Origin of the sequence: Embleya sp. NPDC008237, from assembly GCF_042956465.1 — a bacterium.
Taxonomy (GTDB): domain Bacteria; phylum Actinomycetota; class Actinomycetes; order Streptomycetales; family Streptomycetaceae; genus Embleya.
In genome coordinates this window covers 299,859-357,529 of the sequence record NZ_JBIBGL010000006.1, presented here as the reverse complement: position 1 = coordinate 357,529, position 57,671 = coordinate 299,859, and the positions used below count along the sequence as shown (strand labels likewise).

42 protein-coding genes (2 of these 42 cut by a window edge) are annotated in these 57,671 nt (G+C 71.3%); 23 read left to right on the top strand and 19 right to left on the bottom strand.

Translation table 11 applies throughout. From position 1 onward, the window contains the following. The 3 genes from ACFZBU_RS18365 to ACFZBU_RS18355 form a co-directional block, all read left to right on the top strand. Positions 1-1,076: the end of an MMPL family transporter gene (locus tag ACFZBU_RS18365; RefSeq protein ID WP_391584629.1), read on the top strand. Its footprint begins 1,324 nt before the window's first position; 1,076 of the gene's 2,400 nt are visible here — the last part of the coding sequence; the start codon falls outside the window, past its left edge; it ends in the stop codon at positions 1,074-1,076. A 296-nt stretch (positions 1,077-1,372) separates the two neighbouring features. Beyond that, entirely contained in the window at positions 1,373-2,080 is a 708-nt protein-coding gene (locus ACFZBU_RS18360; protein WP_391584628.1) for a thioesterase II family protein, read from the top strand. 79 nt (positions 2,081-2,159) lie between these two features. Then, positions 2,160-2,999 (top strand): SDR family NAD(P)-dependent oxidoreductase, encoded by an 840-nt coding sequence (locus ACFZBU_RS18355; protein ID WP_391584627.1) that lies wholly within the window; start codon positions 2,160-2,162, stop codon positions 2,997-2,999. A 70-nt stretch (positions 3,000-3,069) separates the two neighbouring features. On the opposite strand, the gene ACFZBU_RS18350 is transcribed toward ACFZBU_RS18355, so the two are convergent. From ACFZBU_RS18350 to ACFZBU_RS18340, 3 genes are all read right to left on the bottom strand, one after another. After that, positions 3,070-3,348: a hypothetical protein gene (locus ACFZBU_RS18350; RefSeq protein WP_391584626.1), complete on the bottom strand. Its 279-nt coding sequence runs from the start codon at positions 3,346-3,348 to the stop codon at positions 3,070-3,072. A 238-nt stretch (positions 3,349-3,586) separates the two neighbouring features. Then, on the bottom strand, positions 3,587-9,124 hold the full coding sequence (locus ACFZBU_RS18345) for a carboxyl transferase domain-containing protein (RefSeq protein ID WP_391584625.1): 5,538 nt from the start codon (positions 9,122-9,124) through the stop codon (positions 3,587-3,589). Positions 9,125-9,517: 393 nt separating this feature from the next. Then, on the bottom strand, positions 9,518-10,450 hold the full coding sequence (locus ACFZBU_RS18340; RefSeq protein ID WP_391584624.1) for an SDR family NAD(P)-dependent oxidoreductase: 933 nt from the start codon (positions 10,448-10,450) through the stop codon (positions 9,518-9,520). Between the two features lie 701 nt (positions 10,451-11,151). Between ACFZBU_RS18340 and ACFZBU_RS18335 the strand changes: the two genes are divergently transcribed. The 3 genes from ACFZBU_RS18335 to ACFZBU_RS18325 are packed head-to-tail and all read left to right on the top strand — an operon-like array spanning position 11,152 to position 14,136. Further along, complete coding sequence (locus ACFZBU_RS18335) at positions 11,152-11,457, top strand: acyl carrier protein (protein ID WP_391584751.1); 306 nt, start codon at positions 11,152-11,154, stop codon at positions 11,455-11,457. Beyond that, entirely contained in the window at positions 11,450-12,703 is a 1,254-nt protein-coding gene (locus ACFZBU_RS18330; protein WP_391584623.1) for a beta-ketoacyl-[acyl-carrier-protein] synthase family protein, read from the top strand. Before ACFZBU_RS18335 ends, ACFZBU_RS18330 begins: the two co-directional genes overlap by 8 nt. Then, positions 12,700-14,136: a hypothetical protein gene (locus ACFZBU_RS18325; protein ID WP_391584622.1), complete on the top strand. Its 1,437-nt coding sequence runs from the start codon at positions 12,700-12,702 to the stop codon at positions 14,134-14,136. The genes ACFZBU_RS18330 and ACFZBU_RS18325 overlap by 4 nt, the downstream gene beginning before the upstream one ends. Positions 14,137-14,839: 703 nt before the next feature. Here the strand turns inward: ACFZBU_RS18325 and ACFZBU_RS18320 are convergent. Further along, positions 14,840-15,208: a chaplin gene (locus ACFZBU_RS18320; protein ID WP_391584621.1), complete on the bottom strand. Its 369-nt coding sequence runs from the start codon at positions 15,206-15,208 to the stop codon at positions 14,840-14,842. 183 nt (positions 15,209-15,391) lie between these two features. Then, on the bottom strand, positions 15,392-16,891 hold the full coding sequence (locus ACFZBU_RS18315; protein WP_391584620.1) for an MFS transporter: 1,500 nt from the start codon (positions 16,889-16,891) through the stop codon (positions 15,392-15,394). 332 nt (positions 16,892-17,223) lie between these two features. On the opposite strand from ACFZBU_RS18315, the gene ACFZBU_RS18310 reads away from it, so the two are divergent. Both ACFZBU_RS18310 and ACFZBU_RS18305 read left to right on the top strand, forming a co-directional pair. Continuing rightward, a complete protein-coding gene (locus ACFZBU_RS18310) occupies positions 17,224-17,595 on the top strand; it encodes a YciI family protein (RefSeq protein WP_391584619.1) in 372 nt (123 codons plus the stop codon). Next, positions 17,592-18,803 (top strand): RNA polymerase sigma factor, encoded by a 1,212-nt coding sequence (locus ACFZBU_RS18305; RefSeq protein ID WP_391584618.1) that lies wholly within the window; start codon positions 17,592-17,594, stop codon positions 18,801-18,803. Before ACFZBU_RS18310 ends, ACFZBU_RS18305 begins: the two co-directional genes overlap by 4 nt. Positions 18,804-18,828: 25 nt before the next feature. Here the strand turns inward: ACFZBU_RS18305 and ACFZBU_RS18300 are convergent, their stop codons facing one another. Next, positions 18,829-19,191, bottom strand: a complete 363-nt coding sequence (locus ACFZBU_RS18300) for a hypothetical protein (RefSeq protein WP_391584617.1) — start codon at positions 19,189-19,191, stop codon at positions 18,829-18,831. Positions 19,192-19,464: 273 nt separating this feature from the next. Between ACFZBU_RS18300 and ACFZBU_RS18295 the strand changes: the two genes are divergently transcribed. The 3 genes from ACFZBU_RS18295 (at position 19,465) to ACFZBU_RS18285 (ending at position 22,100) form a co-directional block, all read left to right on the top strand. Then, positions 19,465-20,139, top strand: coding sequence for a TetR/AcrR family transcriptional regulator (locus ACFZBU_RS18295; RefSeq protein WP_391584616.1), 675 nt, complete (start codon positions 19,465-19,467; stop codon positions 20,137-20,139). Positions 20,140-20,218: 79 nt separating this feature from the next. Beyond that, positions 20,219-20,800 (top strand): TIGR03086 family metal-binding protein, encoded by a 582-nt coding sequence (locus ACFZBU_RS18290; protein WP_391584615.1) that lies wholly within the window; start codon positions 20,219-20,221, stop codon positions 20,798-20,800. A gap of 115 nt (positions 20,801-20,915) precedes the next feature. Beyond that, on the top strand, positions 20,916-22,100 hold the full coding sequence (locus ACFZBU_RS18285; protein ID WP_391584614.1) for a GDSL-type esterase/lipase family protein: 1,185 nt from the start codon (positions 20,916-20,918) through the stop codon (positions 22,098-22,100). A 117-nt stretch (positions 22,101-22,217) separates the two neighbouring features. Here the strand turns inward: ACFZBU_RS18285 and ACFZBU_RS18280 are convergent, their stop codons facing one another. After that, positions 22,218-22,754, bottom strand: a complete 537-nt coding sequence (locus ACFZBU_RS18280) for a TetR/AcrR family transcriptional regulator (RefSeq protein ID WP_391584613.1) — start codon at positions 22,752-22,754, stop codon at positions 22,218-22,220. A gap of 206 nt (positions 22,755-22,960) precedes the next feature. Between ACFZBU_RS18280 and ACFZBU_RS18275 the strand changes: the two genes are divergently transcribed. The 6 genes from ACFZBU_RS18275 to ACFZBU_RS18250 all read left to right on the top strand — a co-directional run bounded on the left by ACFZBU_RS18275 (position 22,961) and on the right by ACFZBU_RS18250 (position 35,375). After that, positions 22,961-24,160: a trypsin-like serine peptidase gene (locus ACFZBU_RS18275; RefSeq protein WP_391584612.1), complete on the top strand. Its 1,200-nt coding sequence runs from the start codon at positions 22,961-22,963 to the stop codon at positions 24,158-24,160. A gap of 201 nt (positions 24,161-24,361) precedes the next feature. Further along, positions 24,362-25,963, top strand: coding sequence for an amidase family protein (locus tag ACFZBU_RS18270; protein WP_391584611.1), 1,602 nt, complete (start codon positions 24,362-24,364; stop codon positions 25,961-25,963). Between the two features lie 1,126 nt (positions 25,964-27,089). Further along, positions 27,090-31,181 carry a Pls/PosA family non-ribosomal peptide synthetase gene (locus tag ACFZBU_RS18265; protein ID WP_391584610.1) on the top strand — a complete coding sequence of 1,364 codons (4,092 nt, stop codon included), beginning with the start codon at positions 27,090-27,092 and terminating at the stop codon, positions 31,179-31,181. A 185-nt stretch (positions 31,182-31,366) separates the two neighbouring features. Then, positions 31,367-32,728 (top strand): aspartate aminotransferase family protein, encoded by a 1,362-nt coding sequence (locus tag ACFZBU_RS18260; protein ID WP_391584609.1) that lies wholly within the window; start codon positions 31,367-31,369, stop codon positions 32,726-32,728. A 91-nt stretch (positions 32,729-32,819) separates the two neighbouring features. Next, a complete protein-coding gene (locus ACFZBU_RS18255) occupies positions 32,820-34,094 on the top strand; it encodes an aspartate kinase (RefSeq protein WP_391584608.1) in 1,275 nt (424 codons plus the stop codon). 192 nt (positions 34,095-34,286) lie between these two features. Next, positions 34,287-35,375, top strand: coding sequence for a MaoC family dehydratase N-terminal domain-containing protein (locus tag ACFZBU_RS18250; RefSeq protein ID WP_391584607.1), 1,089 nt, complete (start codon positions 34,287-34,289; stop codon positions 35,373-35,375). A gap of 52 nt (positions 35,376-35,427) precedes the next feature. On the opposite strand, the gene ACFZBU_RS18245 is transcribed toward ACFZBU_RS18250, so the two are convergent. Further along, complete coding sequence (locus ACFZBU_RS18245; protein ID WP_391584606.1) at positions 35,428-36,756, bottom strand: aspartate aminotransferase family protein; 1,329 nt, start codon at positions 36,754-36,756, stop codon at positions 35,428-35,430. An 87-nt stretch (positions 36,757-36,843) separates the two neighbouring features. Between ACFZBU_RS18245 and ACFZBU_RS18240 the strand changes: the two genes are divergently transcribed. Beyond that, positions 36,844-37,752 (top strand): LysR substrate-binding domain-containing protein, encoded by a 909-nt coding sequence (locus ACFZBU_RS18240; RefSeq protein ID WP_391584605.1) that lies wholly within the window; start codon positions 36,844-36,846, stop codon positions 37,750-37,752. A 151-nt stretch (positions 37,753-37,903) separates the two neighbouring features. On the opposite strand, the gene ACFZBU_RS18235 is transcribed toward ACFZBU_RS18240, so the two are convergent. The 7 genes from ACFZBU_RS18235 to ACFZBU_RS18205 form a co-directional block, all read right to left on the bottom strand. Next, positions 37,904-38,386 carry a hypothetical protein gene (locus ACFZBU_RS18235; protein WP_391584604.1) on the bottom strand — a complete coding sequence of 161 codons (483 nt, stop codon included), beginning with the start codon at positions 38,384-38,386 and terminating at the stop codon, positions 37,904-37,906. A 141-nt stretch (positions 38,387-38,527) separates the two neighbouring features. Continuing rightward, positions 38,528-39,535 (bottom strand): DUF4034 domain-containing protein, encoded by a 1,008-nt coding sequence (locus tag ACFZBU_RS18230; protein ID WP_391584603.1) that lies wholly within the window; start codon positions 39,533-39,535, stop codon positions 38,528-38,530. 195 nt (positions 39,536-39,730) lie between these two features. Beyond that, positions 39,731-41,062, bottom strand: coding sequence for a cupin (locus ACFZBU_RS18225; RefSeq protein WP_391584602.1), 1,332 nt, complete (start codon positions 41,060-41,062; stop codon positions 39,731-39,733). Next, complete coding sequence (locus tag ACFZBU_RS18220; protein WP_391584601.1) at positions 41,059-42,336, bottom strand: hypothetical protein; 1,278 nt, start codon at positions 42,334-42,336, stop codon at positions 41,059-41,061. Before ACFZBU_RS18220 ends, ACFZBU_RS18225 begins: the two co-directional genes overlap by 4 nt. Beyond that, complete coding sequence (locus tag ACFZBU_RS18215; protein WP_391584600.1) at positions 42,333-44,492, bottom strand: DUF4135 domain-containing protein; 2,160 nt, start codon at positions 44,490-44,492, stop codon at positions 42,333-42,335. The genes ACFZBU_RS18220 and ACFZBU_RS18215 overlap by 4 nt, the downstream gene beginning before the upstream one ends. A gap of 101 nt (positions 44,493-44,593) precedes the next feature. After that, positions 44,594-44,743 (bottom strand): hypothetical protein, encoded by a 150-nt coding sequence (locus ACFZBU_RS18210; protein WP_391584599.1) that lies wholly within the window; start codon positions 44,741-44,743, stop codon positions 44,594-44,596. A 395-nt stretch (positions 44,744-45,138) separates the two neighbouring features. After that, positions 45,139-45,975: an alpha/beta fold hydrolase gene (locus tag ACFZBU_RS18205; RefSeq protein ID WP_391584598.1), complete on the bottom strand. Its 837-nt coding sequence runs from the start codon at positions 45,973-45,975 to the stop codon at positions 45,139-45,141. Positions 45,976-46,185: 210 nt separating this feature from the next. Here ACFZBU_RS18205 and proS point away from each other — a divergent pair, with 210 nt between their 5' ends. Next, on the top strand, positions 46,186-47,598 hold the full coding sequence (gene proS / locus ACFZBU_RS18200) for a proline--tRNA ligase (RefSeq protein ID WP_391584597.1): 1,413 nt from the start codon (positions 46,186-46,188) through the stop codon (positions 47,596-47,598). A 61-nt stretch (positions 47,599-47,659) separates the two neighbouring features. Here proS and ACFZBU_RS18195 read toward each other — a convergent pair whose 3' ends face one another. Next, entirely contained in the window at positions 47,660-49,345 is a 1,686-nt protein-coding gene (locus ACFZBU_RS18195) for a PucR family transcriptional regulator (protein ID WP_391584596.1), read from the bottom strand. 279 nt (positions 49,346-49,624) lie between these two features. On the opposite strand from ACFZBU_RS18195, the gene ACFZBU_RS18190 reads away from it, so the two are divergent. Next, on the top strand, positions 49,625-50,611 hold the full coding sequence (locus ACFZBU_RS18190; RefSeq protein ID WP_391584595.1) for a hypothetical protein: 987 nt from the start codon (positions 49,625-49,627) through the stop codon (positions 50,609-50,611). A gap of 76 nt (positions 50,612-50,687) precedes the next feature. Here the strand turns inward: ACFZBU_RS18190 and ACFZBU_RS18185 are convergent, their stop codons facing one another. Then, entirely contained in the window at positions 50,688-51,536 is an 849-nt protein-coding gene (locus tag ACFZBU_RS18185) for an SAM-dependent methyltransferase (RefSeq protein WP_391584594.1), read from the bottom strand. Between the two features lie 239 nt (positions 51,537-51,775). Between ACFZBU_RS18185 and ACFZBU_RS18180 the strand changes: the two genes are divergently transcribed. Together ACFZBU_RS18180 and ACFZBU_RS18175 are read left to right on the top strand one after the other, a co-directional pair. Next, entirely contained in the window at positions 51,776-52,780 is a 1,005-nt protein-coding gene (locus tag ACFZBU_RS18180; RefSeq protein WP_391584593.1) for a GlxA family transcriptional regulator, read from the top strand. Positions 52,781-52,900: 120 nt separating this feature from the next. Then, positions 52,901-53,524, top strand: a complete 624-nt coding sequence (locus ACFZBU_RS18175; protein WP_391584592.1) for an isochorismatase family protein — start codon at positions 52,901-52,903, stop codon at positions 53,522-53,524. Between the two features lie 120 nt (positions 53,525-53,644). Here the strand turns inward: ACFZBU_RS18175 and ACFZBU_RS18170 are convergent, their stop codons facing one another. Then, on the bottom strand, positions 53,645-54,307 hold the full coding sequence (locus ACFZBU_RS18170; RefSeq protein WP_391584591.1) for an O-methyltransferase: 663 nt from the start codon (positions 54,305-54,307) through the stop codon (positions 53,645-53,647). 97 nt (positions 54,308-54,404) lie between these two features. Here ACFZBU_RS18170 and ACFZBU_RS18165 point away from each other — a divergent pair, with 97 nt between their 5' ends. Next, entirely contained in the window at positions 54,405-55,070 is a 666-nt protein-coding gene (locus ACFZBU_RS18165; RefSeq protein ID WP_391584590.1) for a TetR/AcrR family transcriptional regulator, read from the top strand. Positions 55,071-55,182: 112 nt separating this feature from the next. On the opposite strand, the gene ACFZBU_RS18160 is transcribed toward ACFZBU_RS18165, so the two are convergent. After that, positions 55,183-57,671 carry the 3' portion of an immune inhibitor A domain-containing protein gene (locus ACFZBU_RS18160; protein ID WP_391584589.1) on the bottom strand. 223 nt of this gene lie beyond the right edge of the window, so only the last 2,489 of its 2,712 coding nucleotides appear in the window; the start codon falls outside the window, past its right edge; it ends in the stop codon at positions 55,183-55,185.

Genomic DNA, 57,671 nt, shown 5'->3' with positions numbered 1-57,671 from the left:
TCATCCCGGTGATCCTGCCCCGGGCGAACGCGGCGACCGACGCACCGGCCATCGACACGTACGCTCGACGGTTGTCCGCGTTGCCCCATGTCGCGCACGTGATCGCCGACACCGGCGACTACCGCGCGGGACTACCGCTGCCGGCACCGCAGTTGCCCGCACCCGAGGCTGCGGAGCCCACCCCCGAGGGCACCACGCGGGTCGTCGTCCGCCCGGTCGCACCGCCCGCGGCACCCCTTCCCGCCGTCCCGGGCAGCGTGCTGCGTGTGGTCGGCACGGCCGACAGCCAGTCACCGGACACGGTCGCGCTCGTACACCGGTTGCGGACCCTGCCGGCCCCCCAACCGCACCTGGTCGCGGGCAAGGCGGCGGAGTTGACCGACACCAAACACACCCTGCGCGAGGCACTCCCCTACGGCGCGGCCGTCATGTTGGTCGGCACCCTGGTCATGCTCTTCCTGTTCACCCGCAGCGTCCTGGTGCCGATCAAGGCGGTCGTGATGGGCCTGCTGAGCATGACCGCGAGTCTGGGGGCCATCGTCTACGTCTTCCAGGACGGTCATCTGCGCTGGCTGGTGGGCGACTTCACCACCGGCGGATCGTTGGAGACCACGATGCCGCTGCTGACCCTGGCCGTCGCCTTCGGCATCTCGGTGGACTACGAGGTCTTCCTCCTCGCCCGGATCAAGGAGGAGTTCGTGCGCACCGGGGACAACACCCGCTCGATCGTCTTCGGGATCGAGCACACGGGCCGACTGTTCACCGCCGCGGCCCTGACCGTCGCCGCCACCATGGTCGCGCTGACCATGTCCCACGTCACGCTGCTCAAGACGGTCGGTGTCGGTCTCGCGGTCGCGGTCGTCGTGGACGCCACAATCGTGCGCGGCATCCTGGTTCCCGCCCTGATGCAGCTCACCGGCCGGGCGAACTGGTGGGCGCCGTCGTTGTCGTTGCCCCGGCGTCGCCCGCGCGAGACCGGCCCCAAGCTGCCCGACGCGCGCAGCGAGGCACTCCCCGAACTGGTCGGCCAGACCGCGGACTCCACCCCGGACGCAACGGACCGACCGCAATCCTGAAACCTGAAGCGGCGCCGGTGCGAACCGCAAATGGTCCGATTCACAAGGCTGTTCGGACGCCCGGACGTCGAACTCCCGTCATTGCCCCGTTCGGGCGATCGTGTTTCCGACTCGGCTCCCCCGAGGGCATAGAGTCTGCGCGATCGGCCGGCTTTCGCCGAGCGCACCCGACCCCCGCCCTTTCCCGTAGGACGAATCGAGAATCGCCTGTGGAATCCATCTGCCGCCCACTCAGCACTCGCTCCCCACGTCCGGACCTGCTCACTTTCACACCTCGGCCGCGCGCTCCCATGAGAATGTTCACCATTCCCTACGCGGGTGCGGATGCGATGATGTTCGCACCGTGGCTGGAATACCTGCCGGATTCGGTCGAACTGACGGCCGTACGACTTCCCGGTCGCGGCGCACGGACGGGCGAGGTCTCGCTCACCGATCCCGCCCAATTGAGCGCGATGGTCGCCGAACTCGTCCTGGAATCCGACGACGGCCGGCCGTACGTCTTCTTCGGTCACAGCATCGGCGCGATGATCGCCTTCGACACCGTGCGGGAGCTGCGCCGTTGCGGCCACGCGATGCCCGCGTTGCTTGCCGTGTCGGCCGTTCCCCCGCCGCAGGGCGGCGCGTTCGCGCGCGCATGCCGACCGATCCTGGTCTCGGATCAGCCCTGGCGGCAGTTGGGGCTGACCGATCTGCTTCCGCCCGAGGTATTCCGGGACCAGGGCGCCATGACCGCCTTCGGCCCGCCCATGATGGCCGATCTCCTGTTGGCCCTTCAGCACCGGTACGTCCACGAGCCGCCGTTGGATTGTGCGTTGAGTGTCTTCGGCGCTCGGGACGACACCCTGGTCGCGGTGGAAACCCTGTCGAATTGGCAGGAACAAACCACGCGACCCATGCGGCTGCGCACCTATCCCGGTGGGCACCTGTACGTCCACGAGGCATTGCCGAGTCTGTTGACCGACCTCTCCGCAGATCTGCGCACCACCGTCGGCGCCTTTTCCTGAATTCCGGGGCCGAGTGCCTCGTCGTCCGAATATGTCGAGTGTTTGGAGTGAGCCCGTGATTCGAGATTACGCAGGACGCGTGTGCACGGTGACGGGAGCCGCCTCCGGAATCGGCCGGGCACTGGCGTTCGCCCTCGCCGAACACGGCGCGCAGTTGGCCCTCTCCGACGTCGACGCGGAGGGACTGGGCGCGACCGCGGAGCAGGCCCGGCAGTTGGGTGCGGAAACGGTGCACGCCGACGTGGTCGACGTCGCGCAGCGCGCGGAGGTGCAGGACTGGGCGGACGCCACCGCCGAGCGCTTCGGCCGAGTCAACCTGGTGATCAACAACGCCGGCGTGGCGTTGACCGCGAGTGTCGACGAGATGGAGTGGGCCGACTTCGAGTGGATCATGGGCGTCAACTTCTGGGGCGTGGCGCACGGCACGAAATCCTTCCTGCCGCACCTGCGTCGCGCCGACCCGGCCCACGGCGCGCACGTGGTCAACGTCTCCTCCTCGTTCGGGCTGTTCGGCATGCCCTTGCGCAGCGCCTACTCCGCGACGAAGTACGCGGTCCGGGGCTTCTCCGAATCCCTGCGCAACGAACTGCGCCGTGAGGGCAGCGGGATCGGGGTGACCACCGCCTACCCCGGCGGGATCAAGACCGCCATCGTGCGCAACTCGCGGGCAGCGCGGGGAACCGACCGGACCGAGGTCGCGGCGGTGCACGACACGTTGGCCAAGACCTCACCGGAGATCGCGGCGCGGGCGATCCTCACCGGCGTCCGCAGGGGCCGCACCCGCGTGTGCGTGGGCCTCGACGCGAAGGTCATGGACCTGGGCACCAGGTTGCTGGGCTCCGCGTTCGAACCGGTCGTGCACGCCTCGATCGAACGCGCGCGGTCCAAGGTCGTGCGAAGCAGCGCGCGCGCCCTGTGACGACGACTGCGGCCTGCTCGATCCGATCGGATCGGGCAGGCCGCAGTCGTGTCCGGTTGCGGTGGAACGGCTACCGGTGGCCGCCCCAACCGCCGCCGCCGCCTTCGCCGCCGCCACCGCCGCCGCCCCACGGGCCCCAGCCGCCGCCACCGCCGCCGCCGTGCGCGTCCCCGCCGCCGTGGCCCCAGCCGCCGAGGCCGCCACCGGCCCCCCAACCGCCCGAATGCGGAGCCGAGGCACCCGCGTTCGGGTCGGCGTCGGCCGCCGCGCAGAACGCCGGTGTCGCGGACGCCGCGCCCGCCATGAGCACGGCCGCGACGGTGACGGAAGCGCGAGTGAACCTACGCATGAAATCCCCTTACCTTCGAAAAGCACCACCTCGCCCGAGGTGGTCGGATTCATCCTGAACGCAGATCCGAGCGTGCGGCACGCGACGATCCCGCAAAACCCGCCACGATTATCGGGTTTCGGCGCATCGTCGCTGCTCACCGACCATGTCGGCGATTTTCGAAACCACCCCTACGGACGCAGGCCGCATTGCTGCATTCGGGCGACCGGCGGCACGACGGAGTCGGCGGTACGCCCTTTCACAAGAGCGAGCGCTCCGGTACCGGTGCCCGATGTGCGAGCAGATCGGGCCCGGTTGCCTCGGGATCGCCCCCGAGAGTCGGGCGCAGGCGGGACTCGATGGCCTCGATGATCCGTGGGCGCAGTTCCTCGGCGCGGATGACGACGTCGACGGAGCCGACCTCGACCGCCCGCCGAATGTCGTGCACCCGGTCGAACTCCGCGGCCACCTCGCCCAGTTTCTCCGCGCGCACCGACGTGCGGAGCTCGTCGAGCTCCGCCTTGCACGCGGCGCGCTCCGCACCGAAGGTGGTCGCCACCCGTGCCTCCTGGTCGCGCACACGCGGGTCGGCGGCGGTACGGGCGTGCACGTCGCCGGCGAACACCACCGCGGCGGCCGGGGCGCCGCCCAGCACCGAGGCGAAGGAGCCCTCCAGCGCGAGCACGGTCATGTTCGGGTTGAGCGCCTTGGAGAAGACCACGAACGCCCCGCCGTGGTAGCGCGAGATCACGCAGAACACGATGGGGCCGCGGAAGTTCACGATCGCCCGGCCGATCTCCGCGCCGTACTCCAGTTGCAACTTGCGCATCGACTCCGGTGAACCGTCGAACCCGGACAGGTTCGCCAGCACCACCAACGGCCGGTTGCCGGATGCCGCGTTGATCGCCCGCGCCACCTTCTTCGACGACTGCGGGAACAGCGTGCCCGCCGTGTACGTGTCCGGGCCGTCCGTGGGCGGGAAGCCGAGCCGCGGCACCGATCGCGACTCGATCCCGATCAGACACACCGGAATGCCGCCGAGCCGCACGTCCTGCACCGCCGCGGTGTCCGCGTCGGCCATGCCCGCCCAGCGCTCCGACACGGGGTGGTCCTGATCGGACAACGCGCGCATCACCGTGCGGATGTCGAACGGCTTCTTGCGGTCCGGGTTGTGCTCCGCGGAGAAGATCTCGCCGACGGTGGTGAAGTCGCTGCCCGCCAAGGTGTGCGGGAAGTCGCAGACGTCGCGGTCGATCGGGTCGCTCGTCCGTGCCCGCCGCGGCATCTGCTCGCCGGTGGCGACGTAGGTGTGGTCGTAGTGCTCCATCAGCACGTCCCGCGCCGCGCACAGGTTCGGAGCCCAGTACTGCGCCTGGCCGTTGGGGCCCATCACCCGGTCGTACCCGCCGATGCCGAAGTTGTCCTCGGCGGAGACGCCGCCGGAGAAGTCCAACGACTGCTTGCCGGTCAGCACCATCGCCGAGTCCGGCGTCATCACCAGGATGCCCTTGGTGTGCATCAACATCGTCGCCTCGGCGTTCCAGTACGGCTGTGCGCCGACGGTGATGCCCGCGACCACGATGTTGATCTCGCCGCCGTCCTGGGTGAACGTGACGATGCGCTTGAGCGCGGCGGCGACCCAGTCCATGTTCTCGGTACCCGAGGTCATCGAGATCCGCGCACCCGCGGACAGCGCGAACCACTCCACGGGAACCCGCATGCGCTCGGCCAGATCGAGCGCGGCGATCACCCGGCGGCACTCCGGCTCGGACAGCGCACCCAGCGACTTCGTCGGGTCGCCGAGCAGCACCACGCGGGTCACGCCCTGGGGGTGCAGCGCGGTCGCGGTGGTGACCACGCCCACGACGATCGCCGCGGTGTTGTTCCCCCTCGGCCGCTCGACCGGCCCCAGAACGTGCTCGTCGTCCAGGTCGTACTCGACGAAGTCGCCCAGCAGGCGCGTGAGTTCGTACGGATACACGGTGTTGCGACCGGCCGCGCGGAGCACCTTGCGCCGGTAGTCGTCGAGCGGCTCGACCGGTTCGAGCGAGCGCTCGCCGATGGTGAGTTCGGTACCGCCGGAGACGTCGAAGGAGACTCGCGCCGCGATCTTGCCCAGTTCGCCGGTCTCCCGGTCGCGGCGGCGTGCGATGAACACGATCTCCTCCAGCCCGGCGCCTTCGGCCGTCGGCAACACGCGCCCGATGATCGTCTCCAACTCGGCGCGGGTGATGTCGCTCGGCGGCCAGACGTAGATCACGATCCGGTTGGTGTCGGCGTACTTGCCGGTCGGTCGCCGCGACTGGGCGCGGCGGATCGAATCCAGGCAGGTCGCGACGACGTTCTCGGCCGTGGGCAGCGCGATCAGCCTGCCGTCGTGCTCGCGCAGTTCGGTCAGGTCACGGACCTGGGCGAAGGCGACCAGGCGGTCGTCCGAGGGGTTCTCCCGCGCCACGCACCGGAAGAGGTAGACCTCCTCGTCCGAGGACGGCAGGCGGGTCAGGTCGAACTTGCTCAGCCGCTCCAGTTGCATCCGCCGGGCGATGTACGGGTGCAGACCGCGGATCAGCCGCTCCTCGGCCATCCCGGTGCCGGTCGCCCGGAAGGTGAAGTGGTGGTGCATCACCGCACCACCGCGGCCGGCGACGGTGGCGGTGAGTCTGCGCACCCGATTCGACAGCGGGTGCGCGGCCACGACCTCGTACAGCGCGGCCGCCATCGCATCGGAGTCCGCCGGCTGCTTCTCCCACGCGAGGTAGATGTCGGCTTCGACGGCGTCCCCGCCCCCCGCCAGTTCCGCGAGCCCGCGCAGTACTCCGCCGAGTTCGTCGAACCTGACCGCCGAGGAGACCAGCCGCGAGCCCGCCCGTTCGGCGACCACGAACGTGCACCCCGCGACCCGGCTCGAACGAACGTCGGTGAGGCCCTTGTTGCCGTAGTACCGCCGGGTCAGCACCTCCAGCATGATCGTGTTGTCCAGGTCGTCGCGGACGAGCCGACGGCCGAGCAGGCGCACCAGCGGCTCGGTGCTGCGCACCATCGCGGCGATCCGCTCGGCGCGGTCCGGCGCGTCCGGGTGCGCGTCCAGGTGGCGCAGGTGCCTGCGCACGTCGGTGTAGACGCGGGCGCGGTTGCGCCGCAGCAGCGGCTGGGCCAACCAGGCGAACACCAGGCCGCGCGCGAGGTCGGCGACCACGGGGAAACGCACCTGGGTCGCGGCCACCAGCCGCTCCAGGGCCAGGCCGACCGACTCGCGCAGCGTCGCGTCCGGCGGCGCCTCCCGCAACCACACCCGCAGCAGCGTCGTGACGACCGTGGCGTCGGCGGACGCGCGCTGCTGGGCGAGGAAGATCCTGAACACCGCGGCTTCGAGTTCGGCCGTGGGCTCCGACTCGGTGACGCCGTAGTGGGCGAGTGCCTTGGCGAGCTTGGCCCGGAACGCCTCGGGCAACCCGGCCCGTTCGACGTCGAGGCTCTGCAGGTAGCTGTGGAAGTGTTCACGGGCGCTGTGCACGTGCCCGTCGCCGCCGCCATCCTCGCCCGCCGGACGGTTGCGGCTCAGTTCGGCGAGGTCGGCGAACGTGTCGACGAGTTCGAGTTCCTCGGCCAGCAGTTCGTGGCCGTCCTCGACGGCCGCCCGGCGTGCGGCGAGGTAGTCGTCGAGTACCCGGCGTTCGTCGTGCGGATCGACGTCGAAGCCCAGCAGCAGAGCGCGCAGGTCCTCCAGGCCGCGCGCGGCGCGCTCCCGGGTCGGGATCGCCTCGGGGGCGGCCGGCAGGTCCAGCTCGACGGAAGAGGTGTCCTCGGCTTCGGCATCGTCGTCGACGAGCGGCTCCAGCCGCATCAGCGCCGCACCGGTGTCCACCTGACTGCCCACGGACACGGTGCAGTCCTTCAACCGCGCCCGGAACGGCGCCCGCAGCACCGTCTCCATCTTCATGCTCTCCAGCACCAGCACCGGAGCGCCCGCCTCGACCTCGGCGCCCACCTCCAGTGGGGTGGCGACGACCAGTGCCGGGGCGGGCGAGCGTACGACGCCGCCCTCGTCGCGGCCGACCCGGTGCGTCACGCCGTCCACCTCGACCAGGTGGATCGGCCCGTGCGTGGCGGTGAGCAGGTGGTACGCGGTGCCGTTGACCAGGATCTGTCCGACGTGCCGGTCGAAGCGGTCGAGTTCGACGTCGGCGGTGCGCGCGAGGTCTCCCGCCTGGATGCCGACCCGGAAGCGATGCGGGCCCACGCGTGCCACGCGCACGCGGTAGCCGACGCCGCGCAGTTTCAGGTCCAGCGGTCGACCGCTCTCGTGTCGCACCTGCGGGCGGCCGCCGGAGGCGGTGGACAACAGCCGCTGCCGTTCGGCGTGTTCCTCTTCCTCGTACGCGTCGATCGCCGCCGCCGCCAGCGCCACGGCGGAGTGCCGATGCGCGACGAGCCTGCCCTCGCCGCGAACGCGGTCGATCCAGCCGGTGTCCGCGCTGCCGTCGATCACCTCGGGCTGGTCGAGCAGGTCGAGCACGAAGCTCTTGTTGGTCGCACCGCCCTCGATGACCACCCTGGTCTGCAACATCGCCCGCCGCAGCCGGCCGAACGCCTCCTCGCGGTCCCGGCCGTGGGCGATGATCTTCGCGATCATCGAGTCGAAGTCGGCCGGGATGGTGTCGCCTTCGCCGACTCCGGTGTCCACCCGAATGCCCGGGCCGGCGGGCAGGTCCAGGCGCACGATCCGGCCCGGGGCGGGCGCGAAGTCGCGGTCGGGGTCCTCCGCGTTCAGCCGGGCCTCGATGGCGTGCCCGCGCTCCACCGGCGGTTCGCCTTCGAGCCGACGGCCCGACGCCACCCGCAACTGGGCCTTGACCAGGTCGAACCCGGTGGTGCACTCGGTGATCGGGTGTTCGACCTGGAGGCGGGTGTTGACCTCCAGGAACGCGAACTGCCGGTCGCCGGGGTGGTACAGGAACTCGACGGTCGCCGCTCCGCGATAGCCGACCGCGAGGGCCAACCGCTCTGCCGACGCCTTGAGTTCGGCGGCCTGTTCGGGGTCGAGCACCGGCGACGCCGACTCCTCGATGATCTTCTGGTTGCGTCGCTGGATCGAGCAGTCACGCACGCCCAGCGCCCAGGCCGTGCCCTCGCCGTCGGCGATCACCTGTACCTCGACGTGCCGGGCGCCGGTGACCAGACGCTCCAGGAACACGATGCCGCTACCGAACGCCCGTGCGGCCTCCAGGCTGGTGCGCTCGTAGGCGTCCGTCAGTTCGGCCTCGCCGGTGACCACGCGGATACCGCGCCCGCCACCGCCCGCGGTCGCCTTCAGCATCAACGGGTAGCCGATCTCGGCCGCCGCGGCCAGCGCGGCCGGCAGGGTCTCGACCGCACCGCGGCTCCACGGCGCGACCGGCACACCGACCTCTTCGGCGATGAGCTTCGCGTAGATCTTGTCCCCCAGGCGGCGCATCGCCTCCGGACTCGGCCCGACGAAGGTGACGCCGACCCGGTCGCACAGTTCCGCGAACGCCGGGTCCTCCGCGACGAATCCCCAGCCGACCCACGCGGCGTCCGCCCCGGTCGCCAGCAACGCCCGCTCCAGGACGGCGTGGTCGAGGTAGGGGCGGGCAGCGGCGGGACCGAGGTCGTAGGACAGGTCGGCCTCGCGCACGAACGTGGCCGCGTGGTCGACATCGGTGTGCAGGGCGACCGTCTCGATCCGGGTCCCCGTTTCCGCGGCCAGCTCCCGCACGGCGTGGATGAGCCGCATCGCGGCCTCACCACGGTTGACGATGGCGACACGACTGAACACTCGACCGACCCTCCTGTTTACCAACGATGTGCGTTCCACAACAGGGCGGTTCCGGCGGTGACGACCTTCCGTCCACCGACCGTGGCCGTGTCGCAGACGGGGCAGGCTACAGGGCTCGGGGCGCACGAAATGACCACGAGCCGTTGCCCGTCCGCGCCTGACCAGGGCTTATCCGGGAGAGCCGGGGTCCTGCTCCCGATGATCGCCTGATTGGCCGTCGCCCGTTCGGCGCAGCGCCGGACTCGGCGTTCATCCGAATCGGTCAACTGTGGGCACCGTCCGCCGCGTTGGGTCGCGCCGAACCTGAGGACCCCGCCGCGCGATGTCGGTCGCGCGGCGGGGTCGGGTGCTGCAACTTCCACGGCGGGCCGGGAGCCGGGACCGGGACACGGCTCAGGATCGGGACCGGCCGTCCCGCTGGGCTCCGACGGGCAGTACGTCGTCGGCACCCCCGCTTCGGCTCGACTCCGCCGTGTCGATGTCGATGTCGATGTCGGTGTCGGTGTCGGTGTCCCTGTCCCGGTCGAGGTCCATGGCGGGACCCTGCACCCCGGCTGCGCCGCCGCCGAAGTCCTTGGCCGGACCGGGTACGGACAGGAGCCGGTAGGGGACATGGCGCAGCAGCCCCGCCAGCACCTTGTAGCGCATGCTCGGCACGCACACGACCGGTGGACGGCGCCGATGAATGGCCCGCACCGCCTGTTTCGCGACGTACGACGAGGCGAGCGTGAGCAGCGGCGGCGGTGCGCCGATGTCCGCTCGCACGTGGAACTGCGACGCGATGTACCCGGGCACGAGCGCGGTCAGCGCGACGGGCGAGGTGCGGATGCGCCGGGAGTAGGCGAACGACTGGGTCATGGCCAACTCGTAGGCCTTGGTCGCGCCGTACGCCGTGCCCAGCCAGGCGGGCCCGACGGCGGCCACCGAGGAAACGACCAGGATGCGGCCGGAGCCGCGCCGGAGCATCTCGGGCAGCGCGGCGTGGATGAGCCGGGACGGTGCGACGACGTTGAGGGCGAGCATGCGTCGTTCGTCCGCCCACGCGGTGCGGTCGAAGGACGTGCCCAGCGCCGCACCGGCGTTGTTGATCAGGATGTCCGCGTCGCACGCCGCCGCGGCGACCCCTTCGAGGTCGGCCTCGACGGTCAGGTCGGCGGGCAACACACGTGCCTTGATGTCGTGTTCGGCCACCAGGTCGGCCGCGAGCCGGTCCAGGGGTTCGGCGCTGCGGGCGACCAGGATCAGATCGTGGCCGCGGGCGGCGAGGGCGCGGGCGAGGTCGGCGCCGAGACCACAACTGGCGCCGGTGACCAGGGCCGTGGACATTACTGCCTCCTTCACGAAGCGGGCGGATGCGAACTGCCCGGCTCCCCGGGGACGTCGACGGCTCGAACCGGCGGATCCACGGTCGGGGGCGCGGGCTTGGGTGGACGGGTGGCGGGTTCGGATCGGCGCGATCACCGGCTGCCGGGGCGCGGAACGCGGCACGTGGGGCGACGCCTTCGCGAGGACGAGCGGACCGAGGGACGGTCGACGTGCACACTCCGCGGGCCCGCGGCCCGAACTGCGGCGGGGACCGGATCGAGGCGTGCCTCCCGCCGTCGGGAGGACGGTTCCCGGGACGGGTCGTTCGGCGTCCGTCGTCCCGCCGCCGGAAGGGACGGATCCCGGGACGGGTCGCCCGGTGTCCGCGTACGGTAGGTCGACCGATCGGACCCCGTACGGGCTGGTTAACCGCCCGGACTCGGTATAGGTCACGCCCCCGCCGCCGTCGGGTGATCGCGGTGCCTGCGGTTGCGTACTTGCGGGTGAACATCGGGGCACGCTCGCGGTGCCGTTCCCGGTCCATCGCCCCAGGTGAAGGGCGGGTTCGGGGTCGTGAGGGCGGCCGGGCGGGAGTTTTGCGCCCGACCCCGCCACCGATACACAGGATGCTCGATCGCATACCCGATCGGGGTTGTTGTACGGCGACGCGCCGCCGGGTGTGCGCGGTCCGACCGAGCAGGAAGGCATTCCCCGTGTACGCGATGCTGTGTGAGTTGCTGGTCCAGGAGTTCGGCATCGACGCCGCGGATCTCGTTCCCGAGGCGACGTTCGACTCGCTGGAGTTGGACTCGCTGTCGCTGGCGGAACTGGCGGTCATCGTCGCGGACCAGACGGACAAGGACTTCACCGGGCTCGGCAACCTGGACAAGGACACCACGCTCATCGAGGCCGCGGCGGCCTTCGAGGCCGCCCCACGGAGCGAACCACGGGACCCGGCCGTCGCCAACCCGGCGGCCGCCTCCGCCCCCGTCTCCGCTTCGGGCCATGCCGCGTCCTCGGATGGCTGAGATGCCCTCCCCCGAGGTTGCGGTCACCGGTCTGGGCCTGGTCACCGCCGGCGGAATCGGCGTCGAAGCCACCTGGCGGACCCTGTGCGCGGGCGTCTCCACGGCGCGCCGCGACCCGATACTCGCCGGCCTGCCCGTGGACGTCTGCTGCGCCGTCCCCGGCTTCGACGGGGACGCCCACCTGGGCCGACGGTTGTCCCGTCGGATGGACCGTCCCGCGCAGATGACCGTCGTCGCCGCCCGAGAGGCCCTGGCCGACGCCGCCCTGGACCGCCGGACCTGGGACCCCACTCGTGTCGGCGTGATCATCGGCTCGGGCGGTCCGAGCATGGAATCCCTGACGGAAGCCATGGCGAAACTGGCGGCGGATCGCGCCACTTCCATCTCCCCGGCCGCCCTGCCCCGCTCACTGCCGAACACCCCCGGCACCGAGGTCGCCCTCGATCTGGGCGCCCAGGGAACCAACTTCGCCCCTGCCGCCGGTTGCGCGTCCGGAGCCACCGCGCTGGGCATCGCCCGTGACCTGGTGCGCGCGGGCACCCTGGACATCGCGTTCGCCGGCGGCACGGACACGATGTGCAACCGGATCACCGCGGCGGCCTTCGCCCAGTTGGGTGCCCTGTCCACGCGTTCCGGCGACCCGGATCAGGCCTGTCGACCGTTCGACGCCGACCGGGACGGATTCGTGCTGGGCGAGGGCATCGGCATCCTGGTCCTGGAACGGTTGGAGCACGCACGTGCCCGCCGGGCCCGAATCCGGGCTCTGCTGTCCGGGTACGGCTCCGCGAACGACGCCTACCACGTGACCGCACCGCACCCCGACGGCCGCGGCGCCCGACTCGCCACCCTCGCGGCCCTGGCCGACGCCGGCTGGAGCCCGGGCGATGTCGACCACATCAACGCGCACGGCACCGGCACGGTCCTCAACGACGCCGCCGAGGCCCGCTTCCTCGCGGCCACGTTCGACCGCTGCCCACCGGTCACCGCGGTCAAGAGCATCCTGGGCCACGCCGGCGGCGCGGGCGGCGCGATCGAGGCGGCCGTGACCGTCCTGACCCTCGAACAAGGGAGCATTCCACCCACCGCCAATCACCACCGCACCGACCCGGACATGGATCTGGACGTGGTTGCCAAGGCCCCGCGCCGCCCCACCCGCCTGCACACCGCGATCTCCACCTCGGTCGCGTTCGGTGGCCAGAACGCCGTCCTCGCCTTCCGCGCAGCAACCTCAGGAGCCCCCGCATGACCGTGACCCAAGCGGAAACAATGTCGGCGCGATCCGCCGCCCCGGCCTTCGGCCGGCGGCTGGAGGAGTTGGACTGGTGGCGTTCGTGCAGTGTCCGGGTCGTCGACCCGGCCCCGGAACTCTCCGGCGTGGTGCGCACGTTCCTGGACGATCTGACTGCGGCATTCGTACGCGGCGGGCACCGGGTGGTCCCGCGGGGAGAGAACGAGACCCGGCTCGACGTGGTCCTGGTGGGCGTGTCCGTGCCCGACGGCCCCGGCCCGCTGGCCGACCGCATCGTGGAGGAGCCGACTCCGCTGATGCTCAAACTCCGCAAGGAGCAGGGCCGGCAGGGCGTGGTCGGCCGGCTGGTCGCGGTCGCGGAAGTGCCCGAGCGGTTGAGCGGGATGTCGCACCCCGAGGTGGTGCGCGCCGCGCGGATCCTGATGGCCAGGGTGGGCGTGTTCACGGTCGTGTTCATCTCCCCCGGCGCGCTGCCCGGGGAGGTCGCCGAGGCGACGCTGTGCACGATGGAGGGCGGCCACCCCACCGAGACCGAGCACGTCGCCCAGGGCATCTGCGATCGGCTGGTCGCCGCGGCCTGTGCGCACGAAGTGGCCGGTCGCCACGACGTGGTGCCCGACGCCATCGGCGCCGATGCGTGGGCCGCGGCCCGCACGCCGCGGAGCCTGGCGGTGGCCGGGACGCGGATGGGGGACCTGGGGCTGCTGCCGGCGCCGCATGCGATGCGCGACTTCGTATCGCCCAGGCTCAGCCGCACCTATGCGATGTACCTCAACCTCCAAGGCTTCAGCGAGGGCATGCTGTTCGCCTTCGATCCCGACCTCGACGCGCTCGTGGTCACCGCCTCCGGACGCTGGGGGGTCGACAAGCGCGACCTCTCCGACGGCGACCTCGTGGCCGTCGACCATCGGCTGAACCAGGGCCGGTTGCGCGTCCTGGCCCCCGAGGGCATGCAGCCCATGGCGCCGTCGGTGGAGGCGTGGGAGGTCTGCGCGCTCTTCGAGGCGGCACCGACCGTACGGGTCGGCCGGAACGCGGCGGGGCATTGGGAGTGGGACCCGAACGGCACCCACGAGGTGCCGGCCATCCGGGCGGGCCTGCACGCGCACGTCGGCGTCTCGCACGCCGACTCGACCCTGATCGAAAGCATCCCGCCGGACCGGGACCGCTATCCGTACGGGTTCGGCTGTGGCACGGATTTGATGATCGACGTCGCCCGCTCCACGCTGGCCGCCTCGCGCGCGCTGCACGACCCCGCGGACACCCGCCACTACGTGCGCTGGCCGATGCTCTACCACGGCGAGATGGCCCTGGAACTGTGGGGACCCGGCCTGCCCGAAGAACCGCTGCGCGGCCTCCTGGACCTCTTCGACCCGCAGGTGCTGGGAGCCGTGCGCTTCCACCCGGACCACATCGACCAGCCGTGCTGAGCAGCGCACCCCGCCCGCTCCCGCTCTCGGGCCCCGCCCCGGCCGTCCGGACGCACACGACCGCGCCCCTTCCGGAGCCGGCCGGGACCTGACCGGGCGAACGTCGGCCCCGACCGTATCGATGGTCGGGGCCGACGGCGTCGAACACCCCACGCCGGTGTTCCGGGCCGACGGCCCCGTCGCGAACAGAACCGACCGCTACGCCATGGTCCACGAGTCACGCAACCACACCGGCCCGCGCGTCAACCCGAACCCCGGTGACGCGCGCCCGTCCGTGAACGGCAAGAGCGTGAAGTTCGTGCGTCGGGCGGGCTCGACGCGGACACGGCGCCCGCCCCCGACCTGGACACGGCGAACGTATCGGCGCCGCCGCCGAGGCGAGGCGCTGCGACGGCCGCTCCGGAACACCGAACGCCGCTGACATCTGCTCGTGCCGAGACGCACCCTCGCTTCTCGGCCGGTCCAGTCCTCGGGCATGCCGACGACGCGGCGGCCCGCCGGGACCCGGTCTTCCGGGTGTTGCGGCGGTTCGTCGCGTGCGGGGCGGCACCGGTGGTGCCCGGGGGCCCAGCCGGCCCCCTCACTCCGGTGTCGTCGCAAGGCGGCGACACCGGAGTGGACTTCGGGTTCCCGAGGGTTGTTTCCCTGTCCGTTCGAAGAGGTTCGGCGCAGCGGGGGCCGAACCGCTGTCCCGAACGGGGTGTCAGACCCCCACACGCTCGAGGAGCGAGCGGTGGCCGTCGTCGTGCTGGTAGCCGCCACCGTGGGGGTGACCCTGAGGACGGTGGCCCTCGTGCTCGTAGTCCTCGTCGTCGATCTCGTTGTTCTCGATCTCGGCGATGACGCATTCGTTCCCGAACGCCGGGTTGAGCGCGGCACCCGTGTCGGCGGTGTTGCCGCAGCCCATGGCCGGGGTGTGGAACGGAGACTGGCCGATGTTGCCGGAAAATACGCCCGAGGACTTCACCGCGGCAGCGTCGGCCTCGGAGCTCGCGCTCGCGGCGCCCGCGCCCGCCATGACGAGGGCGGCGGTACCGGCGGCCAGGACACTGGCCTTCTTGAACGAGTTCACGACAATCTCCCGTATAGCGCAGCATCCGCGCCGCCCGATTGCGACGCGCACTCCTCTCAACGAGACGGTTCGGCTCCGGCAACCCCACCCCCACACCGGTTCACCCGAATGGCCCCGCACCCGCAGACCCTCCGACGAGTGGTTCCACCGCGATCCGCCGCGTCCTGTCGACGTCGACGAGCGCTATGCGCGAGTGGTCTCGTACTCGGGGAGCATCTCCGGGGCGGCCGTTGCCCCGGTCGCCGGGCGCATGGTCAGGATCAATACGGCCGACCCGGCGAAGACGATGGCGGCGACGATGCCGGTGACGTGCAGACCGGTGGTGAACGCCCCGCGCGCGGTGTGCAGCAGTTCCGCGCCCCGATCGGCGGGAAGGTGCCGACTCGCCTCGACCGCACCGGCCAGCGAGTCGGACGTGCCGTCCATCCGGTTGCGGTAGACCACCGCGGCAAGTACCCCGAGCAGCGCGAAGCCGAGCGAGCCGCCGAAGTAGTTGCCGGTCTCCGACATCGAGGCCGCCGAGCCGGCCCGCTCCGGCGGCACGGACCCGACGACCAGCCCGGTGCCGAGCGCGAACAGCGGCCCGGTGCCCAGCGCCAGGACCGTGATGCCGGTCATCACCATCGGCAACGCGGCCGCACCGTCGGCACCGACCAGCAGCAGGCTGCCCAGCGCCGATCCCGCCAGCCCGCCGGCCATCGCGGTCGTCGGCTTCATCCGGCGGGCGAGCGCGGGCGCGGCCATGGTGCCGGCCGCCACCCCCAGACCCATCGGCGCGAACAACATCGCCGACGCGGCCGGCGAGTAGCCCAGCACGCTCTGCAGGTATTGGGTGACCAGCAGACCCGTGCCGGCCATCGCGATGCCGGCGAAGACCAGTGCGACGAGTACCGCCGTGAACGGACGGTTGCGGAGCAGCCGCAGGTCCAACAACGGCGTCTCCAGTCGCAATTGCCTGCGTACGAACAGCACTCCGACGGTCGCCCCGACGACCAAGGCCACCGCGGGCACGACCGGCGTGTCCTCGACGGTCAGCTGCTTGATGCAGTGGACCGTCGACAACACCGCGACGAGGGACAGGCCGACGCTGACCGGGTCCAGCCGACCGGCCCGGTCGCTGCGGAACTCCGGCAACAGGATCGGTCCGGCGATCAGCAGCACCGCCATCGCCGGCACCGCGACCAGGAACACCGACCCCCACCAGAAGTGCTGGAGCAGGACCCCGGCGAGTACGGGGCCGAGTGCGCCGCCGGTGAACTGGCACGTCGCCCAGATCGCGATGGCCTGCCCGCGCTGCCGTTCGTCGCGGAACATGTTGGTGATCAGGGCGAGCGTGGACGGCGCCAGGGTCGCACCGGCGACGCCCAGCAGTGCCCGCGCGACGATCAGCATCAGCGGGTCGACCGCGAACGCGGCCACGATCGACAACACCCCGAACGCCGCCGCGCCGATCATCAACAGCCGTCGACGGCCGATCCGGTCGCCGAGCGTACCCATCGTGATGACCAGGCCGGCCACCATGAGTCCATAGCTGTCACTGATCCACAACTGCTGCACGTTGGTGGCGCCCAGGTCGGCGCTCAGCCGTGGGAGCGCGAGCAGCAGTGCCGTCATGTCCATCGCGACCAGCAGTGTCGGCAACATCAGGACGGCCAGTCCCAGCCACGCCCGGTTGGCTCGCATATCCGCATCTCTCTGTTCTCTCGACTCTCTCGACGTTTCGCCGGTTGGTCGGAGCGGCCGAGAGCTTCTTGACATCGGCGCGGATCGGCGCGGGAGGTTTCTCTCCTTCGCCGCGGGCAATGCGGGGTCACCGAGGCGGCCGGCGCCGACGCACGGCAGCGTGCGGCTCACGGTTGGGCGCAGCGTGCCGCTCACGGTTCACCACGGTCGTGGTGCGGTGACGAAAAAGCGCATGCGAATTCTCGGGCCGGGGATGTCAAGACGACGACGGCGGCTCCGACCAACCTCTCGAAGGGCCCGATCGGGGCCTGGCGTACCACGAGGAGTGCGAGATGCAGTTCCTGATCAGCATGCATGTCAACCCGGCGGTGCTGGACGCCCTGACCGACGAGGAGAAGGCGGCGATCGGCGCCGGCCACGGCCGGTTCATCGCGGCGCTGAAGGAGTCCGGCGAGTTGCTCACCACGCAGGCGCTGGTCGACCCGTCCCAGGCCGTCGTCGTGTCCGTGCGCAACGGTCAGCCGGTGGTGACCGACGGACCGTTCCTGGAGTCCAAGGAGTACCTGGGCGGTTTCTACCTGATCGACTGCGAGAACAAGGAGCGGGCGATCGAACTGGCGACGCGGATCCCGGACGCCGCCATCGAGGGACTCGGAATCGAGGTGCGGCAGGTGATGTTCGCCGACGGACAATTGGAGGCATGACAGCACCTGCCGTCGAGGACCTGCTGCGTGATCTCACGCCGCAGGTCCTCGGCACCCTGATCCGTCGATACCACCGGTTCGAAGGGTGCGAGGACGCCGTACAGGAGGCCGTCCTCGCCGCAGCCGTGCAGTGGCCGGCCGAGGGAGTGCCGGACAACCCGCGCGGCTGGCTGGTGACCGTGGCGTCCCGGCGGCTCATCGACCAGGTGCGCAGCGACCGCGCACGCCGCGAGCGGGAGTCGGCGACGGCCGGCGAGGTGGTGCCGGAGGACGTACCGGACACCGACGACACGCTGGTCCTGCTGTTCCTGTGCTGCCATCCGACGCTGACCCCGGCCTCCCGGACCGCCCTGACGCTGCGGGCGGTCGGCGGTCTGACCACGGCCGAGATCGCCCGCGCGTTCCTGGTGCCGGAGGGCACGATGGCGGCCCGGATCAGTCGGGCCAAGCAGCGCATCAAGGCCGCCGGCAGTTCGTTCGGCATGCCGGACGGCGCGGACCGCGAGGAGCGGTTGCGGGTCGTCCTGCACGTGCTCTACCTGATCTTCAACGAGGGCTACACCGCGTCCTCCGGTCCCGAGCTGCATCGCGCCGACCTGGCGCGCGAGGCGATCCGGCTGGTACGGATGGTGCGCGCGCAGCTGCCCGAGGACGCCGAGGTGACCGGGCTGCTCGCGCTGATGTTGTTGACCCACGCCCGCCGGGACGCCCGGACGACGGCTGCCGGGGATCTGGTGCCACTGGACGAGCAGGACCGGACGAAGTGGGATCGCGAGCTGATCGACGAGGGCCTGGCGCTGGTCAAGGCATCGCTGGCCGGCCCGGATCTGGGGCCGTACCGGTTGCAGGCCGCCATCGCCGCGACCCACGCCGACGCGGCCGAGGCCGAGGAGACCAACTGGTCCCAGGTGCACGCCCTCTACCTGATCCTGGAACGGATCGCGCCGAACCCGATGGTCACCCTCAACCGGGCCATCGCGCTCGCCGAGACCGAGGGCCCGGCGGCCGGTCTGGCCTTGCTCGCCACCCTGGACGGTGACGAGCGGATGGCCGGACACCACCGACTGCTGTCCGTACGAGCGCACCTGCTGGAGCGGGCCGGCGACCCGGCCGGGGCCCGCGATCACTACCGCCGCGCCGCGAGGGCCACCGCGAGCATCGCCGAACAGCGCTACCTGGAGTCCCGAGCCGGTCGCCTGCGAGCCTGAGGTCTGTCCGATTCCACGGGGTGGGTCACTCGGCCGGTAGGGGACGGCGGCGTGCGCGGTGGATGGTCAAGACGAGTGCGACGGACGCGGCGACGATCAGGGCGACGAACCCGGGGTGGATGTCCTTGGACAGGCTTTGCGCGCCGTCGGGCCGGACCAGCCACACGGTGAGCGGGATCGCGAAGGCGACGGCCACGAGCACGGATGCCAGCCGGACCGCCCGGTCGCGGACCCGGGTGAGCGCGCCGACCAGGGCGATCACGACGGGCACGACCGCGATCAGGGCGAACTGGGCGAGGACCATGACGGGCACGGCCCACGCGCTGATGGTCACGGCCCGAGGCATGCGTCGACCGGTGCCTGCGGGGGAGGTTGCTACGACAGCCATGACGTTCTCCTGGTGCGTGCGTGAGTGGGATGGGTGAGTGGGGTGCGTGCGTGGGGTGCGTGAGTGCGCGGGTCGTGGGCGGCTCGGACGTGCGGACTCGGTGGGGTCGCGCCACACGGACGACTGAGTGGCATTGCCGTTCGTTATAAGCTGTAACTCTCGCAAGCACCCCTCGTCAAGAACGTGCGTGATACCTTCTAACCAGACCTTGAGCATGTAGCCGGCGAGGCTCTCGAGGTTCACCGAGGTCCATCGAGGTGAAAGAGGCAGACCATGGCGGAGACCGACGCGGCGACCCCACGCGAGCGCTACCGCACCCAGGTGCGCGCCGAGATCAAGGAGCACGCCCAGGAGCAGATCGCCACCGCCGGAGCCTCCGCACTCTCGCTCAACGCGATCGCCAAACGTATGGGGCTGAGCGGGCCCGCCCTCTACCGGTACTACGCCGGCCGGGACGACCTGATCACCGAACTCGTCGAGGACGCCTACCGCAGCCTCGCCGACACCATCCACGCGGTCTCCACACCCGCCCCCGACCCGAGGGCGCTGGCGTACGCCATGCGCGAATGGGCCCTGGCCGACCCGCAGCGATACCTCCTCATCTACGGCACGCCCGTCCCCGGCTACCACGCCCCCGACCACGTCACGCTCATCGCGAACGAGATCATGGCGACCCTGCTCGAGGCCTGTTCCGCGACGCCCCCCACCGGCCCCGCGACACCGCTCGACGAGCACCTCGAAAACCACCGGCACTGGGCCGGCGACAACCCCGCCCCGGCCACCGTCCTCCATCGGGCCCTGTCCTTCTGGACCCGCCTGCACGGCGTCCTGTCCCTCGAACTCGCCGGACACTTCAACGGAATGGGCTTCGACCCCGCCGTTCTGTTCGCAGCCGAGTTGGCGGACCTCCTCGCCGACGGCGAGGCTCCCCCCACCGACCGGCACTGACCGCCGGAGTCCGAGGCGAGGTGGTGCGTGTGTCGCGTTTGTTCAAGCCGGGGCCGGCGGCCATACCTAGGCTTTCGGCATGACCGAAACGATCAGTGAGCTTCTCCGGTGTGCCTCCCGTGAGGCGGTTGCGGTGGTCGGCGGGATCACCGACGACCACATGCGCCTGCCGACGCCCTGTGCCGACTACCGGGTGCGCGACCTGCTCGATCACCTCTTCCAGGTGGTCGTGAACTTCCAGGCCCTTGCCGCCAGGGAGCCGGTGGACTTCTCCTCGACGCCCGATCGGCTGCACGGGGACTGGCGGGCGGACTTCGAGACCGAGACGGAACGGCTCGTGGCGGCGTGGTCGGCGCCCGGCGCCGACGAGGGGATCGCCGGCAACATGGGGCTGCCCGCGGGCATCGTGGCGCGCATGGCCCTGCTCGACCTGACCGTCCACGCGTGGGATCTCGCCCGGGCCACCAATCGGGACTACCCGGCGCCTCCGCAGGTGATCCCCGCGTTGAACGAACTCGTCGACACGATGGCCGCAACCGCACGCAAGATGAACGTCTTTGCCGCACCCGTCCCGGCCGCCGAGGACGCGTCGCCCTTCGATACCCTGCTGGCCCGTACCGGCCGGGACCCCGGATGGAACCCGGCCGCCGCGACGCGTTGACCACGAACGGCCTTGCCCCGCTGCACAGGCTGCCGACACCGACACCGACACCGACAGCGGCCACGCCCGAGCCTCCATGGTCCTCCCACCTCCCCCGATCGACGAGACCAAGGCAATGAGCACCGAACTCGACTGGACCACCACCCCCATCACCGCCGATCTCGTGCGCGGCGCCCTCGACCTGGAGTACACCGGCCGCGGCGTGCTGCCCCACCGGCTGCCCGCACGCGCCCGGCGGCAGATCCCCGACGGTCAACTCGCGATGGCGGAGTCACAACCCTCCGGCGTACGGCTGGCCCTGCGCACCCGGGCCACCGCCGTCGAGCTGGACGTCGTGGCCACCAAGCGGGTGTACCTCGGCGCCCCGCCGCGCCCGGACGGGGTGTACGAGCTTGTCGTGGACGGGCGGATCGTGGACCGGACCGGTGTGACCGACGGCGACACGCTCACCATCGACCTGGCCACCGGAACCGCACGGAACCGGCCCGGGCCGGTGCGGACCGTGCGGTTCACCGGCCTGCCCGGTGACGAGAAGGACGTCGAGATCTGGTTGCCGCACGACGAGACCACCCTGCTGGTCGCGCTGCGCACCGACGCACCCGTACACACCCTGCCGACCGGTGACCGCAAGATCTGGCTGCACCACGGCAGTTCGATCAGCCACGGCTCCAACGCCGCCACCCCGACCGGGACCTGGCCCGCCCTGGCCGCGGCTCTCGGCCGGGTGGAGCTGGTCAATCTGGGATTCGGCGGCGGCGCGCTGCTCGACCCGTTCATCGCCCGCACGATGCGCGACGCCCACGCCGACCTGATCAGCCTCAAGATCGGCATCAACATCGTCAACTTCGACCTGATGCGGCTGCGCGCGTTCGGCCCGGCCGTGCACGGTTTCCTCGACACCATCCGGGACGGACACCCCACCGCGCCGCTGCTGGTCGTCTCGCCGATCCACTGCGCGATCCACGAGCACACTCCGGGGCCCGGCGCGCCGGACCCCGCCGCGATGAGCGAGGGACGCCTGCGGTTCACGGCCACCGGCGACCCCACGCAGACCGCCGCCGGGAAGCTGACTCTCACCGTGATCCGGGACGAGTTGGCCGGCATCGTCCGGCAGCGCGCCGGCACCGACCCGAATCTGCACTACCTCGACGGCCTCGACCTCTACGGCGCAGCGGACCAGGCCGAGTTGCCGCTGCCCGACGAGCTGCATCCGGACCCCGCCGCCCACCGCCGCATCGGCGAACGCTTCGCGCACCTCGCGTTCGGCGCGGACGGTCCGTTCGGCGACCCGACCGGCTGACCGGACGACCGACCGGCTTACCGGCTTACCGGCTGCGACCGCGATCGCGGTCGCAGCCGCAGTCGCGTGCCCGCCGGTGCGACGCGGCCGGAGCGCGTCGATGTCCGCCGCCGCGGATCAGCGCACCATCAGTCGCAGGAGCGCCTCGCGCAGGTCGTCGCGGCGCCCGACGACGAGTTCCTCCAGGGTGATGTCGAAGACCATCGCCACGAGCAGATGCGCCATCGGTTCCGGCGGATCCCAGCCCAGGGCGACGAGTTCGGGCTGCACGAGTGCTCTGGTACGGGCGTTGCGGGTGCGGGTCTCCTCGAAGAGGTCGGGGTCCGTGCGGGCCTGGACCAGCAGCGCCCTGGTGCCGGTGGTCGCCAGGGCGGCGTCCAGATAGCCGTGTACGCCGCCGACCAGGCGCTCGCGGCCGGCCGCGAGACCTTCCAGATCGGCCAGGACCCGCTCCTCCAGCCCACCGTGGTACCTGCGATGCAGCGCCACGAGGTAGTCGCGGCGGTCCTCGAAGTGCTGGTAGAAGCTGCCCTTCGCCATGCCCGCCGCATCCACCACGGCGTTCACCGACATCCTGGACAACCCGCGCGCGTCGCCGACTTCGAGTCCCGCCCGCAGCAGCGCCTCGCGCCCCGGTCCGGCCGGCCGTGCCATCGATCACCTCTGTTCGACGGTCAAACCACTTGGTGGTCTTGACAGTTGCGCTCCGCATGAACACCTTATGACCGACCGGCCGGTCATGAACAGAGTCGATCGCGACGTGCGCACGGCGCGATCCCGAGGGAGGGCCGCACGGGCGCTTCCTGCCGCACTCAACACCGCTCATTCCGTCGTCCATTCGAGAGAACACGGACCATTTCATGCGGATACGCAGCACGTTACGACGCAAGATCGCGACCGTGGTGGGGGTGCTCGGTCTCACCGCCGCGGCGCTGACCGCGACACCGGTCGCGCATGCCGACAACACGGCCCCGGTCGAACTGCCCCGACTGGTCACCGCCGACCCCGTCAACCACGCGGGGATGCTCCAGGCGGAGGTCGCCTTCTGGAACGTGGCGCGGATCGCCGAGTACGGGCTCAACTCGGACGGCGCCGACGCGTTCCCGCCGCCGGGCGGCTGGGACGACCTGAGCAAGCCGTGGACCGGCCAGGGCGCGATCTCGCGCACCGCCGGCAAGCTCCTGATGGTGTACCGCAATTCCTTCGACGGCTCGCTCGTGCCCTCCTCGTGTTCGGCGAACGTGGTCACCAGCGCCAACCGGAGCACGATCGTCACCGCGGGCCACTGCCTGAAGGTGACCGCCAACCTCCGCGGAGGACTCGGCGACGACGTCGTCACCAACGCCGTGTTCATCCCCGGCTTCAACGGCGCGAACGTGCCCCGCTTCACCGGCGGCGACGACACCGCCGCACCCCTTCCCGGCACCGACATCGCGCCCTACGGCGTCTGGGGCGTCACCCGTGCCTGGATCACCCCCACCTGGGACGCGGACAGCACCTTCCGATCCGGCGGCGACGTCGCGATGGCGACCGTCGAACGTCCCGGCGACCCCACCCCGATCCAACAACTCACCGGCGGCCAGAACATCGCCTTCGGCGTGGACGCCAACCCGCTCTCGCTCCACCAGTTCGGCTACCCCACCGACAACACCCGCAACTGGTACTGGACGAAGAACAGCGACGGCACCACCGCCGCCGACTTCGGCGTCGCCCCCTCACTGCGACGCGGTTTCGACGGCCGGGCCCTGATGTACGCGCACGGCAGCACGATCGGCGACTCGACCATCGGTCTGGCACACGACATGGCCTCGGCCATGTCGCCCGGCTCCAGCGGCGGCCCCTGGCTGCTGAACTTCGACCCCGCGACCGGAACCGGCACCCAGATCGCGGTCACCTCCCGCTTCACCAACTCCACGGGAAGCTCGCCCTGGTGGGAGGCGGTCTGGGCAATCGTCCACGGCAGCACCCCGAACTGGGCATACGGCCCCTACCTGATGTCCAACGGCTTCGGGGAACTCACCCAGGCGATGTACAACGTCGTCCGCAACGCCACGACCTGACCACCCACATCCACCCCATCCCATCGCCGCGAACCCACCGACCGGACAGCGCAATCACGGTGCCCCCGGCCACGGCCGGGGGCGCTCCGCGGCCGGCGCGGTTGACGGTCCGCGGCCGAACCGTGAACGCGAGGCTCTCGATCCGAGTGGGTGTCATGGCGTCCTTGTGCCCGGACACCGGGATGTAGTGCGATGACTCGCATGACAAGAAAGAGAGTTGCCCTACTGATCTCCACCCTGGTCGCCGGGTGCCTGGTGACGGGATCGCCGGCTTCGGCTGCCGAGGCGGCCGGGGCCGGCGGTTCGTCCTCGTCCGCGGATTCGCCGGCGCGGTTGGGAGTCGACCTCGACACGGTGACCATCCCCGAGTTACAGGCGCGCATGGCGCGCGGCTCGTTGACCTCGTCGGCACTGACCGGCGCCTACCTGTGGCGCATCAAGACCATCGATCCCCGGATCGACTCCGTGTTGCGCACGGATCCGACGGCCATGCGCCAGGCGGCGGCCAGCGATGCCAGGCATCGACGCGGCGAAAGCCGCGGCCCGCTCGACGGCATTCCGGTCCTGCTCAAGGACAACGTGGACACCCTCGGCCTGCCCACGACGGCCGGGTCGCTGGCACTGGCCGGAAGTCCACCGGACACCGACGCCGTGCTCGTGACCCGGCTGCGCGACGCGGGGGCGGTGATCCTCGGCAAGACGAACCTCTCCGAATGGGCGAACTTCCGTGCGGCCAGGCCCACATCGGGGTGGTCGGCGGTGGGCGGACAAACCAGGAATCCGTATGTCCTGGACCGGAACCCCTGCGGTTCGTCGGCCGGGTCGGGCGCCGCACTCGCCGCGTCGTTGTCGCAGGTGGCGATCGGCACCGAGACGGACGGCTCGATCGTGTGCCCGGCCGGCGCGAACGGCGTGGTCGGGCACAAGCCCAGCCTGGGCCTGGTCAGTCAGGCCGGCGTGGTGCCGATCTCCGCCGAGCAGGACACCGCCGGGCCCATGGCGCGCAACGTGACCGATGCGGCGCTCACGCTGTCGGTCCTCAGCGGCGGCCGACTTCCGCACCTCGTCGACTCCTTCGACGTCGCGAGCGGGTCGACCCGCCCCGGCGGTCTGCACGGCAAACGCATCGGCCTGTGGCGGCTGCCCACCCTCGGGCCGGATGTGGACGCCCTGATGACGCGTACGGCGGACCGCCTGCGCGGGGCGGGCGCCGAGGTCGTCGAGGTGAGCCTCCCCTACCAGGAGCGGCTCGCCGAACTGGAGTTCCCGGCGCTGCTGAGCGAGTTCCATCGGGACATCGACGCCTACCTCGGCACCCGCCGGGGACCGCGGAACCTTGCCGAACTGATCGAGTTCAACCGCAGTCACCCGGCGGAGCAGACCTGCTTCGCCGGTCAGGAGTTGTTCGAGCAGGCGTTGACCGCGCCGCCGACGAGCGACCCGCAATATCGGGCGATGCGGGCCGAGTTGAAGGATCTCTCCCGGCGGTCGATCGACGAGACCATGGCCGCACATCACCTGGACGCCATCGCCTCGCCGACGAACCCGCCGGCCTGGACCACCGATTGCGCGCGCGGGGACAACGACGTGATCCCGTCCTCCACACCGGCGGCCGTGTCCGGGTACCCGTCGTTGTCGGTGCCCGCCGGTTTCGTGCACGATTTGCCCGTCGGCCTGCTGCTGATGGCCGGCGACCACCGGGACGCCGAACTGCTGTCGCTGGGCGCCTCGGTCGAACGTCGGCTGGATGCCTGGCAGGCACCGCGCTACCTGCCGTCCGTGGGGTCTCGCACCTCGGGGTGAACCGCCGACCCATCCCTGGGACGGGCCCGACCGGCGCAGCGCCGGTCGGGCCCGTCGCCGTTGCCGGTCGGGTGCGGAGCGCGCACATCGGCGGCGGGGTGTTGGACAAAACAACGGCCCCGGACCCGCCGAGAAACAACCGATAGGCAACCGTGAGGGAGTCTTTGCCCGTCCCGGTGGCCGCCGGAAGGCACGGGGCGCACTTTTCTGCCCCCTCCGGAGGCCGATTTTCGCCACGGCGGCCCGATTTCGTTGACTCTTCGTGGTCGAGCGATCTCGTCGAGTCGGACCACCCGGGTCGTCATGCCCCCGACCGGGACGTCGACCGACCGCACCCCCGCCGGAAGGCGGCACGCCGTCGGCCGGGACCGAGACCGCACGCATCCCGACGGTCTCGCAGGTGACCGCCTCGGCTCCCGGCCCGTACCGGCGTTTTCGGGGGTACCCCGAGAACCCCCCGACGCACGCCCGACTCGTCCTGGATTCCACCCCCGCCGGCGGATTGCGGCCGTAGACCCGCAGACCGCGCGAAGCGTCATCGTCCGGTCACCCGGCGTATCCATCCACCCCTGCCAACGAGCCGATTCACGTTGGCTCGTATTCGCCTGTTCGCACCCGCACGCCCGAACCTATTTTTCATTTCGGCTTCAACCGTGACCGCGAAGAAAGTGCAATCCTCAATCGCGGTCACAAAAATCGGCGAAACCGTGATCCTTCGGGGATGATCACGGCTTCCAATTGCACAGGAAGCCGGTCGGTCGTCGAGCTCGGCGTCGATCGGTGGTGGAAGAGTGGCGCGAGCGATGCTTATTCGATCGTTCGTCGCAGTTTCGCCTCCGTGGGCAACGTCATTTCGCGAGAGCGCTCCGTGCGCCTCGGCGGTTCGCCGGAACCTGCCGCGCGATACGACGGGCGCCGACCCACGTCGGGCCGAAGGCCGTCCCCACGACGGCCGGCAGACAGCTCTTCACCTGCGTCGATGACCCACGTCCGCCTGTTTTTGCGAGCGTGCGGGCAGCCCGCCGAACGGCCACCGGAAGCCGCGGTGCATGTGGATCAACAATCGAATAAAGTCCGAATCGATTAATTCAACCAGGTTTACATAAATCCCATACGAGGATCCGCCATGACCGAAGTGAGACCCGCTCCGGGACCGGCGAAGGCGGCGATCGACCCCGATATATCACCGCCGACGACCGCTCTCGACGGCTCGCCGATCCGAGCCCTTCCCCATTTCTTCGAACGCTCCTGCGACCGCAATCCGGACGCGATAGCCGTCGTCTGCGAGAACATCGAGCTAAGTTACGCGGAAGTAGATTCGCGAGCCAATCGCCTGGCGAATCTGCTCCGGACGCGCGGGGCCGCTCCGGGACGTACCGTCGGCATCCTGCTGGAGCGTTCGATCGATTCCTACGTCGCGCTCCTCGGCGTGATCAAGACGGGCGCCGCCTATGTCCCGCTGGATCCCTCCTTCCCGGCCGAACGCATCGCCTTCATCGCCCGGGACGCCGACCTGTGCGATCTGGTCACCACCGGCGGCATGCGCCACCGCACTGCGGAACTGCCCGGTCCGTTCCTGGACCTCGACGAGGCAGCCCACGAGTTGGCGAAGCAGCGCGACGACCGACCCGACGTCGACATCGAGCCGAGTTCGTGGTCGTACGTGATCTACACCTCGGGAACCACCGGCCGGCCCAAGGGCGTTGCCGTGTCGCACGCGAGCATCGCCAACTTCCTGCACGTGGTCACCCCGATCTACCGGGTCCGGGCCGAGGACCGGGTCTATCAGGGCCTCTCGATCGCCTTCGACTTCTCGGTGGAGGAGATCTGGCCCGCCTGGATCGCCGGCGCGACCCTGGTCGCCGGCCCCACGGACGATCGACGGGTCGGCCGGGGCCTGAGCGACTTCCTGGTCGCCCACGCGATCACCGTGCTGTGCTGTGTGCCCACCCTGCTGACCACCATCGAAGCCGAACCAACCGGCCTGCGAACCCTGTTGGTCAGCGGCGAGGCATGCCCACCGGACCTGGTGCGCCGCTGGTCGCATCCCAACCGGCGCATCCTCAACGCGTACGGCCCGACCGAGACCACCGTCACCGCCACGTGCGCTGAACTGGCACCCGACCGGCCGGTCACGATCGGCATCCCGCTGCCCACGTATCGCGTCTACATCCTGGACGAGCAACTGCGGCCGGTCGATCCGGGCGTCGGCGGTGAGATCTGCGTGGGCGGTCCGGGCGTGGCCGTCGGGTACGTCAACCGGCCCGAACTGACCACCGAACGATTCCTGCCCAACCCCGTCGAGCACGAACGGGCCGAGGTCCCGCGCATCTACCGCACCGGCGACCTCGGCAGGTTCACCCCCACCGGGGAGATCGAATACCTGGGCCGTGTCGACACCCAGCTCAAGATCCGCGGCTACCGCATCGAAGCAGCCGAGATCGAGGAGGTGTTGCGCGCGGATGCCGCGATCGGGAACGCGATCGTGATCCCCCGCAAGCAGGACGGCGTCGTCCAGGACCTCATCGGCTACGTCACGCTGACCGACCCCGCGGGCGGCGCCTCGCACCAGGCGCTGCGCGAGCGGCTGCGGGTGTCGTTGCAGAGCCGGCTCCCCGACTACATGATCCCGTCCTTCGTCGAGATCCTGCCCGAATTCCCCCTGCTGGCCGCGGACAAGGTCGACCGGTCCGCCCTGCCGGCCCCCACCTCCCCGCCGCTGAACCGACGCACCACCACCCACGTCGCCCCCGCAACCGCGTTGGAGGGGCTGCTGGCCGAGGTGTGGCAGGAGGTTCTGGGCGGCGAATCGCCCTCCGTCGAGGACGACTTCTTCTGCGACCTGGGCGGCCACTCCATGTCCGCGGCCCGGCTCGTCTCCCGGCTGCGCCGCGAGCCCGACCTGTCCGGCGTGGCGATGGGCGACCTGTACGCCCATCCCACCGTCCGCCGGCTGGCACGCTTCATCCAGTCCGAGGCCGAGGCCGAGGCAGCGGCAGCGGCAGCGGCCAAGGGCCACGCCGACACGGACACCGCGACCACGGCAACGACGCTCCCCGAGCCGCTCGCGCCGCTGCGCCACTCCGGCGCCCGGGTGTTCGCCTGCGGCCTCGCGCAGATCGCCTGCCTGTACGGATGGCTGCTCGTATTCGGTCTGCCCGGCGTGGTTCTGCTCTACCGGCTGTTCCTGGTCTGGCACTTGCCCGTGCACCGGCCGGCCGCCGGCGGTGTCCTCGACCGGCTCATCCACCTGAACCTGCCCGGATTCATCCTCCTGGAGATCGGGTGGATCCTGGTGAGCCTGCTGATCCCGGTGCTCGGCGGCCGATTGTTGATGCTCGGCGTACGGCCCGGCCGATATCCGCTGTGGGGGGTGACGTACCTGCGGTTCTGGCTGTACGGCAAGATCCTGGTCTTCGGTCCGCTCGCCTTCCTGACCGGTTCGCCCCTGCTGGCCCCGTGGTTGCGGCTGCTCGGTGCCCGGATCGGCCGGGGCTGCCACCTGTCGGCCGTGATCGGCCTGCCCGCGTTCGTGGAGATCGGCGAGGGCACCAGCATCGGCTACGGGGCGCGGTTGCAGCCGTACGTGGTGGAGGACGGCCGGCTGTGCCTGGCGCCCATCCGGATCGGCTCCGGCAGCTTCGTGGGCACCAACAGCGTCGTCCTGGCGGGCGCGGTGATCGGCGACCGGGCCTCGATCGGCGAGCAGTCCCTGGTTCCGGCCGGCCACGTGGTGCCCGCGGACGAACACTGGGCCGGTTCGCCGGTCGCCCGCCGGGACACCGCGCCCGCCCTGCTCGCCGCACTGGCCGCCGAGGACGACGAACGCCCCTGGCCTATGCGGGTGTTGCTCGGGTTCGGCGCCGGCGCGCTGTTGCTCGCGCTGGTCCCGCTGCTGGTCGTCGCGGGGGCCGGCACCCTCGTCGGTTGCGTGGCCTGGAAGTTCGGTTTCGGCTGGGCCGTCGCCGCCACCGCCCTGGCCGGTCCGCTCGTCGTGTTGTTCACCTGCACGCTGGTGCTGCTCGTCAAACGAGCCGTACTGCCGCGGGTGCGGGCCGGAATCCACCCCGAACGCAGCGGGTTCGGCGTGCGCAAGTGGATCGGCGACGGCATGATGACCACCAGCCTGACCCTGACCCACTCGCTCTATTCGACGCTGTACCTCGTGCCCTTCCTGCGCATGCTCGGTGCCCGCACCGGACGCTGGTCCGAGGTGGCCACCGTGAGCTTCGTCGACCCGGACATGCTGATCATCGGCGAACGCAGTTTCGTGGCGGACGTCAGCGTCGTGGGGCCGGCGGTCTTCCACCGCGGTCGCGTCTCGCTCGCACCGGCCGAGATCGGCGCACGCAGCTTCGTGGGCAACGGGGCCCTCGTTCCCGGCTCGTGCCGACTCGGCGAGAACAGCCTGCTCGGCGTGCACTCCCTGGCCCCGAGTCGGCCGATCGACCCGGAGACGACCTGGCTGGGCTCACCCGCCATCTTCCTGCCGCGCCGCGAGGCGAGCCGGGACTTCCCCGCGAAACTGACCTACAGCCCCTCCCGGGGGCTGATCGCGGCGCGCCTGGCCATCGAGTACTTCCGGGTGACCCTGCCCGCGACGATCGCCTCGCTGGCCGCGCTGGCCAGTCTGTACGGCTGCATCCGGGTCGCCGAGAACTGCCCGCCGTGGGTGCTGTTCCTGCTCGGTCCCGCCTTCTTCCTGGCCGTCGGCGTGGGTTCCACCCTGGCCGTGGTGCTGCTCAAGTGGCTGGTCATCGGCCGCTATCGGGCCCGTGTCGAACCGTTGTGGAGCATCTGGGTGCGCCGTACCGAGGTGATCACCGGGCTGTTCGAGAACCTCGTCGTGCCGAGTCTGCTCAACCTCCTCACCGGCACGCCGCTGATGGGCCCGATCCTGCGGCTGTTCGGCGCCCGCATCGGGCGGCGGGTCTGGCTCGCGACGACCTACCTCACCGAATTCGACCTGGTCGAGGTCGGCGACGACGCCGCGGTGGCGGAGGTGACGTCCCTGCAGACCCATCTGTTCGAGGACCGCGTCATGAAGATGTCCCGAGTGCGCATCGGGGCGGGCAGTTCGGTCGGCACCCGATCGGTGGTGCTCTATGACGCGCGGGTCGGCGCCGGCGCCTCTTTGGACGCCATGTCCCTGGTGATGAAGGGCGAGCACCTGCCGGACGGCACCCGCTGGCGCGGCATCCCGGCCCGTCCCGGTTGAACCGGCGGACGGTCGAAGGCCGTTCCGCTCCCGCGCCGCCGCCGCTCCGATCCCGCGCCGCTCCCGCGCATCCGCTCCCGTCCGGCGCCGCTCCCGTTCCGCGTTCGTCCCCGACGCACGATCCGATTCCACCCCTCGTCCCCATCCGTCATGCCCCATCTCCCGCCACGCCATCGGAGACCCTCATGGCACCGCTCGTGCAACGCACCATGACCGAACCGCGGGTCGACTGCGACCTTCCCGGCCCCCGCTCCGCCGAACTGCTCGCACGTCAGGGGCGCCGCGAGTCGAACGCCCGCACCTACCCGCGACACCTGCCCATCGCGCCGGCCGAAGCCTCCGGGAGCTTCGTGCGCGATGTCGACGGCAACGTCTTCATCGACTTCCTCGCCGGCGCCGGGGTGTTGTCCCTGGGCCACAACCACCCGGAGCTGGTGCGCTCCGTCGTCGCCCAGCTCGGCCTGCTCACCCACGGCCTCGACTTCCCGACACCGATCAAGGACGATTTCGTCGAGGCCCAACTGTCCATGCTGCCCGCAGGCATGCGGGACCGCACGAAGGTGCACTTCTGCGGCCCGACCGGAGCCAACGCCGTCGAAGCCGCGGTCAAGCTGTGCAAGATCGCCACCGGCCGCGGTGACATCGTCACCTTCCAGGGCGGCTTCCACGGCAGCACCCACGCCGCGATGGCCCTGTCCGGACTCGTGGCGCCCAAGACGGCCGTCCCCAACGGCATGCCCGGCACCCACTTCTTTCCGTTCTCCTACTGCGCCAGGTGCCCCCTCGACCTGAGCCCGGCGACGTGCGACACCAACTGCGCGACCTACCTGGAGCGTTCGCTCACCGACGGCAACGGCGGCATCCCGCTCCCGGCCGCGGTGATCCTGGAACCGATCCAGGGCGAGGGCGGCGTCGTCCCGGCCACCGCGGACTTCGTCCGCCGGTTGCGGACGATCACCCGCGAACTGGGCATCCTGCTGATCGTCGACGAGGTCCAGACCGGCTGCGGACGGACCGGAACCTGGTTCGCCTTCGAGCAGTACGACATCGAACCGGACGTCATCGTCGCCTCCAAGGCGCTCAGCGGCATCGGCACGCCGATCGCGCTGATCCTCTACGACGAGAAACTGGACACCTGGGCGTCGGGCGCGCACATCGGCACCTTCCGCGGCAATCAACTCGCCTTCGCCGCCGGTGCCGAGGCCGTACGCATCGTGCGGCGCGACGACGTCCTGGGCAACGTGCGCCGTCGCGGTGCGCAGATCTCCGCGCGCCTGACGCCGCTGATGGCCGACCCGTGGGTGCGCGAAGTACGCGGCAGGGGGCTGATGTGGGGAATCGAGTTGGCCGATCCGGAGACCGGCCGACCCGCGGGCGACTTCGCCGGCGCCGTGCAGTCCCGGGCGCTGCGCCGCGGACTGATCATCGAACGCGGAGGTCGCGACGACTGCGTGGTCCGGATCCTGCCGCCGCTCAACGTCACCGCGGACGTCGTGGACACCGCGTGCTCGATCCTCGTCGACGCCATCGAAACCGGCCATCCGTAGGCCCACGCCGTATCGGCCCCGGTGCGATCGGCCCGGCCCGGCGCCGATCCCGGCCGCCCGTCACCGGCAGCCCTTCGAGGAGACCTCCCCCATGGTTTTGATCGTCCAGAAGTACGGCGGCTCGTCGGTGCACAGCATCGAGCGCATTCGACGCGTCGCCGAACGTGTGGTGGCCACCCACCGGGAAGGCCACGATGTCGTCGTGGTGTTGTCCGCGATGGGCGACACCACCGACGAACTGCTCGACCTGGCCCGGCAGATCACACCCCTCCCCCACCCGCGCGAACGCGACATGCTGCTCACCGTGGGCGAGCGCATCTCCAACGCCCTGGCGGCGATGGCGATCCGTGCCCTGGGCGAACGGGCGTGCTCGCTCACCGGTCCACAGGCCGGCGTGTTCACCACCTCGGAGTACGGCAACGCCCGGATCGTCGAGGTGGCACCCCAACGCATCCGGCGGGAGCTCGACCGGGGCGCCATCGTCCTGGTCGCCGGGTTCCAGGGTCTGAGTCGGGACACCGACGACATCACCACCCTGGGCCGCGGCGGTTCCGACACCACGGCCATCGCCCTGGCCGCCGCGCTCAAGGCCGACATCTGCGAGATACACACCGACGTCGACGGCGTGTACAGCGCGGATCCGCGGATCGTCCCGCGCGCGGCGCTGCTCCACCACATCGGCTACGAGGCGATGCAGGAGATGGCCGCGGCAGGCAGCAAGGTCCTGGCCCTGCGCTCGGTGGAGTACGCCCGCCGCTGCGGTGTGCCGATCCACGTCCGCTCCGCCTACGGCGACCGGCCCGGAACCACCGTGTCCGGCGCGCCCGACGACGCGGATGCCGGTCGGTCGACGATCACCGGCGTGGCCCACGACACGTCGGGGGCGAAGGTCACCGTGACCGGCGTGCCGAACGACCCCGCGGCGGTGGGTCGGCTCGTGCGAACGGTCGCCGACGCCGGCGGCGAGATCGACATGCTCGTCCACAACGCGGCGCCGCCGAAGGGCGGACGTACCGACATCACGTTCGTACTGGCGGGGGACGGCGCGCTCGCCGCCCTGGCCGCCCTGCGTGGGCGCGCCGCGGAGATCGGCTTCGAGGAGGTGAGTCACGACGAGGACGTCGGCAAGATCTCGCTCATCGGCAGCGGCATGCGCACGTGCCCCGGAGTGACCGCGACGTTCTGCGAGACGCTGGCGGCGGCGGGGGTCAACATCGAGATCATCTCGACGTCGGAGATCCGGATCTCCGTCCTGTGTCGCACGGCCCGGGTCGCCGACGCCGTCCGTGCCCTGCACACCGCATTCCGTCTCGACACCGACGACAGCGAGGGGGAGGCCCCGGTCCACGCGGGAACCGGCCGTTAGCGGGCCGGCAAGCACCGTGTACGAGCCCGTCCGGCCGGCGCCGGGCAGCCCGTACACGGTGCCGCACGACGGGGTGTCGGGGGGATCGTGAGCGGGGCCGCCCGCGACCGGACGCCCGACGCTTGTCAATGTCAAGCATATCGATAGGGTGTGCGACGGCAACCTGGCGATCGTCCGGAAGGCGAGGCGGGCATGACGACCGACACCGTGGAACTGGATCGCAGGCTCCAGGAGTGCGTGCTCCGGGGTACCGCGTCCGTCGTGCGCGCCCGGTACGCGGTCAACGCGCCCATGCTCGACATGTGGGCCGACGCCCTCGGCGACCCCAACCCCGTCTACCGCGACGCGGGCGCCGCCGCCGCGACCGGGAGGGCCGGGATCGTCGCACCGCCGACCATGGTCCAGGCCTGGACCATGCCCCGACTGTCGGCCCTGGCCGCCACGTTGCCGCAGGTGCCCGGGTATGCGCCCTACCTGGGCGGGCAGGTGGCGAACGACGGGCCGTCGCCGACCGACCGGGCGGACGGGAAGGGCGCCGACAACCCCGCCGCGGCCGTACATCGCCTGCTCACCGCGCACGGGTACGCCGCCCGCGCGGCGACCCGATGCCGGCAGGAGTACCACCGCGAGGCGGCCGTCGGAGAGCACCTCACGTGCGAGAGCGTGCTCACGACGGTGTCGGCGCGCAAGCAGACGGCGTTGGGCGCCGGATACTTCGTCACCACCCGGATGACCTTCCGGAACGGGGACGAGGCGGACGTCGCCACGGTCGACTGGACCGTACTGTGCTTCCGCACGCCGGAAGACCGACCCGCCGCCGCGCCGGCCGCCGCCGCGGATCCTCCGCCGCCGACACCCGCGAGCGGCCGCACCTGCCGCCCGCTCGCGGCGGCCCCGCGGGTGGGCGACCGCACCCCCGTCACCACGATCCCGATCACCCCCACGTTCGTGATCGCGACCGCCTTCGCCACGGGGGACTTCTACGCCGCCCACCACGACGCCGACTGGACACGCGGCTCGCTCCGGCGTCCCGGCATCTTCACCAACATCCTCGCCACCACCGGTCTCGTCGGCGGCGTGGTCACCGACTGGGGCGGCCCGGCCACCCGGCTCCTGGAGGTCGACCTGCGCCTGCTCGCCCCCAACCACACGGGAGACACCCTCACCCTCGACGGCGAGGTGACCGCCGTACACGACGGCGAGACAACCCTGCGCGTCACCGGCACGAACGCACTCGGCCCCCACACCCGAGCCACCGTCCGCGCCCACATCCCGGCCTGACCCCAAACCCCTGACCCCGAGCCGGACCGCCCGGCCGCGGGTGGCGGCGTGCTCAAAGGGTGGCGCAGGCGTCGCCTATCGCCTCGTCCAGGATGGTCAGGCCGAGGGAGAGTTCCTCCTCCGTGGCGGTCAGGGGTGGGGCGATCCGGAAGACTCCGCCCATGCCGGGGAGTTGCACGATGTTCATGTGCAGGCCGAGTTCGAGGCAGCGCCGGGTGATGCGTGCGCCCAGTTCGTCCGTGCTGCGCTTCGCCTCGCCGTCGACGGCGAGTTCGACTCCGGCCAGCAGGCCCCGGCCGCGGATGTCGGCCACGACCGCGTGGCGCGCGGCGAGTTCGGTCAGACCGCGGCGCAGGAACCCGCCGAGCGAGCGCGCGCGCTCGTCGAGCCGCTCGCGGATCAGGACGTCGAGGACGGTGTTGCCGACCGCGGCCGGAAGCGGGTCGGCGACGTGCGTGGTGAAGAACAGGTACCCGCGCTCGTACGCCTCCTGCTCGATCTCGGCGCTGGTGACCACGGCCGCGAGCGGCAGTCCCGCGCCGAGCGTCTTGGACAGCGTCAGGATGTCGGGGACGACGCCGTCGCGCTCGAAGGCGTACCAGGAGCCGGTGCGGCACAGGCCGGTCTGCGCCTCGTCCAGGATCAGCAGCATGCCGCGCTCCCGGCATTTGTCGCGCAGGGCCGCGAAGTATCCGGCCGGCGGCTCGACGACTCCGCCCGAGCTGAGAATCGGCTCGACCAGGCACGCGGCCAGGCTGCCGGTCGACTGGGCGTCGATCAGGTCGAAGGCGAGGTCCAACTGGCGCCGCCAGTCCGGGGAGCCGTCCGCCGTGGTCAGGTCGGGCCGGTGGGTGTTCGGCACCGGGATGGCGAAGTTGCCCGGCGCACCGGGGCCGTAGCCCTTGCGTCCCGCGCTGTAGGTGGCGGACGCGGCGGCCTGCGTCATGCCGTGCCAGGACCGCGCGAACGAGACGATCTCGTGCCTGCCGGTGACCAGCTTTGCCATCCGGATCGCGGCCTCGTTCGACTCGGCGCCGGTCGTCAGCAGCAGTACCTTCTCCAGCGGCGCGGGCAGCGTGTCGGCCAGCCGCCGGGCGAGGTCGACCACCGGGCGGCTGAGCATGCCGCTGTAGAGGTGGTCGAGGGTGGCCACCTGTCGCCGCACGGTCGCGACGATCTCCGGGTGCGAGTGGCCCAGGATCGCGCTCATCTGGCCGGAGGTGAAGTCGAGGATCTTCCGGCCGTCCGCGGTGAACACGAAGCTGCCGGCGGCATGGTCGATGATCTCGCGGGTGAACTCGCCGCCGTAGCGGACGAGATGCCTCTCGGCATCGGTCCAGAAGGTTTCGGTGGACGCCGGGGCGGGGGTCGGAGCAGCCATGTCTTCGACGGTAGGTCGCGTTCGAGCAACACGTCCAGCTCACGATTCCGGCTGTCCTGTTCGGGAAAACCGCACAACAATGGGAACGTGATGAATCCCTGGCGGCTACGGCTGCTGAGCCAACTGGACACGCTGGGCACCGTCCGCGCGGTCGCCCAGGCCGCCAACCTGAGCCCGTCCAGCGTCTCCCAGCAGCTCGCCGTGCTGGAGGCGGAGACGCACACGCAGCTCCTGGAACGAACGGGACGCCGAGTGCGGCTGACCTCGGCCGGGCTGATCCTCGCCCGGCGGGCGCGGGCGATCCTCGACCACATGGACGGCGTCGAGGAGGAACTGCGCGGGTTCGGCGAGGAACCCGCCGGGCTGGTGCGGCTGGGGGCGTTCCAGAGCGCGATCCACAGCATGGCGGTACCGGCGGTGACCCGGCTGGCGCGCGAACATCCGCACCTGGACGTCGAGTTGCTGGAGCTGGAGCCGCACGAGAGCATGCCCGCGCTGCGGGTCGGCGATGCGGACGTGATCATCACGACCACGGATTTCGACGAACTGCCGCTGGGGCCCGACCTGGACATCGTGCCGCTGACCACCGATCCGATCGTGCTGGTGGTCCCGCCGGAACACCCCGTGCTCGGGCGCGGCGCCGTGGATCTGGCGGCCTGCGCCGAGGAGCCGTGGGCGTTCGACGTGCCGCAGTCGTACATGGCGAATCTGGCGCTCCGGCTGTGCCGTCAGGCACGGTTCGAGCCGCGGGTGGTGTGCCGGTTCGGCAACTACATGATGACCCTGCAGCACGTCGAGGCCGGCCTGTCCATCGCGCTGCTGCCCGGCCTGGCGGTCGACCGCCGATACCGCGTCGCCACCCGGGAACTCGCAACCCCCGTGACCCGCACGATCACGGCGGCGATCCGCCGCGGCCCGCCACCTCGTGCGGCGGTGCGCGCCGTACTGGACGCACTGCGACACAACCCGGACCCGCCGTTCCCGGGGCACGGATAGCGGCGTCGCCTCGAACCCGGGGCGGGGCCGCCGGCGAACCCGACCGCGTCGGGTCGGGGTCGGCGACCCGGTCGGAGCCGGCATCCGGTTTGCACGTCCCGCTCCCCCTTCGTCGGCACGACGGGTGCCGGGCTTCGGGGCATGCGGGGAGTCAGGTACGGCCCTGCTGTTCCTGGGCCTGCTTCAGGATCGGTGAGGCGGGCATCCAGTCGGCCCGCACCACCGGGAATCCCGCGGCCGCGTACGCCTCGCAGACCCGGGCGTCGTCGTCGACGACCATGCCGACGGTCCGCCCCCGCGCAAGTTCGCGCAGCAACTCGGGTTTGGCCACCCGGGCCGGACGGCGGTCCCGGTCGGCGCGCATCAGCAGTCGGCCACGCGGCAGACCGTGCCGGCGCAACCAGTCCAGGGTGTCGCGGCGGCAGCGCTCGGGGCGGCCGGTGACGTACACCACCTCGTGGGTCTCGACACTGGCCTTCGCGAGCGCGACACCCTCCTCCAGCGGCGCGTCCTGCGCCGCCGCCGCGAAGAATGCCGTCCAGTCGTGCGGACGCGACTCGACGAAGTGCAGCCGGTGACGGGTGTCGGCCACCGTGCCGTCCAGGTCGAACACGGCCAACGGACGAGACTTCACCGACACCTCCAGAACCACTCCGACTCGGCCGCGCAGTCTACGCCGGGACCGGTCACCGCGTTTCGCCGGTGTGGGATCGCGGGACACCCGGTCGTGGCGCCCCACCCCGCAGCCGGCGCGCCGGACCCACGCCCGCGCGGTTCAGTCGCGGTGGGGAGCCACCGCCTCCTGCGCGTTGCGGAAGGCTTCGGCGAGAAAGCCGCGGCTGGTGTGGTACCAGGGGTATTCGTAGACGCTGTTGTTGGCACCCGCGAACTGGACGGCGAGGTCGATCCATCGGTCCGACATCGCGAGCGCGAAGGTCAGGATGCTGAGGTCGTGCAGCCAGGTGGGATTGCGGCCGGCGCCGTCCTTGGGATAGGCCGCGAGGGCCGCGTCCACGTCGGCCCGACGCTCGGGGTGCGACCAGAACGCGTCGATGTCGAAATCGGAGTCACGGTCGTTCTCGCGCAGTTGGTACTCGACGTGTGCCTGCAACACCAGGAGCGCCAGCGGGGATCCGGCCGGAGCCGCCGCCGCGACCTTGCGGGCGAACGCGTACATCTCCTCATGCGAGCCGTACCACTTGGCGGCCAGGTACTGGAGCGCGCTGTTGTGGCCGAACCGGCTGTGCGGGTCCCGGGCGAGCAGTTCGGACCAGCGGGCCTCGAACACCTCCCGCGGGGCTCCGCGGCCGATCGTCACCCACAGGCGGGTGATCCAGGGCGTCGGGTCCTGCGGGGCGGCTTCGCACGCGAGCAGGCAGGCGTGCTCGGCGTGTTCGAGGATCCGGGCGAACTCGGCGAACGCCTCGGAGCTGGTGTCGCGTGCCCACCCACTGCCACGCGCCTCCCAGGCGGCGTTCACCGCGACCTGCGCCTCGACCACGAGCCGGTCGGCCGAATCGGGCTGTGCCCGGGTCCAGGCCACGAACCAGGCGGGGTTCTTCAGGACGCTGTCGGCGAGGGTCTGCGCGCAGAGGGAGCGCCGATCCCAGTTGGAGCCGATCTGTTCGAGCATCTGCGCCGCGGGCTCGAAGCGCCCGGTCCGCACCACGAAGTCGCGGGCCGCGGCCACCTCGAGGTCCAGCATGGCGGGGTCCTCGACGAAAGCCGGGCCTGCGGGGGTCTCGTCGGGCCCGGGCCGACGAAACCGCTTGAAGATCGACATGAGAGCGCAGCGTAGGGCATGCCCCGCACCCGAACGCGCCCGGCCCGTAGGAGACGTCGGCGCCGGGCGGAACACGGCGCACCGGCGGGTGGGCGGCCGTGCGTTCGACCGCCCGTCGGGCTCGGAGGCGGGCGGGGTGGTCGATGACGAGCGCGGCGAGGAGCGCGGCCGCGTCCAAAGGCCGCGGCGAGGCGGTCAGGAGTGGTGCAGGGCGTGGAATCGGCTGAGGTCCTCCAGGAGGTGCCGGGCGTCTTCCCGGGCCGCCGTGGGCAATCGGTCGAGGAGGGTACCGGTCCGAGTTCCCCCGCGGGACGTCCGCAGGGCGGTGAGCAGGCGGGTCAGGGTGTGCGCATCGAGTGTGGTGCGGGTCGTGTGTCCGCACGCGGCGACGATCCGGGCCGCGCCCGTGTCGTGCCAACGCACCGGCTCGTCGACCGGCAGCGTGACGGTCGCCTCGTCGTCCAGGGCCCGGTGCGGTGCGGGCGGCGGCGACGGGAAGAAGCCGCCGGCCGTCCAGCGGCGCAGCGAGAGCGTCGCCACCCACTCGTTCAGCGAGCGCTCGTCGATGCCGGAGCGGAAGAAGTCCACCGCCTGGGCCAGTGCGGACGGCAGTTCGCCCATCACCGAGGACCCGTCGATCGGGTCGGCCGGTGCCCATGCCGGGCCCGCCAGGGGTGGCAGTCCGGCGGTTTCCATTTCCTCGCTCAGCATGGATTCGGGCGTGGGTTCGGTCAGGTACTCCGCCACCTCGAAGGCCGACCGGGTGAACTCGCGCGGCAGTCCGACGTTCACGCTCGTGGCGGGGGTTTCGTCCAGTGCACTTTCGCCGACGTGGTGGTAACTCGACGGCCAGTACAACATTTCGCCCGGATGCACCTCGACGGCGAAGGAAGCGGGCAGGTATCGCTCGTAGTCCAGTACCGACGTGACCGCCTCGGTCCATGGCCGTTCCGGCCAGAAACGCATGCGTTTGCGTCCTTGGAGCGCGAACATGAACGATGCGAACCGGTCCTTGTGCGCCCCGATCTGGGTGTGCTCGTAATTGCCGTGGAACATCGTGGTGATCGCGCTGCTCAGCGGCAGTCCGAACCGCCGGAAGGCGCCGTCGTAGAAGGCTCGTTCGCGCCGCCACAGCGCGGGGTGGAAGGCGTGGAACGCCTGCACGGTCAACGAGTAGCGGCGCCCGGCCAGGCGCTCGGCCAGGCGGTGCGCGTAACCGTCCAGCGAGCCGTCGCCGGCGCGGGGCAGCCAGCCGTCCGGGCGGGACTTGAGGTCGCGGTCCACGGCGAACCGGACGTGCTTGGGGATTTCGCCGGCGGCGTTGGCGGCGGTGGCGGCCACGGCCGAGGCGAACACGTCGTCCGGCCGGAACGGGTGCCGCTCCGGGGCGTCCGCGAGTCGGATCAGCACGGGACGTCGGTCCCAGTAGCGTGCGGCGATCAGTTCCCAGTCCAGGCCGTCGATCACGTCGACTCCCCCGGTCCGGTCCACGATGTCGGTGCGGTGGTCGCCCCGTGGTGTCCTCATGGTTGCGTCTCCGTCTTCGGTGCCGACGGCCCGTCCGGATCAACCGGCTCGTCCGGGTCGAGCGACTCGTCCGGGCCGACCGGCTCGAGCGCGCGGGTGCGATACAGCGCCCGCAGCAGTGCCAGGACGCCGTCCTCCCGGGCGGGGTGGCCGGCTGCGCCGACCCGCGCGAGCAAGTCGCGGACCGGGATGGCGCGTTCCGGGTCGAGTTCAGCCAGGACCCGGGCCGCCAGGGTGCCGCGTACCGGGAGCAACAGCCCGTTGACCGCCCACACTTCGCGGTTCGCGCCCTCGGGCACCCGAAGCACCTGCGCGCCGAGCCGGACCCGCGAGTCGGCGCCCGGGCCGAGGTCGGTCGCCGGGCGCGGTTCCGGGACGGGTTCCAGGCCCGCCGCGGAGCGCCGGGCCGCCCAGCGCCGCCGCACCGCCCGCTCCAGTTCCGCGTCGGGCCCGTCGATCACCCGGCGGAGCACGTCGGCCACTTCGGCGAATTCGCCGGAGACCGGCGTCGAGCCGTCGGGGTTCTCCGGCGGCGGATAGGGCAGGTACGGCATCGCTCGGTCCGCGAGCGGGTCGCGGCGCACCAGGTCCAGAAGCACCGTACGCACGGCCGGCAGCGCGGTCGTGGGATCGGTGGGCACCAGGATCCGCAGCACGGCGGCCCGGTCGCGGTACACCTCGCCCGCGTCGTCCGGCGCGCTCGCGGCCGGACGGTACAGCAGATCGCCCGCCCGCGCCCCGGGCCCGAAGGTGCCGCCGAGCACCCAGGTCAACACGTCCGTGCCGGGCGCCGGCGCGGAGGCGGAGCAGCCGTGGCCGAAGCTCAGTTCCGCCGTCAGCGGCAGCGCCGGCCATCCCGCCCGGCGCCACAGTCCGGCCAGCGCGTCCCGGGTGCGCGCCCATCGGGCGAAGTTCAGCACGAACGGATGTCGGATGGTCAGGAGCCGGCCTTTCCCGCCGAGTTCCCGATCCAGTCGGTCCGCGTAGCGGTCCCGGTCGAGGTCGTCCTCGGTGGGCAGCAGCGCCCCGGGGGCGGCCAGGCGCCCGTCGACGGTGAAGAACCGGACGGCCGACACCGAACGCGGCCGCGCACCGGCCCGAAACGGCCCACTCATCCTGACCGCGGTACCGAATGCCTCCGCCGCGTCCACGGGAGGGGTCACACCGGTGGCATGGACCGGCTCGCGACCCCACGCATGGGCGCAGCGCTTCTCCCACGCGGTGTCGGTGTACGCGTGCCCGGTTCCCGTCGATCCGGCCGCCGGGCCGCTCACGACGCCTCCTCCGTGGCTGCGGAACGGGCGGGTTCGTCGGGGGTGGTCGTACCCCGGGCGGGTACATCGGGCGTCGTCGCGGACACCGCGGGTACGTCGGACCCGGTCGTGGGCCGGGCGAGTTCCTCCAGGTGGACGCGTACGGCCCCCGCGCTCCACTCGTAGCCGACCCGGCGGCCCGCCCGGGGCCAGTCGAAGTCGACCCGGCCACCGTCGTCGGACCACCGCAGTCGTACGCCGAGCGCGGGATCCGACAGGGTGCGCGCCTCTCCCGTGGGTGGCGTGCCGAGGCTCGCGACCGCGTCGCGCAAGGCCGGGCCGAGGGCGCCCAGGGCGGCGTCGCGGTAGCGGTGGAGGCCGGCCGTGGGGAACTCCGGGACCTCCGCCTCGGGGCTCTCCTCGGCCGGAACGGGCGCGGCCGTGAACGGCGCGGCGGCCGGGTCCATCGCGAGCAGCGGCCCGCCCGAGGCGGCACAGAAGTAATACGGCACGTCCCAGCGCCCCAGTTGCCGCTTCTCGTCGATGCCGAACGGTTCCCCGTCCGGGTACACCTCGTCGGTCACGCCCCGCAATCTCGCGTCGATGGCCCGCGCGTAGTCGGCCGTCGGGCGCGGCACGATCCGGATGTACGACCCGGGGCAGCCGCGTTCGAGCTCACCGCGCAGGGCCTCCCGGTGGCGGGAGAACAGCGTCCATGCGTCGAACATGCCGCGGAGCATCGCCGGCAGGTAGTGCGCACGGCCGATCCGTCCCTCGGTGTCGGCGACGGCCGACGGGACCGCCGTGCGGGTCAGCGGCCGGTCCATGGGTGCCGGGCGCGGCACACCGGTGCGGGGCGAGCGCCGCCACACGAGGGCGCCGCCCTCCTGGTCCGGCCAGTCGGCGGTGTCCTCCAGCCCGGGCGGGAACTCCCCGAGTGCTGCGGGCGGATGGGGCGGGTTGGGGCTCGGTTCGCGCGCATCCGGTGCCGGGGCCGGCCGGGCGTCCGAGGCCGGGCCGGGGGCTGTGGCGGAGTTCGGGCCGGGATGCGCTTCGGCCGGCGCGGGACCGGCATCGGCCCCCGGGCCGAGGTCGGCGTCGGCGCCGCCCGCCGTGTCACGGTCCGGTGGCACCAGGCCCGTGGCGCGGAGCCCGGTCAATCCGGTGAAGTAGCACTCCAGGTCCACCGGATACAACATCGGCTCGTCGTCGGGGCGATGCGGCCTGGCGCCGGCCAGGATGTTGCCGCCGATCAGGTCGGAGATCCCGAAGGCGACGCAGGCGGCGGCGAGATTGCCCGCCCGCCGCCAGAACCGTGCCGCGTCCTCGGCGGCGAGCACGGTACCGGTCATCGTCCAGCGGCCGTCGACCCGCACGGCGCCCTGCTCGGCCGGCGGTTCGATCCACTCCTGCCAGCTGTACCCCGCCGCCCCGGGACCGGACCCGGTCCACGTGCCCAGCACCGGCAGGCGTACCGGTCCGGATGCCTGCGGCAGCGCGTTGATGCGGGCGAACAGGCCCGCGCCGTGGCCGCTTCGCTCGCCGTCGGCGAGGAACAGCGCCTCGCCGTTCGCCGGCCGCGGCTTGTACGCGACCCGCCCGCCACCGGCGAGCCGCAGCCGCAACACGCGTAATCCCCCGTTGTGGGTTTCCGTGCCCTGGGCCGACAGATCGGTGACCGGGCCGCGCAGTCGCGCGTCCCGGGGCCAGTCGGGCGAGCGCAGGTCGGTGCGCAGTCGGGCGAGGAAGAGGTCCAGTGCGGCGCACAGTTGTCCCGTGCGCTGCTCCGCGAGGCGGTCGGCGACGTCCGGCGGGGAGTTGAAACACGCGGTGAAGACGGCGCCCAGGGTGGCCCCGAACGCACCGGAGTCGACCGGGTCGAGCAACCCGGGTGCCAGTACGTCCTCCTCCACGGCGGAACCGGTCCGCACACACCAGGCGTCGAGCCGCTCCAACGCCCGCCGCAGCGGCGCGAATCGCTCCTGCCCCAGGAGCGCCGCCACCTCGTCGGCGTCGCGCCCGCCGCCGAGCGCACGGTCCGGCGCCAGCGTGCCGTGCGGTCCGTCGGTGACGACGGGCGGGAAGAACTCCGGGGCGCCGTGCACTCGTACCCGCCGAATCAGGCGGCCGAGTACGGGACCGCGGTCGAGCACGTGCCCCGGGAGCGTGGTGGCCATGGCGAATCATCCTTCCGCCCTGCCGGGAGGGCGCCGACGAGTCCGGGAACGAGCCGGATGCCGCGCCCGGCGGGCACGGCATCCGGCAATCAGGCTCGGCCTCAGGCCGGGCAGTACCCGTAGTGGGTACAGCTGGTCGGCGGGCGGAGCCTGTCGTCCACGAGCTCGAACTCCAGGTCACCGACGAGGATGTCGAAGGAGTCGTCCTCGTTCGCCGACTCCACGCGGAGTTCCGTATTGCGCAATTCCATTGTGCGATCTCCCTTCGTGCCCTCGGTGACAACCGTGTCGACACACGGGTCGTGGGCACGTGCCCCCGTGCACGCCGACGGTTCTCATCATTGGCCGGAGCGGAAACCGACGGGAGCCGAATTCAGGTCACTTGTGCGCCACCCGACGCCTCCGGTTCCGGGCCCGCCCGGACCACCGGCGACCGAGGGCGCGCATGGCGTGCCGGGCCGAACGCGGTGGACGGAAACGTTCCGGCACCGCTGCTCCGATGCGGCCGGCCCGGCGCCGTGGGCCACTCGGCCGGTCGCTCGACCGGTGGCGCAATCCGTGTGGGCCCGGCCCGATCGAGGGTCGGGCCGGGCCCCGGCCCTCGGCCCCGGCGGCTTCGTTTCCTGCCCGGGATCGAGGGATCGGCTCAGACGGAGCGGTCCAGGCAGAAGGACGCGATTGCCGCGCCGATGGTCGCGGGATCCTTCTCCGGGCCGAAGTGGTCGAGCCTGGGGTAGCGGACCAGTTCGGAATCGACCAGGACGTCCTCGAGACGCACGGCGGCACGACCCGCGCCGGTGTTCTCGACGCCCTTGCCCGCCATCAGCAGCACGGGCGCGTCGAGCCGGGCGTACTTGGGGAAATCGTTGTCCCTGCTTGCCGCTTCGGCGTGCTCGCGGATCGATCCGGCCAGCAGGGCGTGCTTTTGCAGCCGCTCGGGCTTCCTGATCGCGAGCCGCAGGATCAGCCGCAGCAGCCAACGCGGGGCCTTGCCGCTGGTCTCCGGGTTCATGCCCCGGACGAACGTCAGGAACGCTTCGGCGGGTTTCCCGGCATCGAGCAGGCGTCGGCTTTCGGGGGCCCAATCCATCGGCACCGATCCGTCGATGGACACCCCCGGCTCGTACAGGGCCATCCGCTCGAAGGCGGATCCCCGCAGAGCGGCTTCCAGGGTCAGGAACGCCCCGAAGCTGTGTCCGAAGGCGAAGCGGGCACCGGTGGCCGCGCGCACCGCCTCGATGTCCGCCGCCTCGACCTCGACGCCGTACCGGTCCCCCTGCGGGCCGCTGGTCCCGCGTCCGCGCCGCTCGATCGTATGTACCGTGAACCGGTCGGCGAGTGCGGCGGCCAAGCCGTCGAAGTCGGCCGCCATCGCCAGCGTGCCGGGCACGATCAGCAGTCCCGGCCCCGTCCCGACACTTCGATAGCCGATGACCGTGCCGTCCGCGGAGTGCACCGACCCCACCGACACATCGCGCGTCATTGCTGCTCCGGACATGTTTCTCCCCCGTTGGAACGATCTGTGACCTCGCGCACCGTACGCGGCCCGACCCGGAGCCGGGAAGCGCGTTTCACTCTGTGAACAAACGCTGCGGGCGGGCCGGTCGAGCCCCTCCCACCCCCTGGGGGAAGCCGCGGCCGATGGGGGAAATCGATTCGCGCCCGCACCGGAGCGCGTCCTACCATCCGCAACATGCCCAAGGCTCCTGTTCTCACCCCCCGAGCGGACGACTTCCCCCGCTGGTACCAAGACCTGATCGCCAAGGCCGAACTGGCCGACAACGGTCCGGTGCGCGGCACCATGGTCATCCGACCGTACGGGTACAGCCTGTGGGAACGCATGCAGCAGGAGATGGACGCCCGGATCAAGCAGGCGGGCGCGGCGAACGCCTACTTCCCGCTCCTGATCCCGCAGTCGTACCTGACGCGGGAGGCCGAGCACGTCGAGGGTTTCGCCCCCGAGCTCGCGGTGGTCACGCACGGCGGCGGGAAGGAACTGGACGAGCCGGTGGTCATCCGCCCCACCTCCGAGACGATCGTCAACGAGTACTTCGCCAAATGGGTGCAGAGCTACCGCGACCTGCCCCTGCTCATCAACCAGTGGGCCAACGTGGTGCGTTGGGAGCTGCGCCCGCGCGTGTTCCTGCGCACGACGGAGTTCCTGTGGCAGGAGGGCCACACCGCGCACGCCACCTACCAGGACGCCCGGGACTACGCCGCACGCATCCATCGGGACGTATACGCCGAGTTCATGGAGAACGTCCTGGCCATGGATGTCGTGCCGGGGCGCAAGACGGTCAGGGAACGGTTCGCCGGCGCGATCAACACGCTCACCCTCGAAGGCATGATGGGCGACGGCAAGGCCCTCCAGTTGGGCACCAGTCACGAACTCGGCCAGAACTTCGCCAAGGCCTTCGAGACGCGCTACCTGTCCAAGGACGGTCACCAGGAGTACGTCTGGCAGACCTCGTGGGGCTCCACCACGCGCATGATCGGCGCACTGGTGATGATGCACGGGGACGACGACGGTCTGCGCGTCCCGCCGCGTCTGGCGCCGATTCAGGTCGTGGTCCTCGCCGTCAAGGGCGACGATGCGGTCCTGGCCGAGGTCCGCGCGATCGGTGAGCGGCTCCGGACGGCGGGCGTCCGCGTCCACGTCGACGACCGTACAGACACGCCGTTCGGCCGCCGTGCGATCGACTGGGAGCTCAAGGGTGTGCCGGTACGGATCGAGGTCGGGCCTCGGGACCTGGCCGACGGTACCGCCGTGCTGGTCCGCCGCATCGCGGGCAGCAAGGACCCGGTGCCGATCGCGGGACTGCCCGAGCTCGTGCCCACGGTGCTGGCGGACGACCAGGCGCTGCTCCTGGCCCAGGCCCGTGAGCGGCGCACGAGCCGCGAGGTCGAGGTGACCACGATCGAGGAGGCCGTGGAGGCCGCGGGCACCGGCTGGGCCCGCATCCCGTGGGCCACGCTCGGCCCGGAGGGCGAGGCCCGGCTCGCCGACCAGGGGGTATCCGTCCGCTGCCTGATCGCCGCGGACGGCTCGGTGCCCGATTCCGACGATCAAGCCGGCAACACCGCCATCGTCGCCCGAGCCTACTGACCCCGAGAGCCCACCCCGCCCCCACCGCCCGGCAACGTACCGGTGGCCCCCGCGGCCTCGGCTACCCCTCGACCCGGGCCGTGGCCGACATCGCGTCGGCGACCTCGCGGGTCCCATCGCTCGGGCGCGGGGTCATCAGCCGCAGTTGCAGCTGGACCGCGAAGCGTGCCGCCGGGTCCTGGAGGTCGATCCGGCCGACCTCGGTCATCCGACGCATCCGGTAGCGGAACGTGTTGGGGTGCACGAACATGCTCGCCGAGGCGGAGGTCACGTCGCCGAAGGCGTCCAGCCACGATCGCAGCGTCTCGACCAGGCTCGTGTTGTGCTTGGCGTCGTAGGCGACGAGTCGGGCCAACGGACCGACGAGTTCGTCGCCGTTGGCCACGGCGAGGTCGCGCACCTCCAGGAGCAGGGCGTCGATGTAGACGTCGGCGATCGAGGCGACCCGCCGGTTCACATGTCCGCCGACGAGCACCCGCAGGGCGCGGTCCGCGTTGGTGCGCGAGCGGCGCAGCGCGGCGGGTTCCTTCGCGATCGATCCGATGCCGATCAGCGCCTTGACCCGGTCACCGGTGCGCTCCAGGAAGTTCGTGGCGATCTGCACGGTGCGCTCGCGTCCGTCGGCCGGATCGCCCGGTGCCGGCAGGACGGCGTAGGCGACATCGCCCAGGAGGGCGACGGCCGAGCGCGGTTGCACGGCGTTGAGGTGGATCGCCAGGGCTCCGGCCAGCCGCTGCCGTTCGGCCGTCAGTTGTGCGTGGTCCACGCCCGCTCCGGGGGCCAGGCCCAGGGCCAGCACCACCGTGGGCTCGTGCACCAGGCCCAGGCGGTCGAGGGCGTCCACGGCGCCGGGGCCGCCCTCCAGCACCGTGGTGACCAGGTCGGCGCGCAGCCGGTGCTCGAAGTCGGCGCCGGCCCGGTGGCGCAGCAGGTGCAGGGCCGCGAGTTCGGCGGCCTCGCGGAACGCCGTGGCGCGTTCGGGGCTGAGCGGCTCGCGCACGGCGGCCCAGATCGACCCGAGGATCTCGTCGCCCGCCCGGATCACGATCGCCACCCGCGCGAGCCCGAGTTCGTCCTCTTCGAGGGTGGCCGGGGCGAAGAACACCGGTTCCCGGCTGCGGTACAGCTCCTTGAAGACGCCGCGGGCGGCCATGATGCGCAGGTATTCCTCGGGCACTCGACGGGCCAGGATGGTGGCCACGCGTGAGGGGTCGGCCTCGTCCTGTCGGCCGGAAAAGGCGAGGACGTGTGAGCGACGGTCCTCGATGGTGATCGGCGCGTCGAGGAGGGTGGCCACCGCGTTGGCGAGCGCGAACAGGTCCCCCGAGGGGATGCCGCCCAGGGTCGGCGTGCCGGCGTCGCCGACATCGCCCTCGGTGAGCAACGTACGCAACAATGCCGCGAGTTGGGCCCACGACGCACCCCGGGTCAGCGCCAGCAGCGCCACTCCCGCGTGTGCGGCGGCGGTGGCGACCGCGGGGTCCGGGTCGATCGGCCCGCGGACGATCAGTGCGCCGACGTCGTGGCTGCCGAGCGTGTGCAGCAGACGGGCGATCTCGGCGGGCCCGTGCACGGCGGGGCCCAGGACCACGGCGTGCTGGGGGTACTGCGGTTCGTCGTGCGGATCGTGGATGACCACCCCGCCGATCTCCTCCACGGTGTCCGGATCGCCGTGGATCAGGTCGAGGAGGGTGGGGCCGAATTCTTCGAGTACGCGGCCCAGGCTCCTGCGGGAGTGCGTCGTCACGTGTGGGTCACCTCTGTGGGACGGAACCGAAACGGTCCTCCGATTTCGTACGCGGGGACAACAATAGGCACATCCACGATGACCACCCGGGGCACCGACGGTGACGGGGGCCGCTTTGCCGGGTTTCGTCGGGATGAGATGCCCGGCTTGCGGCCCGCGCGAAGGCTCGGGAGCGCCGGCCGGCGACCGCCGGAGCCCGGTCCTCGCCACGGAACCCGCCGGGCGGGTGGTGCGTCACACCGGCGTCGCGCAGGGTGTGCGGCGTCTCGGAGGTGGACCGTGTCCGTTCCCGCACCACGACTGATCGTCACCCTCGCGGTCGCGCTGCTCGCCGCCACCATGACCGGGTGCGATGCGAAGCACGACGACGGCGCCGGTGCGGGTGCCGCTGCCCCCGCGGCGACCGGCCACGACGTCGACGAAGCCGTCGCGCGGGGACGACGGGATGCCGAGCAGGCCGCCGACCGCTGGGAGGCGGAGCGCGCGGCGGACAAGCCGCGCTCGTTCGTCGTGCGCGGCGGCCTGCCCACCCAGGTCGGCAATTGGGAGCCGAACAACCAGGCCTTCAAGCTCGCGCTCGCCGACGGCTGCTTCGCCCCGCCCGCACCCGGGGTCCTCCCCCCGACACCGGTGGACGGCGAGGTGCGCTGGGCGGACGGGGTCGTCCAGCGTCGCCCGGCCACGGCACCGCTCCAGGGCTACGGCAAGTCCCTGCCGGCCGAGCTGAAATCCCGGTGCGGAACGGCGCAGTCGCCCCGGCTGACCGTCACCTCGGTCTCCGCGACGACCCGGACCGTGCAGACCACCGAGGGCGCCGCGACCGTCCCGGCCTGGGAGATCACGTTCGCGGACACCTCCGTACGGGTGATCGACCTCGCGCTCACCGACGACCCACCGCCGGACCCCGGCCGCTCGATCGAGAGCGCGAGCACCGCGACCGTGGGCGCGGACGGCCGCACCGTCACCGTCGGGTTCGGCGGCTCGCCGGACGGGCCCGGCCCGTGCGGGTCCGACTACCGACCGGTGGCCGTACAGCGCGACAGGGTCGTCGCCGTGGCGGTGGTCGGCATCCGCAAACCCGGGCCGACGGTCGCCGCGGACGGCGTGCGCATCGCGTGCCCCATGGTGATGGCCTCGCGCACGGTGACGATCACCCTCGACGCACCGTTGGCAGGCCGCGCCCTGATCGGCGCCGCCGGCCTGCCGCTCCTCCCCCCGCCGACGCAGTCGACACAGCCCACGCAGCCCGCTCCACCGAAGGGCTGACGCGGGATCCGACCCGGCGGCGCGGACGGTACCCGGACACGCCTTCACCCTGTGCCGCATGGGCCGCAGGGGCCGGTCAGGCGCGTTTGACCGCCACACCGCCGTACATCGCGATGTCCCGATCCCGCACGGGCGGGGCGTCGTGGTCGGGCCGCCAGTGGTGGACCAGGGTCACCCCGGGGTCGACCAGGTCGTAGCCGTCGAAGAAGGCGAGGGCCTCGGCCCGATCCCGGATCTGCAACGGCATACCGCGTGCGTTGTACTCGCGGCCGACACCGCCGACCCCCACCGGGTCGGTGTCGCCGGTGAACACGGTCAGCACCAGGAAGCTGCCAGGCACCAGTTCGTCCATGAGCCGGCGGACCAGTCCCCGCGGGTCGTCCTCGTCCAGGACGAAATGCACGATCGCCACCAGGGACAGCGCTACCGGCTTGCTCAGATCCAGCACCTCGCGCAGCTGCGGCGCGCCGATGATCGAGTCGACGTCCCGCAGATCGGCGTCGACGTAACAGGTCCTGCCCTGGACGGTGCTCGACATCAGGGCCCGCGCGTGGGTCAGCACGATCGGGTCGTTGTCGACGTAGGCGACCCGTGCGTCGGGCGCGATGCCCTGCGCGATCTCGTGCACGTTCGGCGAGGTGGGGATGCCGGTGCCGATGTCCAGGAACTGCCGGACCCCGTACTGCTCGGTGAGATGGCGCACGGCGCGGTTCATGAACGTACGGGTGGTGCGCATCGAGATCGGCAGGGCCGGCCACGCCTCCACCGATGCCTTGGCGGCCACCCGGTCCGGCTCGAAATTGGTCTTGCCGCCGATGAGGTAGTCGTAGACCCGGGCCGAATGCGGTATGTCCAGCCGTAAGTCCACCGTCGGCTGGTGCTCGTCCTGCGGTTCCCGTCCGGACATCCACTGCTCGTCCGACATCCTTCGCCTCTTCCGTCCGTCTGAAGGAACAACACCAACTGCCCTTCGGGTCAGCCGTCTTGGGCATGCTAGCCACGCTCGCCAAAGGACCCCACGGCTCCCCTGTCCCAGCCGCTCGCCGGACGCCGTCGCCCGCGCCATACCGGGTGGTCGCCGGTGCGGTGGGTGATGACGTGCATGTCCGGATGTGACAGTCGGGCGTCATTGCGGCCATGGGGGGCGGTGGGGAGGATTGGGGCATGTCCTTTTCGCACCGTGTCGTCATCGCGGTTTTTCCCGATGTCGATCTTCTCGACGTCACCGGTCCGGCCGAGGTGTTCGCGCTGGCCAACGAGGAGATCGATGGAGGGATCGCGGGCCGTGCCGGGTATCGGGTTCGGCTCGCCGGGCCGGTTGCGGGCGCGGTGCGTACGTCGGCGGGGGTGCGGTTGCTGGCCGACCTGGCCTTCGACGAGGTCGGCGACGACGTGGACACGTTGTTGGTGCCCGGCGCGGTGGAGGTCACCGACGACGGTCCCGTGGCCCTGATCGATCCCGATGTCGTGGCCTGGGTCAAGGAGACCGCCCCGCATGCCCGGCGGGTGGCATCGGTGTGCGTCGGTGCGCACGTCCTGGCGGCGGCCGGCCTGCTGGACGGCAAGACGGCGACCACGCACTGGTCGACCGCCGCCCAACTCGCCGCCGAGCATCCGGCCGTCGCGGTCGACCCGGATCCGATCTTCCTGCGCACCGACTGCGGCCGACTGTGGACGGGTGCCGGAATCAGCGCCTGCCTGGACCTCGCGCTCGCCCTGGTGGCCGAGGACCTGGGCGAGGAGGTGGCGCTCGCGGTGGCCCGACAGTTGGTGATGTACCTCAAGCGGCAGGGCGGGCAGAGCCAGTTCTCCGTACCGCTGAGCCGTCCCGCCTCCGCCCGCCGGGACATCGACGCATTGCGGCTGTGGATCGCCGACCACCTCGATCAGGACCTGTCCGTGGAGGTACTGGCGGCCCGGATGCGCCTGAGCGAGCGGCACTTCGCCCGCGTGTTCAAGCAGGAGACCGGTGCCGGTCCCGCGGCGTACGTCGAGGCCGCCCGGGTCGAGGTGGCCCGGCGCCTGTTGGAGACCACCGACGATCCGCTCGACCGGGTCGCCGGCACCGCCGGGCTCGGCTCGGCGGAGACCCTGCACCGGGCGTTCAGGCGACAACTCGCCACCACGCCGGCCGCCTACCGTCGACGCTTTCGCACACGGACCCACTGACCTTCCGGACCCACCGAAATCCCCTGTCGATACCCGGCACGGCGGACCACTCCGCCGTGCCCGGTTCCCGGCCGCCCGTTTCCCCGAGCCACACTCCCCTACCGAAAGGCACCACACGCGATGAGCACGAACCAGCCCTCCAAGACCCTGCGTGACGTCATCGGCCTGGACAACGAGCCGCCGAGGCCGGCCGACTCCGTCCTGATCATGGTCGACTTCCAGAACACCTACCGCACCGGCGTCATGGCCCTGGACGGCGCCGAGGACGCCCTCGCGGCCGGCGCCCGCCTCCTGGCCCGTGCCCGCGCCGCCGGTGCCCCGGTCGTGCACGTTCTCAACGACGGCGGCGAGAACACCCCGTACGACATCCGCGCCCACATCGGCGCCATCAGCGACGAAGTCGCCCCGGTGGCCGGCGAGGCGGTCGTGGTCAAGGAGTTCCCCGACTCCTTCCACCGCACCGAACTGGAGCGGATCCTGACCGACCTCGGCGCCGCACCGGGCAGCGGCAAGGACCTGATCATCGGCGGCTTCATGACCCACATGTGCGTCGGCCACACGGCCCAGGGCGCGTTCAACCTCGGCTACCGCCCCACCGTCGTCGCCGAGGCCACCGCCACCCGCGCCCTCACCGCCCCCGACGGCACGGTCCTGTCCGCCGCCGGCCTCCAGGCCGCGGCGCTGACCACCATCACCGACCTGTTCGGCACCGTCGTCCCCACCGTCGACGCCCTCCCCGCCTGACCGGCGCGGCCGGGGCGGCCGGGGCGGCCGGGGCGGCCGGGGCGGCCGGGGCGGCCGGCAGGCGGGCCCGGGCACGCGCGGGTGGCCGGCCGGCCGGGGCGGGGCCCGTGCGGTGGTCGGTCAGAGGCGGCAGCTGATCTCCAAGCCGTCCTCGACCGGGAACGTCACGTTGTGGTAGCCGTTCTCCGGGTTGCGCACGTAGTCGAGGTAGGGCTGCAGGCTGCTCAGGACGATGTCGTCGGCCACGACGAGCGTGCCGGGTCGCAGTCGCGGTTCGAGCAGTTGCAGTACCGGCAGGCACAGGTCCTTCCAGCCGTCCAGCAGCAGGAAGTCCGCGGGGCCGTCCAGGTCGCGGAGGGTTTCGCGGGCGTCCCCCTCCAGCACGGTGATCAGGTCGTCCAGGCCGGTCTCGGCGAAGGTGCGGCGCGCGGCGGCGATCTTGTCCTTGCTGAGTTCGGTGGTGACGACGCGTCCGGTGCCGTTGTCGCGTACGGCCGCGGCCAGATACAGCGTCGAGATGCCGAAGGACATGCCGAATTCGACGATCGTGGTCGGGCGTACGGCTCGGACCAGGTTGTAGAGCAGTCCCCCGGCCGCGGCGGAGATGGGCATGTAGATCTCCGCCGCGGCGTCGGCGTGCTCCAGGGGCGACAGCGGCCCCCGTCCGCCAGGCAGTTCCGCGTCGACGCGCGCCGCGACCGCGTCGTCCTGTTCGGCGTGCGCGAACATGCGATCGAGAGCCGTGCGGACGCGTGGGTCGGCAAGCGTGTGTGTGTAGGTCATGCCTCCTAGAATAGACGCAACGTCTCGTCGTTTCTAGATGCAATATTCTCGACCCGCAGGACGAGACGACACAGGACGAGACGACAGGGGAGGCGAGATGGCATCCAGGACGCAGGGCACCAGGGCGGACGGCAGCAAGGCGGACGACACCGGGGGATCCGTACGGCAGCACCACGGCAACCGGCACGGACGCAGCGAACAGGCCCGGCTGGCGGTACTGGAGGCGGCCGACGACCTGCTCGCCGAGAAGGGGTTCGCCGGCGTCACGATGGAGGGCATCGCCGCCCGGGCCGGCGTGGCCAAACAGACCATCTACCGGTGGTGGAGCACCAAGACCGACGTCCTGATGGACGCCTTCCTCCAGGACGCCATCGAGGACCTCACCCCGCCCGACTCCGGGGACCTCGCCCACGACCTGCGCGACTACCTGCGCCAACTGGCCCACTTCCTGGGCAGGTCCGACTCCGGAGCCGTCTTCCGCGCGCTGATCGCCCAGGCTCAGCACGACCCGGCGTTCGCCCGGGACTTCCGCTCCCGCTGGCTCGACGCACAACGTGGACGCGACCGCCTTCCGCTCGAACGCGCCATCCACGACAACCGGTTGCCCGCCGACCTCGACATCGCGAGCGAGACGGATCAACTCGTCGGCCCGCTCTACTACCGCGTCCTGGTGACCGCCGAACCGATCGACGACGCCTTCACCGACGGCCTCGTCGACGCATTCCTGCGCCGGCACGGATCGACCGCTCCACCGGCCCCCTGAGCGATCCGGGTCGACCGCCGGCACGGCGGCCCGCCGCTCCGCATGCATCGGCCCCCACGACCACAACCGGGTCGTGGGGGCCGATGTCGCACCCGTGCTCGTGCGCGCCTGCCTACTTGCGTGCGGGCACGATCCACACGACGGCGCCCTTGTCACCCGACAGCGGGTGGACCGGGAACACCGTCACGCCGTATGCCTTGTCCCATCCGGGGTTTCCGGAACCGAGCACCGAGGAGAAGAACGGCTTGCCGTAGTTCGCGTAGTCCGGCGAACCGTCCGCCTTGGTCACCCTGGTCGAATACGGAGCCCGCGCCGGCACCACGGTCGAGCCGGTGGCGTCCTTGGCGCCGAAGCCGGTCGCGGTGGCCTCCGCACCCGGCGCGTAGCCGAGCGAGTCGGAGAAGAACCGCACCGGCTCCTGCTTGGCGAAGGTCGCGCAGTGGTCGCCCGCCCTGCGGCACGCCCGGAACCCGGCCGTGTCCTTGAAGCTGAACGCCGCGTTCGCCGACTGCACCCGGGGTTCGAGGTTGGCCGCCGAGTTCGACGGCGCGTCCGGGAACCGGTAGGGGTTCGGGTTCGCGTCGACGAGAAGCAGCTCGCCCTTGGCTCCCCACGACGGGGACTTGTCGATGTTGTCCAGGACCCCGTTGTTCGGGTACGAGCTGTCCCGCAGCCACACCAGCAGGCCCGGCGCGTTGTACGCGAGCTTCTCGCGCTTGCCGTTCTCGCCGAACGTGTAGGTGTACTTCAGGCCTTGGTCGAAGCCGGACATGTTGCGCCATTCGAGCAGGTAGTACCGCTCGCGGCTGAAGGTGCCGTCGCTCTGGACCCAGCCGGCGCCCTTGGTGCCCGCGCCGACCGAACCGCCCTGCGGGGTCCAGCCGTTGTCGCCCTGCTCGACGTCGTCCGACCACACCGTGGTGGTGCCGTTGGTGAGCGAGAAGTCGTCCGCGACCCAGCCCTTCTCCTGCGTCGCCGCGTCCGTGTCGACGCCGAGGCGCAGCTTGATGTTCTTGCCGGCGTACGGCGTCAGGTTCACCTGATCATGGCGCCAACCGTTGCTGCTGCCGGTCAACCCGGTGCTCTTGTGGAAGCGTCGGAGGTTGCCGTTCGGGTCCGGGTAGTCCGGCGGGGTCGACACGAGCGTGCCGGCCTCGTTGCGGACCTCCAGCTGCGTCCACGTGGTGCCACCGTCGGTGGACACCTCGACGAAGCCGAAGTCCCAGTCCTCCTCCAGGACGTAGTCGCTCCACCATTGGAACTTCACATCGGAGCCGGTCGGGACCGCGATGTCACGGACGAGCTTCACGTCCGCCCAGTCCTGGTCGTTGCTCGAATACCACGCCTTTTGGCCGCTGTGCGGCGTGCTGAACCTGGTCACCTGGTCCGGGAGGTTCACCCGGACGGCCTGCTTGGTGCCCTTGGGCGTCTTGGCCGCCTGCCCGAGCGTGGCCAGGGCGGGCCGGTCGCCCACCTTCAGGACCTCCGGTGTCAACCAACCCAGCGTGTACTTGGACCACGCGCTCATGTGGGCGGGCATCGACTGGAACAACGGACCGGAGTGGGACCCGTTCGCCATCAGGTCCCAGAAGTTGACGTCCGACGCACCACCGGGGACGCTGCTGAAGTTGTCGTACAGGTCCGGCAGTCCGAGGTCGTGGCCGTACTCGTGGGCGAACACGCCCACGCCGGAGTCCTCCGGCTGCACGATGTAGTTGGCGACCTTCAGTCGGGTCCCGGGGACCGTGTAGCCGCCCGCCACGGCGCTGGAGTGCGCCCAGATGGCATAGCTGCCCTCGGCGCCGCCGCCGGTGGACTTGTCCTTGCCGGAGTGCACGAGGACCAGGTGGTCCACCACACCGTCCGGCTCCTGCGTGTTGCCGTCGCCGTCGGCGTCGCCGGTGTCCTCCTTGTCGTAGTCGGCCCACGGGAAGTTCGGCTGACTGCGCGCGAGTTCGTTCACCGCGTCGGTGGCCAGCGTCTCGGCGCCGCCCGGATTGTTCGGGTGTCCGCCCATGTCCTGCTCGCGCTTGCCGCAACGCCCGGCGCCGTACCACGCCTCCGAGTGCGGCACCTTGATCCACGAGGTGGCGGTGCCGGACACGGTGTACTTGCCGCCCGACATCTCCTCGTACATGTTCTTCATCGTGTAGCCGGAGACGTCGATGCCCGGCTTGCCGTCGGGACCGGTCAGGTCCGGACGCATGCGTTCGGTGATGCCCTGCTTGGTGTAGAGCATCTTGTTGAAGTGTTCCGGGCTGAAGTCCTTGACCCACGGCGTGTTGTTGTCCTGCCCGGTGAGCGCCGGGTCGGGAATGGTGTTGTGCAGGGGCCCGTTCTTGATCGTGCCCGGCGGTTCCACCACGCAGGAGGCGTCGCTCACGCTCGCCCGGCGGTTGAATCCGGAGAAGTCGTCGTTGGCGTTCTCGTTGAACTCGACGAGAATCGTCAACAGTTTGGCTTCCTGCCTGGCACCCGGTGCCAAGCCACTCTTTTCGGCCCTGAGCTGCTCCGGGCTCTTGCCCGTGCGCTGGGCTTCGGCCTCGAGAAGGCGCAGTTGCGATGCCGCGCGCGGGTTGCCCTCGCGTTCCTTGCTGCCGC

What these genes read in the sequence shown, in the direction of transcription:
- ACFZBU_RS18360 (WP_391584628.1), top strand. Translation starts at nt 1,373, where the DNA reads ATGTTCACCATTCCCTACGCGGGTGCGGATGCGATGATGTTCGCACCG.
- ACFZBU_RS18270 (WP_391584611.1), top strand. Translation starts at nt 24,362, where the DNA reads ATGACAAGAAAGAGAGTTGCCCTACTGATCTCCACCCTGGTCGCCGGG.
- ACFZBU_RS18350 (WP_391584626.1), bottom strand. Translation starts at nt 3,348, where the DNA reads ATGCGTAGGTTCACTCGCGCTTCCGTCACCGTCGCGGCCGTGCTCATG.
- ACFZBU_RS18215 (WP_391584600.1), bottom strand. Translation starts at nt 44,492, where the DNA reads ATGGCCACCACGCTCCCGGGGCACGTGCTCGACCGCGGTCCCGTACTC.
- ACFZBU_RS18245 (WP_391584606.1), bottom strand. Translation starts at nt 36,756, where the DNA reads ATGGCTGCTCCGACCCCCGCCCCGGCGTCCACCGAAACCTTCTGGACC.
- ACFZBU_RS18230 (WP_391584603.1), bottom strand. Translation starts at nt 39,535, where the DNA reads ATGTCGATCTTCAAGCGGTTTCGTCGGCCCGGGCCCGACGAGACCCCC.
- ACFZBU_RS18210 (WP_391584599.1), bottom strand. Translation starts at nt 44,743, where the DNA reads ATGGAATTGCGCAATACGGAACTCCGCGTGGAGTCGGCGAACGAGGAC.
- ACFZBU_RS18290 (WP_391584615.1), top strand. Translation starts at nt 20,219, where the DNA reads ATGACCGAAACGATCAGTGAGCTTCTCCGGTGTGCCTCCCGTGAGGCG.
- ACFZBU_RS18295 (WP_391584616.1), top strand. Translation starts at nt 19,465, where the DNA reads ATGGCGGAGACCGACGCGGCGACCCCACGCGAGCGCTACCGCACCCAG.
- ACFZBU_RS18285 (WP_391584614.1), top strand. Translation starts at nt 20,916, where the DNA reads ATGAGCACCGAACTCGACTGGACCACCACCCCCATCACCGCCGATCTC.
- ACFZBU_RS18260 (WP_391584609.1), top strand. Translation starts at nt 31,367, where the DNA reads ATGGCACCGCTCGTGCAACGCACCATGACCGAACCGCGGGTCGACTGC.
- ACFZBU_RS18265 (WP_391584610.1), top strand. Translation starts at nt 27,090, where the DNA reads ATGACCGAAGTGAGACCCGCTCCGGGACCGGCGAAGGCGGCGATCGAC.
- ACFZBU_RS18325 (WP_391584622.1), top strand. Translation starts at nt 12,700, where the DNA reads ATGACCGTGACCCAAGCGGAAACAATGTCGGCGCGATCCGCCGCCCCG.
- ACFZBU_RS18330 (WP_391584623.1), top strand. Translation starts at nt 11,450, where the DNA reads ATGGCTGAGATGCCCTCCCCCGAGGTTGCGGTCACCGGTCTGGGCCTG.
- proS (WP_391584597.1), top strand. Translation starts at nt 46,186, where the DNA reads ATGCCCAAGGCTCCTGTTCTCACCCCCCGAGCGGACGACTTCCCCCGC.
- ACFZBU_RS18275 (WP_391584612.1), top strand. Translation starts at nt 22,961, where the DNA reads ATGCGGATACGCAGCACGTTACGACGCAAGATCGCGACCGTGGTGGGG.
- ACFZBU_RS18165 (WP_391584590.1), top strand. Translation starts at nt 54,405, where the DNA reads ATGGCATCCAGGACGCAGGGCACCAGGGCGGACGGCAGCAAGGCGGAC.
- ACFZBU_RS18255 (WP_391584608.1), top strand. Translation starts at nt 32,820, where the DNA reads ATGGTTTTGATCGTCCAGAAGTACGGCGGCTCGTCGGTGCACAGCATC.
- ACFZBU_RS18280 (WP_391584613.1), bottom strand. Translation starts at nt 22,754, where the DNA reads ATGGCACGGCCGGCCGGACCGGGGCGCGAGGCGCTGCTGCGGGCGGGA.
- ACFZBU_RS18305 (WP_391584618.1), top strand. Translation starts at nt 17,592, where the DNA reads ATGACAGCACCTGCCGTCGAGGACCTGCTGCGTGATCTCACGCCGCAG.
- ACFZBU_RS18335 (WP_391584751.1), top strand. Translation starts at nt 11,152, where the DNA reads ATGCTGTGTGAGTTGCTGGTCCAGGAGTTCGGCATCGACGCCGCGGAT.
- ACFZBU_RS18300 (WP_391584617.1), bottom strand. Translation starts at nt 19,191, where the DNA reads ATGGCTGTCGTAGCAACCTCCCCCGCAGGCACCGGTCGACGCATGCCT.
- ACFZBU_RS18250 (WP_391584607.1), top strand. Translation starts at nt 34,287, where the DNA reads ATGACGACCGACACCGTGGAACTGGATCGCAGGCTCCAGGAGTGCGTG.
- ACFZBU_RS18205 (WP_391584598.1), bottom strand. Translation starts at nt 45,975, where the DNA reads ATGACGCGCGATGTGTCGGTGGGGTCGGTGCACTCCGCGGACGGCACG.
- ACFZBU_RS18310 (WP_391584619.1), top strand. Translation starts at nt 17,224, where the DNA reads ATGCAGTTCCTGATCAGCATGCATGTCAACCCGGCGGTGCTGGACGCC.
- ACFZBU_RS18315 (WP_391584620.1), bottom strand. Translation starts at nt 16,891, where the DNA reads ATGCGAGCCAACCGGGCGTGGCTGGGACTGGCCGTCCTGATGTTGCCG.
- ACFZBU_RS18170 (WP_391584591.1), bottom strand. Translation starts at nt 54,307, where the DNA reads ATGACCTACACACACACGCTTGCCGACCCACGCGTCCGCACGGCTCTC.
- ACFZBU_RS18180 (WP_391584593.1), top strand. Translation starts at nt 51,776, where the DNA reads ATGTCCTTTTCGCACCGTGTCGTCATCGCGGTTTTTCCCGATGTCGAT.
- ACFZBU_RS18185 (WP_391584594.1), bottom strand. Translation starts at nt 51,536, where the DNA reads ATGTCGGACGAGCAGTGGATGTCCGGACGGGAACCGCAGGACGAGCAC.
- ACFZBU_RS18225 (WP_391584602.1), bottom strand. Translation starts at nt 41,062, where the DNA reads ATGAGGACACCACGGGGCGACCACCGCACCGACATCGTGGACCGGACC.
- ACFZBU_RS18340 (WP_391584624.1), bottom strand. Translation starts at nt 10,450, where the DNA reads ATGTCCACGGCCCTGGTCACCGGCGCCAGTTGTGGTCTCGGCGCCGAC.
- ACFZBU_RS18175 (WP_391584592.1), top strand. Translation starts at nt 52,901, where the DNA reads ATGAGCACGAACCAGCCCTCCAAGACCCTGCGTGACGTCATCGGCCTG.